52 protein-coding genes, 4 tRNA genes, 1 pseudogene and 1 riboswitch (2 of these 58 only partly in view) are annotated in these 55,714 nt (G+C 71.2%); of the genes and pseudogenes, 32 read left to right on the top strand and 25 right to left on the bottom strand.

Going from position 1 to position 55,714, the window contains the following annotated elements:
* Positions 1 to 834, top strand: partial view of a GNAT family N-acetyltransferase gene (locus AB1046_RS17800; RefSeq protein ID WP_369370629.1) — the 3' portion only. The gene continues 297 nt to the left of window position 1, outside the view; the window shows 834 of its 1,131 coding nt (coding positions 298–1,131); its start codon lies beyond the left edge, outside the window; it ends in the stop codon at positions 832 to 834.
* Between the two features lie 45 nt (positions 835 to 879).
* Here AB1046_RS17800 and AB1046_RS17805 read toward each other — a convergent pair whose 3' ends face one another.
* Positions 880 to 1,635: an MBL fold metallo-hydrolase gene (locus AB1046_RS17805; protein ID WP_369375758.1), complete on the bottom strand. Its 756-nt coding sequence runs from the start codon at positions 1,633 to 1,635 to the stop codon at positions 880 to 882.
* Between the two features lie 151 nt (positions 1,636 to 1,786).
* Here AB1046_RS17805 and AB1046_RS17810 point away from each other — a divergent pair, with 151 nt between their 5' ends.
* Positions 1,787 to 4,276 carry a glycoside hydrolase family 3 N-terminal domain-containing protein gene (locus AB1046_RS17810; protein WP_369370630.1) on the top strand — a complete coding sequence of 830 codons (2,490 nt, stop codon included), beginning with the start codon at positions 1,787 to 1,789 and terminating at the stop codon, positions 4,274 to 4,276.
* A gap of 112 nt (positions 4,277 to 4,388) precedes the next feature.
* Here the strand turns inward: AB1046_RS17810 and AB1046_RS17815 are convergent, their stop codons facing one another.
* Together AB1046_RS17815 and AB1046_RS17820 are read right to left on the bottom strand one after the other, a co-directional pair.
* Complete coding sequence (locus AB1046_RS17815; RefSeq protein WP_369370631.1) at positions 4,389 to 5,657, bottom strand: O-succinylhomoserine sulfhydrylase; 1,269 nt, start codon at positions 5,655 to 5,657, stop codon at positions 4,389 to 4,391.
* Entirely contained in the window at positions 5,654 to 6,103 is a 450-nt protein-coding gene (locus tag AB1046_RS17820) for a rhodanese-like domain-containing protein (protein ID WP_369370632.1), read from the bottom strand. Before AB1046_RS17820 ends, AB1046_RS17815 begins: the two co-directional genes overlap by 4 nt.
* Before the next feature lie 199 nt (positions 6,104 to 6,302).
* On the opposite strand from AB1046_RS17820, the gene AB1046_RS17825 reads away from it, so the two are divergent.
* Complete coding sequence (locus tag AB1046_RS17825; protein ID WP_369370633.1) at positions 6,303 to 6,839, top strand: hydrolase; 537 nt, start codon at positions 6,303 to 6,305, stop codon at positions 6,837 to 6,839.
* A gap of 45 nt (positions 6,840 to 6,884) precedes the next feature.
* Positions 6,885 to 6,999: riboswitch (SAM riboswitch) on the top strand.
* 28 nt (positions 7,000 to 7,027) lie between these two features.
* Positions 7,028 to 8,447, top strand: a pseudogene (locus AB1046_RS17830) (aminotransferase class V-fold PLP-dependent enzyme).
* A 49-nt stretch (positions 8,448 to 8,496) separates the two neighbouring features.
* Here AB1046_RS17830 and AB1046_RS17835 read toward each other — a convergent pair.
* Positions 8,497 to 9,999, bottom strand: a complete 1,503-nt coding sequence (locus tag AB1046_RS17835; RefSeq protein WP_369370634.1) for an amidase — start codon at positions 9,997 to 9,999, stop codon at positions 8,497 to 8,499.
* Positions 10,000 to 10,230: 231 nt separating this feature from the next.
* Here AB1046_RS17835 and AB1046_RS17840 point away from each other — a divergent pair, with 231 nt between their 5' ends.
* Entirely contained in the window at positions 10,231 to 11,001 is a 771-nt protein-coding gene (locus AB1046_RS17840; protein ID WP_369370635.1) for a hypothetical protein, read from the top strand.
* 79 nt (positions 11,002 to 11,080) lie between these two features.
* Here the strand turns inward: AB1046_RS17840 and AB1046_RS17845 are convergent, their stop codons facing one another.
* Positions 11,081 to 11,977, bottom strand: a complete 897-nt coding sequence (locus tag AB1046_RS17845; protein WP_369370636.1) for an LLM class flavin-dependent oxidoreductase — start codon at positions 11,975 to 11,977, stop codon at positions 11,081 to 11,083.
* 27 nt (positions 11,978 to 12,004) lie between these two features.
* Positions 12,005 to 12,997, bottom strand: coding sequence for a helix-turn-helix domain-containing protein (locus AB1046_RS17850; RefSeq protein WP_369370637.1), 993 nt, complete (start codon positions 12,995 to 12,997; stop codon positions 12,005 to 12,007).
* A 63-nt stretch (positions 12,998 to 13,060) separates the two neighbouring features.
* Here AB1046_RS17850 and AB1046_RS17855 point away from each other — a divergent pair, with 63 nt between their 5' ends.
* Complete coding sequence (locus AB1046_RS17855) at positions 13,061 to 13,912, top strand: hypothetical protein (protein WP_369370638.1); 852 nt, start codon at positions 13,061 to 13,063, stop codon at positions 13,910 to 13,912.
* A 155-nt stretch (positions 13,913 to 14,067) separates the two neighbouring features.
* On the opposite strand, the gene AB1046_RS17860 is transcribed toward AB1046_RS17855, so the two are convergent.
* The 3 genes from AB1046_RS17860 to AB1046_RS17870 form a co-directional block, all read right to left on the bottom strand.
* A complete protein-coding gene (locus AB1046_RS17860) occupies positions 14,068 to 15,078 on the bottom strand; it encodes a MaoC/PaaZ C-terminal domain-containing protein (protein ID WP_369370639.1) in 1,011 nt (336 codons plus the stop codon).
* Positions 15,075 to 16,424 (bottom strand): 3-oxoacyl-ACP reductase, encoded by a 1,350-nt coding sequence (locus AB1046_RS17865; RefSeq protein ID WP_369370640.1) that lies wholly within the window; start codon positions 16,422 to 16,424, stop codon positions 15,075 to 15,077. The genes AB1046_RS17860 and AB1046_RS17865 overlap by 4 nt, the downstream gene beginning before the upstream one ends.
* 124 nt (positions 16,425 to 16,548) lie before the next feature.
* Positions 16,549 to 17,871: an acetyl-CoA C-acetyltransferase gene (locus AB1046_RS17870; protein ID WP_369370641.1), complete on the bottom strand. Its 1,323-nt coding sequence runs from the start codon at positions 17,869 to 17,871 to the stop codon at positions 16,549 to 16,551.
* A gap of 136 nt (positions 17,872 to 18,007) precedes the next feature.
* Here AB1046_RS17870 and AB1046_RS17875 point away from each other — a divergent pair, with 136 nt between their 5' ends.
* Together AB1046_RS17875 and AB1046_RS17880 are read left to right on the top strand one after the other, a co-directional pair.
* Positions 18,008 to 18,745 (top strand): TetR/AcrR family transcriptional regulator, encoded by a 738-nt coding sequence (locus AB1046_RS17875; RefSeq protein WP_369370642.1) that lies wholly within the window; start codon positions 18,008 to 18,010, stop codon positions 18,743 to 18,745.
* A 62-nt stretch (positions 18,746 to 18,807) separates the two neighbouring features.
* On the top strand, positions 18,808 to 20,925 hold the full coding sequence (locus AB1046_RS17880) for an acyl-CoA dehydrogenase (RefSeq protein ID WP_369370643.1): 2,118 nt from the start codon (positions 18,808 to 18,810) through the stop codon (positions 20,923 to 20,925).
* Here AB1046_RS17880 and AB1046_RS17885 read toward each other — a convergent pair whose 3' ends face one another.
* Together AB1046_RS17885 and AB1046_RS17890 are read right to left on the bottom strand one after the other, a co-directional pair.
* Complete coding sequence (locus tag AB1046_RS17885; protein ID WP_369370644.1) at positions 20,926 to 21,252, bottom strand: hypothetical protein; 327 nt, start codon at positions 21,250 to 21,252, stop codon at positions 20,926 to 20,928.
* A 147-nt stretch (positions 21,253 to 21,399) separates the two neighbouring features.
* Positions 21,400 to 22,278: a DUF2599 domain-containing protein gene (locus AB1046_RS17890; RefSeq protein ID WP_369370645.1), complete on the bottom strand. Its 879-nt coding sequence runs from the start codon at positions 22,276 to 22,278 to the stop codon at positions 21,400 to 21,402.
* A gap of 77 nt (positions 22,279 to 22,355) precedes the next feature.
* Here AB1046_RS17890 and AB1046_RS17895 point away from each other — a divergent pair, with 77 nt between their 5' ends.
* Positions 22,356 to 23,015 (top strand): hypothetical protein, encoded by a 660-nt coding sequence (locus tag AB1046_RS17895; protein ID WP_369370646.1) that lies wholly within the window; start codon positions 22,356 to 22,358, stop codon positions 23,013 to 23,015.
* Here AB1046_RS17895 and AB1046_RS17900 read toward each other — a convergent pair.
* From AB1046_RS17900 to AB1046_RS17910, 3 genes are all read right to left on the bottom strand, one after another.
* Positions 22,981 to 24,102 (bottom strand): T6SS immunity protein Tdi1 domain-containing protein, encoded by a 1,122-nt coding sequence (locus AB1046_RS17900; RefSeq protein ID WP_369370647.1) that lies wholly within the window; start codon positions 24,100 to 24,102, stop codon positions 22,981 to 22,983. The genes AB1046_RS17895 and AB1046_RS17900 overlap by 35 nt on opposite strands.
* 97 nt (positions 24,103 to 24,199) lie before the next feature.
* Positions 24,200 to 24,850, bottom strand: coding sequence for a response regulator (locus tag AB1046_RS17905; RefSeq protein ID WP_369370648.1), 651 nt, complete (start codon positions 24,848 to 24,850; stop codon positions 24,200 to 24,202).
* Positions 24,847 to 25,950 (bottom strand): sensor histidine kinase, encoded by a 1,104-nt coding sequence (locus AB1046_RS17910; RefSeq protein ID WP_369370649.1) that lies wholly within the window; start codon positions 25,948 to 25,950, stop codon positions 24,847 to 24,849. Before AB1046_RS17910 ends, AB1046_RS17905 begins: the two co-directional genes overlap by 4 nt.
* A 111-nt stretch (positions 25,951 to 26,061) precedes the next feature.
* On the opposite strand from AB1046_RS17910, the gene AB1046_RS17915 reads away from it, so the two are divergent.
* Positions 26,062 to 26,703 carry a hypothetical protein gene (locus AB1046_RS17915; protein WP_369370650.1) on the top strand — a complete coding sequence of 214 codons (642 nt, stop codon included), beginning with the start codon at positions 26,062 to 26,064 and terminating at the stop codon, positions 26,701 to 26,703.
* A complete protein-coding gene (locus tag AB1046_RS17920; protein WP_369370651.1) occupies positions 26,700 to 27,257 on the top strand; it encodes a GNAT family N-acetyltransferase in 558 nt (185 codons plus the stop codon). Before AB1046_RS17915 ends, AB1046_RS17920 begins: the two co-directional genes overlap by 4 nt.
* On the opposite strand, the gene AB1046_RS17925 is transcribed toward AB1046_RS17920, so the two are convergent.
* A complete protein-coding gene (locus tag AB1046_RS17925; RefSeq protein WP_369370652.1) occupies positions 27,258 to 28,178 on the bottom strand; it encodes an EamA family transporter in 921 nt (306 codons plus the stop codon). It lies immediately after the preceding gene.
* Positions 28,179 to 28,392: 214 nt separating this feature from the next.
* Here AB1046_RS17925 and AB1046_RS17930 point away from each other — a divergent pair, with 214 nt between their 5' ends.
* The 10 genes from AB1046_RS17930 (at position 28,393) to purM (ending at position 43,551) form a co-directional block, all read left to right on the top strand.
* Complete coding sequence (locus tag AB1046_RS17930; protein WP_369370653.1) at positions 28,393 to 29,271, top strand: family 16 glycosylhydrolase; 879 nt, start codon at positions 28,393 to 28,395, stop codon at positions 29,269 to 29,271.
* Between the two features lie 133 nt (positions 29,272 to 29,404).
* Positions 29,405 to 31,744 (top strand): phosphoribosylformylglycinamidine synthase subunit PurL, encoded by a 2,340-nt coding sequence (gene purL, locus AB1046_RS17935; protein WP_369370654.1) that lies wholly within the window; start codon positions 29,405 to 29,407, stop codon positions 31,742 to 31,744.
* A gap of 128 nt (positions 31,745 to 31,872) precedes the next feature.
* The gene (locus tag AB1046_RS17940) at positions 31,873 to 32,688 is read left to right on the top strand and encodes an endonuclease/exonuclease/phosphatase family protein (protein ID WP_369370655.1); all 816 of its coding nucleotides are present in this window, start codon (positions 31,873 to 31,875) and stop codon (positions 32,686 to 32,688) included.
* Positions 32,685 to 32,834, top strand: coding sequence for a hypothetical protein (locus AB1046_RS17945; RefSeq protein ID WP_369370656.1), 150 nt, complete (start codon positions 32,685 to 32,687; stop codon positions 32,832 to 32,834). Before AB1046_RS17940 ends, AB1046_RS17945 begins: the two co-directional genes overlap by 4 nt.
* A 58-nt stretch (positions 32,835 to 32,892) precedes the next feature.
* Positions 32,893 to 34,968 (top strand): RNB domain-containing ribonuclease, encoded by a 2,076-nt coding sequence (locus tag AB1046_RS17950; protein WP_369370657.1) that lies wholly within the window; start codon positions 32,893 to 32,895, stop codon positions 34,966 to 34,968.
* Between the two features lie 102 nt (positions 34,969 to 35,070).
* Positions 35,071 to 35,460: a sterol carrier family protein gene (locus tag AB1046_RS17955; protein WP_369370658.1), complete on the top strand. Its 390-nt coding sequence runs from the start codon at positions 35,071 to 35,073 to the stop codon at positions 35,458 to 35,460.
* A gap of 387 nt (positions 35,461 to 35,847) precedes the next feature.
* Positions 35,848 to 40,392 carry an ExeM/NucH family extracellular endonuclease gene (locus tag AB1046_RS17960; RefSeq protein WP_369370659.1) on the top strand — a complete coding sequence of 1,515 codons (4,545 nt, stop codon included), beginning with the start codon at positions 35,848 to 35,850 and terminating at the stop codon, positions 40,390 to 40,392.
* Positions 40,393 to 40,503: 111 nt separating this feature from the next.
* A complete protein-coding gene (locus AB1046_RS17965) occupies positions 40,504 to 40,803 on the top strand; it encodes a hypothetical protein (RefSeq protein ID WP_369370660.1) in 300 nt (99 codons plus the stop codon).
* A gap of 56 nt (positions 40,804 to 40,859) precedes the next feature.
* Positions 40,860 to 42,407 carry an amidophosphoribosyltransferase gene (gene purF / locus AB1046_RS17970; protein WP_369370661.1) on the top strand — a complete coding sequence of 516 codons (1,548 nt, stop codon included), beginning with the start codon at positions 40,860 to 40,862 and terminating at the stop codon, positions 42,405 to 42,407.
* A 34-nt stretch (positions 42,408 to 42,441) separates the two neighbouring features.
* Positions 42,442 to 43,551, top strand: a complete 1,110-nt coding sequence (purM, locus tag AB1046_RS17975) for a phosphoribosylformylglycinamidine cyclo-ligase (RefSeq protein WP_369370662.1) — start codon at positions 42,442 to 42,444, stop codon at positions 43,549 to 43,551.
* Positions 43,552 to 43,611: 60 nt separating this feature from the next.
* On the opposite strand, the gene AB1046_RS17980 is transcribed toward purM, so the two are convergent.
* Positions 43,612 to 43,824 (bottom strand): DUF3073 domain-containing protein, encoded by a 213-nt coding sequence (locus tag AB1046_RS17980; protein WP_369370663.1) that lies wholly within the window; start codon positions 43,822 to 43,824, stop codon positions 43,612 to 43,614.
* A 595-nt stretch (positions 43,825 to 44,419) separates the two neighbouring features.
* Between AB1046_RS17980 and AB1046_RS17985 the strand changes: the two genes are divergently transcribed.
* Positions 44,420 to 44,629, top strand: coding sequence for a BldC family transcriptional regulator (locus tag AB1046_RS17985; protein ID WP_108495333.1), 210 nt, complete (start codon positions 44,420 to 44,422; stop codon positions 44,627 to 44,629).
* 64 nt (positions 44,630 to 44,693) lie between these two features.
* Here the strand turns inward: AB1046_RS17985 and AB1046_RS17990 are convergent, their stop codons facing one another.
* The 5 genes from AB1046_RS17990 to AB1046_RS18010 all read right to left on the bottom strand — a co-directional run bounded on the left by AB1046_RS17990 (position 44,694) and on the right by AB1046_RS18010 (position 46,955).
* A complete protein-coding gene (locus AB1046_RS17990) occupies positions 44,694 to 45,020 on the bottom strand; it encodes a DUF3618 domain-containing protein (RefSeq protein ID WP_369370664.1) in 327 nt (108 codons plus the stop codon).
* The gene (locus AB1046_RS17995) at positions 45,017 to 45,469 is read right to left on the bottom strand and encodes a phage holin family protein (RefSeq protein WP_369370665.1); all 453 of its coding nucleotides are present in this window, start codon (positions 45,467 to 45,469) and stop codon (positions 45,017 to 45,019) included. Before AB1046_RS17995 ends, AB1046_RS17990 begins: the two co-directional genes overlap by 4 nt.
* 154 nt (positions 45,470 to 45,623) lie before the next feature.
* Positions 45,624 to 45,905: a hypothetical protein gene (locus tag AB1046_RS18000; protein ID WP_369370666.1), complete on the bottom strand. Its 282-nt coding sequence runs from the start codon at positions 45,903 to 45,905 to the stop codon at positions 45,624 to 45,626.
* A gap of 104 nt (positions 45,906 to 46,009) precedes the next feature.
* The gene (locus AB1046_RS18005; protein WP_369370667.1) at positions 46,010 to 46,474 is read right to left on the bottom strand and encodes a hypothetical protein; all 465 of its coding nucleotides are present in this window, start codon (positions 46,472 to 46,474) and stop codon (positions 46,010 to 46,012) included.
* Between the two features lie 196 nt (positions 46,475 to 46,670).
* On the bottom strand, positions 46,671 to 46,955 hold the full coding sequence (locus AB1046_RS18010) for an iron-sulfur cluster biosynthesis family protein (protein WP_369370668.1): 285 nt from the start codon (positions 46,953 to 46,955) through the stop codon (positions 46,671 to 46,673).
* A gap of 222 nt (positions 46,956 to 47,177) precedes the next feature.
* Between AB1046_RS18010 and AB1046_RS18015 the strand changes: the two genes are divergently transcribed.
* The 5 genes from AB1046_RS18015 (at position 47,178) to AB1046_RS18035 (ending at position 50,344) form a co-directional block, all read left to right on the top strand.
* Positions 47,178 to 47,250 (top strand) — tRNA-Lys (locus AB1046_RS18015).
* 172 nt (positions 47,251 to 47,422) lie between these two features.
* The gene (locus tag AB1046_RS18020) at positions 47,423 to 47,752 is read left to right on the top strand and encodes an ArsR/SmtB family transcription factor (protein ID WP_369370669.1); all 330 of its coding nucleotides are present in this window, start codon (positions 47,423 to 47,425) and stop codon (positions 47,750 to 47,752) included.
* Positions 47,749 to 48,225 carry an SRPBCC domain-containing protein gene (locus AB1046_RS18025; RefSeq protein ID WP_369370670.1) on the top strand — a complete coding sequence of 159 codons (477 nt, stop codon included), beginning with the start codon at positions 47,749 to 47,751 and terminating at the stop codon, positions 48,223 to 48,225. Before AB1046_RS18020 ends, AB1046_RS18025 begins: the two co-directional genes overlap by 4 nt.
* Positions 48,226 to 48,288: 63 nt before the next feature.
* Positions 48,289 to 48,768: a hypothetical protein gene (locus AB1046_RS18030; protein ID WP_369370671.1), complete on the top strand. Its 480-nt coding sequence runs from the start codon at positions 48,289 to 48,291 to the stop codon at positions 48,766 to 48,768.
* Between the two features lie 127 nt (positions 48,769 to 48,895).
* Positions 48,896 to 50,344, top strand: coding sequence for an FAD-binding protein (locus AB1046_RS18035; RefSeq protein ID WP_369370672.1), 1,449 nt, complete (start codon positions 48,896 to 48,898; stop codon positions 50,342 to 50,344).
* Here the strand turns inward: AB1046_RS18035 and AB1046_RS18040 are convergent.
* Complete coding sequence (locus AB1046_RS18040) at positions 50,319 to 50,816, bottom strand: hypothetical protein (RefSeq protein ID WP_369370673.1); 498 nt, start codon at positions 50,814 to 50,816, stop codon at positions 50,319 to 50,321. The two genes, AB1046_RS18035 and AB1046_RS18040, sit on opposite strands and share 26 nt — an antisense overlap.
* A gap of 189 nt (positions 50,817 to 51,005) precedes the next feature.
* On the opposite strand from AB1046_RS18040, the gene AB1046_RS18045 reads away from it, so the two are divergent.
* Positions 51,006 to 51,854, top strand: coding sequence for a glycerophosphodiester phosphodiesterase (locus AB1046_RS18045; protein WP_369370674.1), 849 nt, complete (start codon positions 51,006 to 51,008; stop codon positions 51,852 to 51,854).
* An 8-nt stretch (positions 51,855 to 51,862) separates the two neighbouring features.
* Here AB1046_RS18045 and AB1046_RS18050 read toward each other — a convergent pair whose 3' ends face one another.
* The gene (locus AB1046_RS18050) at positions 51,863 to 52,474 is read right to left on the bottom strand and encodes an antibiotic biosynthesis monooxygenase (RefSeq protein ID WP_369370675.1); all 612 of its coding nucleotides are present in this window, start codon (positions 52,472 to 52,474) and stop codon (positions 51,863 to 51,865) included.
* A gap of 414 nt (positions 52,475 to 52,888) precedes the next feature.
* On the opposite strand from AB1046_RS18050, the gene AB1046_RS18055 reads away from it, so the two are divergent.
* Entirely contained in the window at positions 52,889 to 54,235 is a 1,347-nt protein-coding gene (locus tag AB1046_RS18055; RefSeq protein ID WP_369370676.1) for a D-alanyl-D-alanine carboxypeptidase family protein, read from the top strand.
* Between the two features lie 56 nt (positions 54,236 to 54,291).
* Here AB1046_RS18055 and AB1046_RS18060 read toward each other — a convergent pair whose 3' ends face one another.
* Entirely contained in the window at positions 54,292 to 54,636 is a 345-nt protein-coding gene (locus AB1046_RS18060) for a metallopeptidase family protein (RefSeq protein ID WP_369375760.1), read from the bottom strand.
* A 100-nt stretch (positions 54,637 to 54,736) separates the two neighbouring features.
* Here AB1046_RS18060 and AB1046_RS18065 point away from each other — a divergent pair.
* From AB1046_RS18065 to AB1046_RS18075, 3 genes are all read left to right on the top strand, one after another.
* Positions 54,737 to 54,809, top strand: a tRNA-Glu gene (locus AB1046_RS18065).
* A 144-nt stretch (positions 54,810 to 54,953) separates the two neighbouring features.
* A tRNA-Asp gene (locus AB1046_RS18070) sits at positions 54,954 to 55,027 on the top strand.
* 51 nt (positions 55,028 to 55,078) lie between these two features.
* Positions 55,079 to 55,151, top strand: a tRNA-Phe gene (locus tag AB1046_RS18075).
* Between the two features lie 78 nt (positions 55,152 to 55,229).
* Here AB1046_RS18075 and AB1046_RS18080 read toward each other — a convergent pair.
* A protein-coding gene (locus AB1046_RS18080; protein WP_369370677.1) for a M50 family metallopeptidase crosses the window boundary here: on the bottom strand, positions 55,230 to 55,714 show its 3' portion. It continues 283 nt past the right edge of the window; only the last 485 of its 768 coding nucleotides appear in the window; the start codon falls outside the window, past its right edge — the gene reads right to left on this strand; it ends in the stop codon at positions 55,230 to 55,232.

Here is a 55,714-nt window from a genome sequence, read left to right on the forward strand (position 1 = left end):
GGTTACCGCGGCCGCGGGCTCTCCCGGACCCTGATGGAAGCGGTCGAGGAGGTGGCCCGCGCCGGAGGCGTGCGGCACCTGATCCTGGAGAGCGGGCTCATGCAGCCCGAGTCGCTGGGGCTGTACCTGCGGCTGGGCTACGACCCGGTCGAGTCGTTCGGCGTGTTCGCGGGCGAGCCCGACTCGCGGTGCTTCGGCAAGTGGCTTGAGGCCGCGCCAGGCGGGGCGGCAGACGGCGCCGAGTCCGGACGTCGGCCCGCGCCGTCGTCGGACCTGAAAGTTCGCGAGGTGCCGTGGGACCACCCCGACGCCGCCGCGCTGCGGCGCGGCATGTGGGCCTTCCTGCGGGACCTTTACCCCGGCCTGGCGCACGACGTCGAGGCGCGTGGCGGGCACGAGGTCGTCGACGCCGAGCATGGGCGCGCCGCCCGCGCGACCTTCCTGGCGACGCTCGACGGGCGGCCGGTGGGCTGCGCGACGCTCGGCGCGGCCCAGGTGGGGCCGGCGCACCTCGCGGCGGACCCGCTGGACGGCCTCACCGGGCTGGCCCGTGCGGGCACCGGCCCGAGCGCCGACAACCCCGAAGGCTTCGAGATGCGGAGCGTGTTCGTTGACCCGTCAGCCCGGCGGGCCGGCGTCGCGAAGACCCTGGTCCGGCAAATCGAGGACGCCGCCCGACGCCAGGGCGGGCGGGCGCTCTGTCTCGTGACCGGCATCTGGCAGCCGGAGGCGCTGCGGCTCTACGTGCAGCTCGGCTACCGGCCCGTGCTGCCGTACCCGCCGCACGACCCCCGGAACCCGGTGCTCCTGTACCTGGGCAGGAAGCTCGCGTAAGTGTTCGCGCCAGGTTCCCCTCTTGGGTAACAAGGCTGGAGATGCCTACCGCCCGCGGAGGTACTCCAGTTGCGCGCGGACCGACGAGCGGGCCGCGATCAGTACCGACGGGTCGACGTCGGAGTACACCGCGCCGGTCACCGCGTCCAGGAGCGGGTCTGGGAGCGGCGCATCGGCGTCGGACAGCTTTGCCCCGAGCGTCGCGAGAGCCAAACGCACCTGGTCCAGCCGCTCCAGCCGGTGGTCGCGGTAGGCGCGCACCGCCGCACCCAGGTCGGGGATGACAGGTCCGTGCCCCGGTAGCCCCGGCACGGGGGCCGGCAGGTCGAGCGCGCCCAGCCGGTCCAGCGAGGCCAGGTAGTCCCGCAGCGAGCCGTCCGGCTCGGCCAGCACGGTGGTCCCCTGGCCCAGCACGGTGTCGCCGGTGAGCACCACGCTGCCCGACGCCGGACCACCGGGAACCGACACCACCAAGCACACCGAGTCCGCGGTGTGCCCCGGCGTGGCCAGCACCTTGATCCGCACCCCCGCGACGTCGAGAACCTCGCCGTCGCCCAGTGGCTCGCCGCCCACGCAGAACTCCGGCGACGCGCCCCGCGACGGCGCCCCCGTCAGCTCCCGGAAGCGGGCCAGCCCTCCGGTGTGGTCCGCGTGCCGGTGGGTCACCAGCACCAGGTCGACCGGGCCGGCGTCGGCCAGCGCGACCAGGTGCGGCTCCAGCTCCGGCCCCGGATCCACCACCACGCAGCCCGGCGAGCCGGGCGCGCGCAGCACGTACGACCGGGTCCCGTCGAGCGTCATCGGGCCGGGATTGTCGGCGCGCAGAACCCTCGCGAAGGGGGGAATGAGATCCACCGGAACACCCTATCCAGCGGGCAACAGGTCTTGTGCACGGGCCAACTCCGGTGTGTGATCGGTCAAGCACCTCCCAAAGACGAGAGGAACCCCTTCGATGTCCGCCAGCCCCAGTGCGGCCCAGCACCCCCGCTCCCGCAGAGTCTCCGTAGTCCTTGCCACGGCAGGGCTCTCCACCACCCTCCTGCTCGCGCCCGTCCCTGCCACCCCGGCTCCCGCCGCCGACGGCGCGGAGATAGCGGTCACCGCCAGCCCGGTCGTCTTCGTGGAGGACGGCGACACGGCGACCGTCACCATCACGCTCCAGGTCGCCGACGACACCGCGCTCACCGAACCCGTCAGCGTCCGCTGGAGCACGGGCTCCGGCACGGCCACCGCCGACGCGGACTACGTCGCCGGATCCGGCACAGTCGAGTTCGCGGCGGGCGCGTCGTCGGGCAGCGAACGCACCCTGGCGATCCGGACCCGGGAGTCCCGCGCCGGCGAGACCGCGGAGACCGTCCCGGTGATCCTGGAGTCGGGGGACGCCGAGGTCTCGGGCGGCAACGCCGCCGTGGTCGTACAGGCGCACGGCCTGCCCTACCTCAACGAGCGCCTGTCCACCAAGAGGCGGGTAGCCGACCTCGTGGGCCGCATGACGCTCGAGGAGAAGGCCGGGCAGATGGCCCAGGCGGAGCGGGCGAACGTCACCGGCGACCCGGCGGTCATCACCGAGCTGGGCCTCGGGTCGGTCCTGAGTGGCGGCGGCTCCCCGCCCGCCGAGAACACGCCGGAGGGCTGGGCCGACACGATCGACGGCTTCCAGACGCGGGCGCTCGCGACCCGGTTGCAGATCCCGCTGCTCTACGGCGTCGACGCCGTGCACGGGCACGGCAACCTGACGGGCGCCACGATCCTGCCGCACAACATCGGGCTCGGTGCCACGCGCAACCCGCTGCTGGTGGCGAGGGCGGAGCGCATGGTCGCCACCGAGACCCGCGCGACCGGCATCCCGTGGACGTTCGCGCCCTGCGTGTGCGTGGCCCGTGACGACCGCTGGGGCCGCACCTACGAGTCCTTCGGCGAGCACCCGGCACTCGCGGGGGTGCTCGGCGCCGCCGCCATCGTCGGGTTCCAGGGCACGGACCTGGACAGCAGCCGGTCCGTCCTCGCGACGGCCAAGCACTTCGCGGGCGACGGCGACACCGCCTTCGGCACCGGCGAGGGCGACTACACCCTCGACCAGGGCATCACCCAGCAGAGCCGGTCCCACTTCGCACGGACCGACCTGGCGCCCTACGTGGGGGCGCTCGCGGTCGGCGTCGGCTCGGTGATGCCGAGCTTCTCCAGCGTGGACTGGACCGACGACGGCCTCGGCAACCCCGTCAAGATGCACGCCCACGACGAGCTGATCAACGGGTGGCTCAAGGAGGACCACGGGTTCGACGGCTTTGTCATCAGCGACTGGCAGGGCATCCACCAGATCCCGCCGCTCGCGTCCGACTCGCCCACCACCGGGCAGATCGTCACCAGCGTGAACGCGGGCGTCGACATGTTCATGGAGCCGTCGCAGTTCGAGCGGTTCCACACCCGACTGGTCGCGGCGGTCGAGGACGGCGCGATCACGCAGGAGCGCATCGACGACGCCGTGTCCCGGATCCTCACCGCGAAGTTCGAGCTGGGGCTGTTCGAGGAGCCCTTCGCGGACCGCTCGCACGCCGACGACATCGGCTCGGCCCAGCACCGGGCGATCGCCCGCCAGGCCGTCGCCGAGTCGCAGGTGCTGCTCAAGAACTCGCGCCGCGCACTGCCGCTGGACGACGACGCGAGCGTGTACGTCGCGGGCCGCAACGCCGACGACCTGGGCAACCAGGCCGGTGGCTGGACCGGTACCTGGCAGGGCTTCTCGGGCGAGGTCACGGAGGGCACCACGATCCTTGAGGGCATCGAGGCGGTGGCTGACGACGTGACGTTCAGCGAGGACGCCTCCGCGCCGACGGCCGGTGCCGACGTCGGCATCGTCGTCGTGGGCGAGACGCCGTACACGGAGGGGTTCGGCGACGTCGGCGGGCCCGAATGGGCCTGGGACCCGGCCGACGGCGGGGTGTTCCGCGAGGAGAAGTCGATGTCGCTGCAGCCCGGCGACGCCGAGGTTGTGGAGCGGGTCTGCGCCCAGATCAGGACGTGTGTGGTCCTGGTCGTGTCCGGGCGGCCGCAGGTGCTCACCGAACAGCTCGGGTCGATCGACGCGCTCGTCGCGTCGTGGCTCCCGGGCACCGAGGGCGCCGGCGTGGCTGACGTGCTGTTCGGCGAGCGAAGGTTCACGGGCAAGCTGCCGGTCTCGTGGCCGCGGTCCGCGGACGACCCGGTGGTGAACGTCGGCGACCGGGACTACGACCCGCTGTTCCCGTTCGGCTGGGGCCTGTCGACGGGCGGCCGCACGTCGGCGCTCGACAGGGACCGGCTGGCGTTGCAGACCGCGGTGCTGGACCCGGCGACCGGCGTCCCGCCGGCGGCGTCGAAGGCGATCGCAAACGCGGACGTAGCCCTCTTGGAGGGCCGCAACACCGAGGCGGCCCGCCTCCTGAACGCGGCGGGCGGCCGCTGAGCCCGCCTCCGGGTGACTCTCCCCTTTGAGTCCTAAGTTTCTTCGCTTTGAGCCGGCTCAAAGCGAAGAAACTTAGGACTCAAAGGAGACGAGCCAGGGTCGGCCATTGGAGCTAACCCGGCAGTACCGCTAGGGCCTGTTCTACGTCCTCGATCAGGTCCAGGGGGTCTTCCAGTCCGACCGAGAGGCGGACCGTCGTCTCTGCGATGCCTACCGCGGCTCGGCCCTCGGCGCCGAGCTTGCGGTGGGTGGTCGTCGCGGGGTGCGTGACCAGGGACTTCGCGTCGCCGAGGTTGTTCGAGATGTCGATAACCTGCAGGGCGTCGAGGAATCCGAACGTGTGCTTCTTCGCGGCCTCGGCGTCCGACCCTTCGGGGACCGCGAGGTCGAACGTCACGACCGTGCCGCCACCGCTCATCTGGGACCGCGCCAGGTCGGCCTGCGGGTGCGAGTCGAGGAACGGGTACCGCACCGCGCCCACCCCGGGGTGCGCCTCCAGGGCGTTCGCGACGGCGAGCGCGCCAGCACCCTGCGCCGCGACGCGGACCGGGAGCGTCTCCAGCCCCTTGAGCAGGGTCCACGCGTTGAACGGCGACAGCGACGGCCCGGTGTTGCGGATGAACGTCTGTACGGGCCCGGTCACGTACTCGGTGGGGCCGAGGATGGCCCCGCCCAGCACCCGCCCCTGCCCGTCGATGTGCTTGGTCGCGGAGTAGACAACTACGTCCGCCCCCAGCTCCAGCGGCTTCTGCAGCAGCGGGGTGGCGAACACGTTGTCGAGCACCACGGTCGCTCCGGCGGCGTGCGCCAGGTCGACGACGGCGCGCACGTCCACGATGTCCTGCATGGGGTTCGACGGCGTCTCGAAGAACACCACGTCCGCCGGGGTCGCCAGGGCCTCTTCCCACTGGGACAGCACGTGCCCGTCCACGTAGTCGGTCTGCACGCCCCACTTCTTGAAGATCTCCTCGAAGATCACCACGGTGGAGCCGAACAGTGCCCGGGCCGCCACGATCCGCGACCCCGACTGCACGAGCGCGGCCAGGGACGTGAATACCGCGGACATGCCCGAGGCGGTCGCGTAGCAGGCCTCCGCGCCCTCCAGCAGGCGCAGGCGCTCCTCGAACGTGTGCACCGTCGGGTTGCCGTAGCGGGAGTAGACGAACCGGTCCAGGTCGCCCGCGAACGCCGCCTCGGCGTCGGCCGCCGCGTCGTAGACGTAGCCCTGGGTGAGGAACAGTGCCTCGCTCGTCTCCTGGAACTCGGTGCGCTGGTGGCCGCCGCGCACGGCGAGGGTCGCCGGGCGGACGCCGCGGGGGAGCGGCTTGCGGCCGGACCCGCCCGGGCTCGCGCCGGGGGGAAACGCGCCGGTGACGGTCACGCGGCGCCGTCCGTCCAGGGCAGGCCGGCAACCTTCCAGCCCTGCTGGTCGCGGACGCCGTCGGCCCCGGGGGCGCCCTCAAAGCCCTCCAGCACGTTGTACGACGGCGCGATGCCCGCTGACGTGGCGAGCCGCGCCGCACCGATCGAACGCTGACCGGAGCGGCAGAGGAACACGATGGGGCCGTCGCCGATCCCGGCCGCCTTGAGCTCCTCGAGGAACCCGGGGTTGGGGCGGCCGCCGGCCTGTACCCACTCGGCGAACAGGGGCTGCTTCTCCAGCGACGTCGTGTCGGGGATGCCGATCGTGCGCCACTCGCCCTGCGTGCGGACGTCCACGAGGGTGGCGCCCGGGTCGGCGGCGAGCAGGTCCCAGGCCTGCTGGGGCGTGATGTCGCCGGCGTAGCCCTCGGCAGGGTGGGCTTCGGGGTGCGCGGGATCGCTCATGTAACTCTCCTCCATCGGTCGTGGCGGTAGCACCCGTGTCCGTTCTCGCTGTAGCGGGAACGCTGGGTTGCTGCGGCGTCGTCGTGCCACGTCACTCGGCCGCTCGGGATGGTCGTTGCCAACCCTACGACAGGTGTCCGGTGGGTGGAACAGTGTCTCGACAGGCGATCCCTATTGGAGTCATAGGATTTGCAGCACTGTGACGACGACGACCGATCTGCTCGACGCACTGAAGCGCTGGCCGGAGCGTGTGCCCGGTCTACCGGCGTGGGTCTGGGACGCGCCCTACGACGGTGCCCGTCATCCACAGGCTGTGGATCCGCGGGCCGCGGCGGCGGATCCGGGCCCGAGCGGAGGCCCGGAGCTGGGCGCCAACTGCCAGCTCTACGCATACTCCGTGCTGGGCCTGGCAGGGCGGCAGGTTCCGCCGCACCGGTCGAGCGAGCTCTGGGGCGACACCTCCCTGGCCCATCCGCGGCTCGGCGATCTGGAGCCGTGGGACCTCGTCCTGTTCAACCGCAGCCTCAACCACGGCGCGGCCGCATACGGCGCACACGTCGCCGTCTACCTGGGCGACGACCGGCTGCTGCACCTCTGCGCCGAGCTCGGCCGGCCGGCGGTGTGGACCCGGGCGGACTTCGCGGCCCGCGAGCGGTACGCGTCAGTGATCGGTGCAGTCCGGATCGCGGGCCTCGCGGCCGCGCAGCGGCGACCAGATGGTGGGACCAGCATCTGAGACGTCCGTTGACAGAGCTTTTACCCGCAGCAGAGGATAACGGCAGGTCATGAGTGTCAGCGCGAAGCCCCGGCTCGCTGGCCGGCAACCCTCCCTCCGCGGTGGGGTGCCCCGGGTGACGACCTGGCCGCGCGCAGCCCGCGCGCGGCAAGCGCGGGGGAACCTCCCCCAGGACTGTGGAGGACTACATGTCTGCACCCACCCTTGCCCGTGATCTCACGGTGGACGACGCCGCTCCGCTGCGCTCCGTGGTCGGCGGCGGCACGCTCGTCCCGCTCGTGGACGGCACACGCGTCACGTATGCCAATCTCGACGTCGCGGCTTCGGCCCCGGCGCTGCAGGCCGTCGCGGACCGGGTCACCCAGGTGCTCCCCCTGTACGCCAGCGTGCACCGCGGCGCGGGATACCTCTCCCAGGTGAGCACGGCGCTCTACGAGACCGCCCGCCGCACCATCGGCGCGTTTGTCGGCGCCCGCGAGGACGACCTGACGATCGTCACCCGCAACACCACCGACTCCCTGAACCTGCTCGCCGGATGTGTCCCCGCGCAGCCCGACGGCGAGCCCGGCCGCGTGCTCGTCCTCGACGTCGAGCACCACGCCAACCTGCTGCCCTGGCAGCGCACCACCGAGGCCACGGTGCTGACCGGCGGCGCCACCGTCGCCGAGACGATCGCCCAGATCCGCGAGGAGCTGGCCGACGCCGCCGCACACCGACCGTTCGCGCTCCTCGCCCTCACTGGCGCCTCCAACGTGACCGGGGAGTCGCTACCCATCGACAAGATCGTCGCCGTGGCCCACGAGTTCGGTGTGCGAGTTGTGCTCGACGGCGCCCAGCTCGTGCCGCACCGACGCATCTCGCTGGAGTCGACCGGCGTCGACTACCTCGCCTTCTCCGGGCACAAGACGTACGCCCCCTTCGGCGCGGGCGTCCTGGTGGGCCGCCGCGACTGGCTCGACACCGGCACGCCCTACCTCGCCGGCGGCGGCGCCGTGCGGCGCGTGCGGGTCTCCGGCACCGACTGGCACGAGGGCCCCGCCCGGCACGAGGCCGGCTCGCCCAACGTGATCGGTGCGGTGGCGCTCGCGGCCGCGTGCGAAGAGCTGGCGGCACTCGACCCGGCCGATGTCGCGGCCCACGAGAACGCGCTGCGCCGTCGGCTCGTCTCCGGGCTGGAGGCGATCGACCGGGTCGAGGTCGTGCGGGTGTGGGCGGACGCCGTCGACCCCGTGGGCGTCGTGACCTTCACCGTCGCCGGCTGATGACCCGGGCCTGGTGGCCGCGTACCTCTCCGCGGAGCACGGCATCGGCGTGCGGGACGGCCGCTTTTGCGCGCACCCGCTGCTGGGCCGCCTCGGGTTCGACGCCGGAGCGGTGCGCGCCTCGGTCGGCGTCGGCACCGCGGGGGAAGAGGTGGAGCGCCTGGTCGCCGCCGTCGGGCGCCTGGTGACGGACGGACCGCAGGCCGGGTACGACGTCGTCGACGGCCTGTGGGTAGTGACCGACGACCCGCGCCCCGTGCCCGAGGGCTCCGGCCTGGAGGGTCTGCTGGCGACTGCCGCCCTGGGCTTCGACGAGGACTTCGGCTGCCTTCCGGACGAGGCGTAGCACATACCAGACGTGCAGGTCACCGTCGGTGGCCCGCACGTCCGGCACGTCACAGGGGGAACGCGTGCGGCCGCGGCAGGGCCGCCTCCAGCTGAGCCGCCAGCGCCAGCAGGGTGGGCTCGCCGCCCGGCCGGCCGATGATCTGCACCCCCATCGGCAGCCCGGCGGGCGCCTCGGCAGTGGGCGCGGTCCAGTGCGTCGGCACCGTGATGGCGGGCAGCCCGGCGACGTTGAGCCACGACGTGAACGGCGTGTACTGGCACTGCTGCTCGAAGTTCCGCTCCGGATCCTCGGCGTCGTACCACCCGATGGGCCGGGGGGTGAGCGCGAGCGCGGGCGTGACGACGGCGTCGTACGGGCTGAGCTGTGCGATCAGCGACCGCTCGTAGGCCGTGAGGATGCGTACCGCCTCGCCGAGCTGTCGGGCCGGGACCTCTCGACCCGACCGGATCAGCCACTGCGTGAGTGGTTCCAGCTTCCCGAGGATCTCGGGGTCGTCGATCGGCACCGCCGACGCGCCGCCCATCCACAGGGTCCGGAAGGCCGGTGCGTACTCGGGAGCCTCGTCCAGGACCAGCTCGGTGACCTCGTGCCCGAGGCCCGACAGGGCGCGCACACCCGCGTCCAGCCCGGCCCTGGCCTCTGGCGACACCACGATGTCGTAGAACCCGTCCCACGCCGACGAGGTGGTCACGCCGATGCGGGCCACACCGCCCCCGGCCGCGCCACCCGCGGGCAGCGCGGCGCGCTGCGCCGCCGCCAGGTACGTCCCCGCCGCATACGACGGCGCCCGCAGCGTGTACGGGTGCGCGACGCCGCCCTCGGCGTCGCGCGGGAGCATCGCCTCCAGCAGGAGGGCGGTATCGGCCACGGTGCGCGCGATCGGACCGTTCACGACCAGTCCACCCAGCGAGTCGACGCCGCTGCCCGCGGGCAGCAGCCCGCGCGTCGGCTTCAGTCCGACGACGCCGCAGGCGGCCGCCGGAATGCGGATCGAGCCGCCGCCGTCGGACCCGGGCGCGAACGGCAGCAGCCCCGCCGCCACCGCCGCGGCCGCCCCGCCGCTCGACCCGCCCGCGCCGCGGGTCAGGTCCCACGGCGTACGCGCCGGCGGGAGGCCGACGGGTTCGGTGTAGGCGGGGAAACCCAGCTCTGGCGCGGCCGTCTTGCCGAGGCTCACAACGCCGGCGGCGTCGAGCACCTTGACCATCTCGTCGCTCTCCTGCGCCGGCGGCAGCCCCGCGAACGCACGCGACCCGAAGCCCGTCGGTACCCCGGCGCGGTTCCACAGGTCCTTGTCCCCGGTGGGCAGGCCCCACAGGCTGCCTGACGGCGGCGGCCCGCTGCGGTGCGGACCGTCGACACCGGCTTTCTGGAGTGCCGCGGCGCGCTCGCGCGCGAGGTCCGGGGTGACGGTGGCGAAGGCGCCGACGTCGGGACCCAGCCGCTCCACCCGGTCGAGGAAATACTCGGTGACCTCGCTGGGCGTGAGCTCGCCGGCAGCGAGGAGATCGCGGAGCTCGACGGCGGTCCGTTCATGCAGGGCATCCATCCGGCCAGGCTAAACGCTCTTCGGTACGTGGGCGGGGTGGCCTGACCTGCGTCGATGTTCTCGATCTACCTAACAACGCGCCCCGGAGATAAACCCACGACGCGCAGAATGCGCTTGTGCGGCATATGTTCATGGAGTGCTGGCACCTTTACGCCGCGTCAACGGTGGCGTGGCGGAGGTGCCGCAAAAATCTCGAAGGGGGAGAGAACCTTGCCATTCCTCAATACAGGTATGACTGTGCAAGCCGTCAACTGGCTGGAACCGCTCACGAACGCTCTGGGCGCGATAGCGAGCTTCATCCCACAGCTCCTCGTGTTCCTGATCGTTCTCCTCATCGGGTACTTCATCGCCAAGGCGATAGCCCGGTTCGTCGGGATGATCCTGAGGCGTATCGGCTTCAACAAGGTGCTCGAGCGCGCGGGAGCGAACCGGCTGCTGGCCGGGTCGGGCATCGAGCCGATCGAGCTGCTCACGAAGATCATCTACTACTTCATCCTGCTGATCACGCTCCAGCTCGCGCTGAGCGCATTCGGGCCCACCAACCCGGTGAGTGCGATCGTCAACGACATCGTTGCGTGGCTCCCGAGCCTGGTCGTCGCAATCGTCATCGTCGTGATCGCAGGCGCCATCGCGAATGCCGTGAAGGACCTTCTTCTCAACACCCTGGGCCGCGTTTCCTACGGCCCCTTCGTTGCGAAGGCCGTCTCGTTCTTCATTCTCGCGCTGGGTGTTATCGCCGCCGTGAACCAGATCGGCATCGGCACCACCGTGACAATGCCCGTCCTGGTGGCATTCCTGGCCACCCTGGCCGGAATTCTGATCGTCGGTGTCGGCGGTGCGCTGATCGGCCCCATGCGCTCGCGCGTCGAGGCTTTCCTGAACAACCTGTCGGACGGCGGCGGCGCTGCCGCAACCCCCGCAGCGGAGCCCCACGTCAACCCCGGCCCCGAGCCGGGCACGGGCGGGACCACCTCGTTCGCCCCGCCGCCGCGCGACTTCTGATCGCCTGACCGGCCGGTAGTACGACGACGCCGGGGCCGCACCGTCCAAGAGACGGCGCGGCCCCGGCGTTCGGCTGTCGTCAGGCCTCGCTCAGCAGCTCCCGCGCCTCGCCCACCACGTCGGCCAGGCGCTCCAGGTCCGGGTCGTCCGCCGTCGGCTGGATCGCCACGGTGTCCGCGCCGGCCGCGCCGAACCGGCGCACGCCGTCGGCCAGCGCCTGGGCGTCACCCCACACCGCATAGTCCGCAAGCTGCGCGTCCTCGGTCACCTCCCGGCCGGTCTTGCTGGTCTCCGCGCGCAGGCGGGCGGCCGCGTCCGGCCCCGTCCCGCCGTACACGAACTGGACCACGGTGAACTCCTCCGCGGCGTCCTGGTCGGCCGCGGCGCGCCCCTCGGCGATCCGCTCCAGTGCGGCCGGCAGCCTCGCCAGGCCCACGGAGTCCTCCAGCACCACACCGTCGCCCACCTCACCCGCCAGGCGCAGCGACTTCGGCCCCGTCGCGGCGACCGGCACTCGCACGGGCCGTGCAGGCGGCCAGTCCAGCGCGACGTCGTCCAGCGACACGTACCGGCCCGAGGTAGTGACCCGCTCACCGGCCAGCAGCGCGCGCAGCGCCGTCGAGTACTCCCGCATGAGCGTCAGGGGTGACGCGGCCTTGGCTCCCACCTGCGCCATCCACGACTGGACGCCGTGCCCGATCCCGGGAATGAGCCGGCCCGGGAACATGCCGTCGGCCGTCGCTACCTCCATCGCGGTGAGCGCCACGTTCCGCAGGGGCGTGGGCATCACGCCGATCCCGACCCGGACGTGGTCGGTGGCGCCGAGAATCGCGCTCGCGGCGGAGATCCCGCCCGACTGGAAGCAGTCCTCCCAGAGCCAGATCTCCTCGATCCCCGCGGCCTCGACCGCGCGGGCGAGCGGGATGATGCGAGCCGGCGGGTTCGAGGGACGGATGATGTACGCCAGTGTCGTCATGGCCCCACGCTGTCACGGAGCGAGCCGTCAGATCCAGCCCTTACGCGCGGCGTGCCAACCAAGCTGGATGCGGGTCGAGACCCCGGCGATGTCCATCAGCACCTTGACGCGCCGCTGCACCGTCCGCAGGGAGAGGCCGAGCTGGTTCGCCACCGACTGGTCCGTCAGGCCGACCAGCATGAGCCCGAGGATCCTGGAGTCCTGGGGATCGAGGCCGGAGTCGTCCGACTGCTCGCCCGGCTGCGGGAACGGGATGGCGTCGCGCCACACACCCTCGAACAGGGCGATGAGGGCGTCCAGCAGGCCCGACGGGTGGATGATCAGCGCGCCCACCAGGTCCGGCGCCAGGTCGGACTCGGCGTCGACCACCGTCTGGATCGGCACGAACGCCAGCCGGTGGTCGAAGATGTACAGCTTGATCGGGACGCGCTCGGAGAACCGTACGTCCTCGCCGTTCTCGACCGCGGCCGCGACGTCGTCCACGCGGAGCACTCCGGTGTCGAGGAACACGCGGTCGATCACCACCCGGTACCGCACGCCGCGCGCCACCGCCTGGTCCTCGGCGGTGTTGTCCTCCGCGGACATCACAAAGACGGGCGGCTTGGTGAACGACTCGACGGTCTCGCGCGCGCCGAGCTGGAGCTGCATGATGCGCTGCTTGACGGCGTCGGCCCCGCGCACCACGTCGACGACGTCGGTCGCCGGCCGCAGCGCGGACGAGCGCCGGAACTCCCCCTCGAGCTCGATCAGCTCCTCCTGCGCCGCACGGATCTCGTCCTTGCGGCTGGCGAGCAGCGCGCCCAGCGCGATCTCGGGGGGAGCGGCCTGGAAGCGTGAGTCGTCGCCGCTCTGCCGGGCCGCGAGGCCGTGGCTCTCCAGGGTGCGGAGCACGTCCAGCGCGTCCCCCGGCTCGCAGCCGAGCCTGCGTCCCAGCTCCGCGGCGTCCAGGGACGGGGACGCGACGAGCTCGCGGTATGCGAGCGACTGTGACTTGGTCAGGCCGAGCACGTCGCCGAGCATGGCAACCTCCGGATGAAGTTCGTAGCGCCGTGGTGAGGATACGGGATTGGTAACCTCCGGCTCGTGACCACCAAGGACGTGAGCTTTCCCGGTGCAGACGGCGAGTCGGTCGCCGGCCGCTGGTACCTGCCCGACGGCGACCCGGTCGGCGTCGTGGCGATCGCGCCCGCCATGGCCATCCCGATGCGGTTCTACCGGTACACCGCGGCCTGGCTCGCGGACCGCGGTTTCGCGGTGCTCACGTTCTCGTACCGCGGCTCGGAACCTGCGCTCTACGGCCCCATGCGGGACTCCACGGCGACCGCCCTGAGCTGGTACCACGACGCCGAGGTGGCTGCGATCCACGCCCGCGCCCGGGCCGACGCCGCAGGTGTCCCGCTCACCTGGGTCGGTCATTCGTTCGGCGGCCAGAGCCTGGGCTTCCTGTCCGACATCGGTGTGGACCGCTGCGTCATGGTGGCCTCGGGGACGGGCTGGCACGGCAAGGCCTCGCCACTGATCAAGACCTGGTCGCCGCTGTTGTGGCGAGCGATCGCACCGGCGGCGACGGCGCTGGCGGGCTATTACCCGGGCCGCCGACTCGGGATCCTGGACGACCTGCCTGGCGGCGTGATGCGCCAGTGGAGCCGCTGGTGCCTGCACCGGGACTACCTGTTCAGCGAGTTTCCCGAGCTGCGGGACCGGTTCGCGAAGGTGCAGACACCGGTCACCGCCCTCTGGACCGCGGACGACGAGCTGATCTCCCCGGAATCGATCAAGTACTGGATCCGGGAGTTCCCGAATGCCGACGCCGAGCTCGTCGAGATGCGGGCCGCCGACTACGGTCTGACCCACATCGGGCACTCGGGCTTCTTCCGGCCGAAGCGCGCGATCCTCTGGGAGAGGGTGCTGCTGCCGCGCGTTGCGGTGAAGTAGGGGGCGGGGGCCGCAGCGGCGCAGGACGAAGGCGAAGGAAGGCGCGGCCGGCCTCGCTCACGCGCCCCAGGGGGCGCTCCGCTACGGCTTTACGGCCGACCGCGCCTTCCTTCGCCTTCGTCCTGCGCTGCTGCTCCGCTTTGGTGACGCGCGCGTCAGAGGGGGGTGACGGTGCCTGTGAAGTGGCGGGTGTTCTTGCCCGACCGCCAGCCGTCGTACACGAAGCCCGGCTCGTGGGTCGCGCCCTCGTCTGTGGCCGCGTCGGACGTGTAGCGGATCGATACGTCTACCGTGCCTGGGAGCAGGACCGGCTTGAAGAATTCGACGGTCCACTCGTAGGCCGCGCCGCGTCGTGCCGGCCCGACCTCGGCCAGCGCCCGCGCCGCGGAGTACATGCCGTGCGCGATCGCGCGCGGGAAGCCGAATGCCTTGGCGCCCAGGCTCGACGTGTGGATCGGGTTCAGGTCGCCCGACACTGCGCCGTAGGCCCGCCCGGTCCCGGCGCCGAGCTTCCAGCGTGCGGTCGGCAGAGGCGGCGTCCACTCCTCGCGTGGGGACTCGTCGGCCGGGGTCGCGGCGTCGGCGGGGGTCGCGCCGTCGGACGAGGGCGCGGCGTCCGGGGCCGTGAAGCCCTTGGCCAGGTACGTCGAGACGGCGCGGTAGGCGAGGTCGCCGTCCACCAGCACCTCCGCCACCAGGTCCACCTGGACACCGCGGCGGTGCGGGCGGGCGTCCTGCGACCAGGCCCGCACCTCGACCGTGTCGCCCAGCCGCACCGGGCGGAGCACCCGTGCCGCGTTCTTCAGGTGCACCATCCCGAGCAGCGGCAGCGGGAAGTCGCCGCGCACCATCAGGGCCGTGGCCAGCGGGAACGCCAGCACGTGCAGGAAACCGGCCGGCAGCACGTCGGAGGCCGGCTCCCCCAGCAGGCGCAGGTATGCCGCCAGGTGCGCCGCCTCGCCCGCGGTGTCCACATGCGCGACGCGGTAGGACACCTCGGGCAGGCGGACTGCACCCTTCGGGCGCTTGCTCACACCCCCGGCCACCCCCTTGGCGAACAGCCCGCCCAGCTTCGGCAGCTCGGGCAGGCTGGTTTCGCTGTACGACGCCGGAGCGCCCACCTCGGGCGCGTTCGTCACCTCGTCGGCACTTCCCGCCACTGTCACTTGCCCACCATCGACTGCCCGCACACGCGCAGCACCTGACCGTTCACGCCGCTCGCCACCGGCGACGAAAGGAACGCGATCGCCTCGGCCACGTCGAGCGGCAGGCCACCCTGCTGGAGCGACGGGATGACCCGGCGGGCCACCTCGCGCGTGGCGAACGGGATCGACCGGGTCATCTCGGTCTCGATGAAGCCCGGTGCCACCGCGTTCGCGGTGCCGCCCAGCGCCGCCACGAGCGGCGCGGTGGCGGCCGTGTGGCCGATCACGCCGGACTTCGAGTACGCGTAGTTGGTCTGCCCCTTGTTGCCCGCGATGCCCGACGTCGAGGCGAGCGACACGATGCGCAGCCCCTCCACTCCGGCGGCGAGCAGCTGCTCGTTGATGCGCAGCTGCGCGGCGAGGTTCACCGCGATGACGGAGTCCCATAGGGCGGGCTTCATGTTGGCGAGCAGCTTGTCGCGCAGGATGCCCGCGTTGTGCACCAGGATGTCGAGCCCGCCCAGGTGCTTGGCGGCCGCCAGGATCTTGGTGCCCGCGTCGTCGGCGGTCACGTCGAGCTGCAGGGCGGTGCCCTTGATCTCATTGGCGACGGCGGCCAGCGACTCACCCGCGGCGGGCACGTCCACGACCACCACCTTGGCGCCGTCGCGCGCGAGGGTGCGGGCGATCGCCGCGCCGATGCCGCGAGCGGAACCGGTGACCACCGCCACCTTGCCCGCCAGCGGCTGGTCCCAGTCGACGTCGGCCTGTGCGTCCGACGGGCCGACCGGCAGCACCTGGCCGTCGACGTATGCCGACTTGGCGGACAGGAAGAACCGGAGCGTGCCGAGTGCGGAGGCCGAGTCGACGGCGGCACCGCCGGTCAGCTGCACGCCGTTCGCCGTCGCGCCGCCCCGCAGCTCCTTGCCGACCGAGCGCGTAAAGCCCTCGAACCCGGCCCGGGTCGCGGCAAGCGTCGGGGAGTCGCCCGCCTCGGGCGCCCGGGACACGACGACGACGCGGCCGTTGCCGGCGAGCTTGCGCAGCGTGCCGCCCAGGCTGAGGACCGCCGCCGAGACGGCCTCGGGGGACTCCGCGGACGTGCCGACGAGCACTACACCGCCCCAGCGGACCTCGTCGGCGCCCTCGGTCGAGCGGCGTGCGTCGACGTCCCAGGACGCGAGCGCCTTGGTGATCGTGTCGGCGTCGGCGGCCGAGGCGTCGTCGGACAGCACGAGCACCGGGCCGACGGTCAGCGGGGCGTCGGGCTGGTACCGGCGCAGGATTGCCGGGCGGGGGAGGCCGAGCTGCTTCGAGAGGCTCTTACCGAGTCCGCCGTTCACGAACTTGGTGTACTTGTCAGCCACGAAATTCCTTCCAGTTCTTCAGCGAGGTTCAGGCTCAGGCAATATCTTCTGCCGCCTGAGCCCGGTGCTTCACTTCGGGCGAGTGCCTCGTTCCTCGGCCCTCACCCTCCGTTGCGCTCTGGGCTCAGGCGGACTCGATGATGGCGGTGGCGCCCAGGCCACCGGCGGCGCAGACCGAGATCAGCGCCCGGGCCGGTCGCCCGGTCTCGGCGGCCTTCGCGGCCACCAGCTTGGCGGCGGTCGCGATGATGCGGCCGCCCGTCGCGGCAAACGGGTGGCCCGCGGCGAGCGATGAGCCGTTGACGTTGAGCTTGCTGCGGTCGACCTTGCCGAACGCTCCGTCCAGGCCGAGCTCGGTGCGGCAGTACTCCTCGTCCTCCCACGCGGCGAGCGTGGTCAGCACGGTGGAGGCGAACGCCTCGTGGATCTCGAAGAAGTCGATGTCGTCGAGGCTGAGGCCGTTGCGGGCCAGCAGGCGCGGGACCGCGGCGACCGGGGCCATGAGCAGCCCCTCGTGGCCGTGCACAAAGTCGACGGCAGCGGTCTCGGCGTCCACGAACTTCGCCAGCACCGGCAGGTCGCGCTCCTCGGCCCACTCGCGCGAGGAGAACAGGACCGTGGAGGCGCCGTCGGTCAGGGGGGTGGAGTTGCCGGCCGTCATCGAGGCGGGGGTGTCGAGCGACGAGCCGAACGCCGGCTTGAGCTTCGCGAGCTTCTCCAGCGAGGTGTCGGGGCGCAGGTTGTCGTCGCGGGTCAGGCCCTTGAACGGCGTGACCAGGTCGTCGAAGAAGCCGGTCTCCCAGGCGCGGGCGAGGTTCTGGTGCGAGTTGAACGCGATCTCGTCCTGGGCCTCGCGCGTGATGCCCCACTTGGCGGTGGTGATGGCCTGGTGCTCGCCCATGGAGAGGTGGGTGCGCGGCTCGCCAGTGCTCGGGGAGACGGGGCTCAGGTCCTTCGGGCGGATCTTGAGCAGCGCCTGGAGCTTCGCCCCGGTCGTCTTGGCGTGGTTCGCGTCCAGGAGCGCCGTGCGCAGCCGGTCGCTGACGACGATCGGCGCGTCCGAGACGGTGTCGGTGCCGCCGGCGATCGCGGACTCGATCTGTCCCAGCTTGATCTTGTTGGTCACCGCGATGGCGGCCTCGAGGCCCGTGGCGCACGCCTGCTGCACGTCGTAGGCGGGGGTGGTGGGCGACAGGGACGAGCCGAGCACGCTCTCGCGGATCAGGTTGAAGTTCTTGCTGTGCTTGAGCACCGCGCCGCCGACGACCTCGCCCAGGCGTTCGCCCTGCAGGCCGTACCGGGCGACGAGGCCCTCCAGCGCAGCGGTGAACATGTCCTGGTTGCTGGTCCGGACGTACTTCTTACCGGCGCGGGAGAACGGGATGCGGTTGCCGCCGATGATCACGGCTTCGCGCGTGGACGGTACGGGGGAGGGGGTAGTGGACACGTCGCTGTTCCTTCTCACTTCGTCGTCTGGCGGGTGGCTTCGCTGGGTGGTGCCCAGGACTCACAGTACCTGATACTCTCAGTCTCGTGAGACGAATCACAAGACTTCTAGCGAGTCACGGTGGGGAGGCAGACCGATGAGCATCGGAGTCGACGGTCGTTCGACCCGCTGGGACGATCACCGCACGGCACGTCGGGCGGAGCTCGTCCGCGCCGCGCGCAAGGCCGTGCACCGCCTCGGGCCTGCGGTCTCGATGGACGAGATCGCCTCCGCCGCCGGCACGTCGAAGTCCATCGTCTACCGGTACTTCGACGACAAGGCGGGCCTGCGGCTCGCCGTCGCCGAGACCGTGGTGATGCAGATGCACGACGCCCTCCGTGCCGCCGCGCAGCGCGCGGCGAACCCGGAGATGGCCTTGCGCGAGATGGTACGGGTCTACCTCGAGATGATCGAGAGCTCGCCCAACGTCTACTGGTTCGTCACCCGCACGGCCATCGGCGGCAACGAGCCTGCGCCCATGGAGAGCGGCCGCCGCGGTCGGCGTGCTGCAGCCGACGATGCCGTCGACGCCGCCGCACCGACCACGCCGGTCGACCTGCACCCGCTGGGCGCCTACCTGGACTCGGTGATCGAGCTGGTCGCCGAACCGTTCGCACGGGCCACCGACGTCACGCACGCCGACGCCGCGGCCTGGGCCTCGGGCGCCGTCGGCTTTGTGCGGGGTTCCGGTGAGTGGTGGCTCGGGCACCGCAACGTCGAGACCAGCCCACTGACCCGCGAGGAGCTGACCGAGCGCGTGACGCTCTGGCTCTGGACCGGTCCGGTGGGTGTGCTGCACTCCGACCGCCCTGTCACCAGACCCGCATCAGCCTGACCCGACCACCCCCCGACACTTAAGAACCTGGCCCCACTCGGGCAGAAATCCGAGGAGAACCCATGACGACCACCTCCGAGCCCGTGTCCCCGGCGGCGGCCCCGCAGGCGGATGTGCCCCAGCCTGCGGTGACGCGTCCGCCGTCGGGCACCCGCGTGGACGTGCCGGCCCTGCAGCAGCTGCTGCTCGGCCGCTGGCCCGAGGCGCGGTCCGAGGCCCGTCGCCTGGTTGCCGAGCACCCCGAGCTCTGGAAGAAGGAGGGGATCACCAAGGAGGAGCACCGGGAGATCACCCTCGCCCAGATGAAGCAGATGGTGCCCTACGGCCACGTCCTGCGGGCCTTCCCGGTGCGCCTCGGCGGCCGCGGCGAGGCGGGTGCCAACCTGGTGGGCTTCGAGGAGCTGGTCGCCGCGGACCCGTCGCTGCAGATCAAGGCCGGTGTGCAGTGGGGCCTGTTCGCGTCCGCGATCAACCACCTCGGCACCGAGGAGCAGCAGGACCGGCTGCTCCCGGGCGCCATGGACCTGTCGGTCCCGGGTGCGTTCGCGATGACCGAGACGGGGCACGGCTCCGACGTCGCCTCCATCGGCACCACCGCGACGTACGACCCGGCGACCGAGGAGTTTGTGCTCAACACCCCGTTCCGCGGGGCGTGGAAGCAGTACCTCGGCAACGCGGCCGCGCACGGCGTGGCTGCGACGGTGTTCGCGCAGCTCATCACGGGCGGCGTCGACCACGGTGTGCACTGCTTCTACGTGCCGATCCGCGACCCGCGGACCATGGAGTTCCTGCCCGGCGTCGGCGGTGAGGACGACGACCAGAAGGGCGGCCTCAACGGCATCGACAACGGCAAGCTGCACTTCACGAACGTGCGCGTCCCGCGTCGGGACCTGCTCGCCCGTTACGGCCAGGTGGCCGCGGACGGCAGCTACACCTCCTCGATCGACAGCCCCGGCCGCCGGTTCTTCACGATGCTCGGCGCCCTGGTGCAGGGCCGCGTGTCGCTGGACGGCGCGGCGATCACCGCGGCGAAGATCGGCCTCGCGATCGCCACGAAGTACGCCGACCAGCGCCGCCAGTTCTCGCCGGCCGCCGGTGCCGACGAGCTGACGCTGCTCGACTACGCGACCCACCGCCGTCGGCTCTTCCCGAAGATCGCCGAGGCGTACGCGATGCACTTCGCGCACGACGAGCTGCTCGACCTGTTCGACGTCGTCTTCTCCGGCCGCGAGGACACCCCGGCCAAGCGCGAGGACCTCGAGACCACGGCGGCGGCGCTCAAGGCGACCTCCACCTGGTACGCCCTCGACACCCTCCAGGAGTGCCGCGAGGCCTGCGGCGGCGCCGGTTTCCTCTCCGAGAACCGCTTCACCAGCCTGCGCGCGGACCTCGACATCTATGCCACGTTCGAGGGCGACAACCACGTGCTGCTGCAGCTCGCGGCGAAGCGCCTCGTGGGTGACTACGGCAAGAAGCTGGCGCGGGCGGCCAAGTCTCCCGCCGGCATGGCGGGCATCGTGGCCGGGCAGGCCAAGGACACGCTGCTGCACAAGCTCCCGCTGACGAGGCTCGGCCAGTCGGTGGCCGACGGCGGCGCTGCGCGCAGCGCGCGTCGTCTGCTCGACGCCGACGTGCAGCGCGCGCTGATCGCCGGCCGTTTCGAGGGCATGGTCGCGGACGTCGCGATGGGCATGCGCCCGGCGGTCAAGGCCGACTCGATCAAGGCGCAGGAGATCTTCGACGACCACCAGGTGGAGCTCCTCGGGTCCGCCACCGCGTGGGCCGAGCTCGTGCGCTGGGACGCGTTCACGAAGGCCATCAAGACTGTGCCCGACGCCGGCACCCGCAAGGTGCTGACCCTGCTCCGCGACATCGACGGCCTCACCACCATCGAGCGCCACCTCGACTGGCACCTGACCAACGGCCGCATCTCGGCGGGGCGGGCGAAGGCGGTCACGGCGACGATCGACCACCTGCTCAAGGAGCTTCGCCCGCACGTGCTCGACGTCATCGACGCCTGGGGCTTCGCACCGGAGCACCTGCGTGCTCCGATCGCCGACGGCTCCGAGAAGGTGCGTCAGGACGAGGCGCGCGCGTACTACCGCGAGCTGCGCGCCAGCGGCACGGCACCGATCAGCGAGAAGGAGCTGCGCAAGCAGCAGGCGAGCTCGCCGAAGTAGTCACGCGGCGTCGGGCACCGCGGCCACGACCGGGACCGGGAGCTGCTGCACCGGCACCGGGACGGCCGCGGTGGCCGGCTCCTCGGCGACGAGGGGGTGCGCGGGCGGCTCATCGGCGACGGGGCGCGCGAGCGGCCCGCCGAGCGTGATCGGGGCGTTCGGCGTGAGTGCCGGTTCGGGCGCTGCCCGGACAACGACAAAGGTGCCCGCCAGCCCGAGGAGGGCGGCGAGCACGGTTAGCGGTACGAGCTGGTAGGCGAGCGCTGCGCCGAGCAGCGCGCCGCCGCCCACAGCCACGATCGAGCCAAGGGTGATCACACGGGTCATCAGGAGCCTCCCTGCCGAGGGGGCACAGCAAATTCGGCGAGCCTGCCTCGCCGCCAGTTCCAGGAAACCGCAACCAGCGCGGGTCCGCACCTCGAATCGCGCCGGTGCCGGTCACGACTGGGTCACGACCTGGACCAGGCCGCCTGCTCACACCGGGTTGCAGTGCGCGGCGGCGGTCAGGATCAGCCCGACGTCGGGGCGCCAGGGCTCGAGGTTCCACGTGCCCTTGTCAGGTGCGCCCATCGCGTGACACACGAGCTGGTCGTCCATCGGCGCGCTGTCCGCCTCGGGCTCGGTTGCCACGAGCTGGGTGCGGATCAGGTCGAGTCCCGCCTCGCCCGCGTGCCGGACCCAGTCCGTGGGGTCCACGGCCAGCGAGCGGCCGCCCTCGTTCTCGCCCCAGGTCGCGCTCTCGATCGCGCTCGTGCCGATCACGAATGTGACCGAGACCGGCTCGGTCCCTGCAGCGGATCCAGAGCCCTGCGCGGAGGGAGTGGCCCGGTCGTCCACCTCGACCCGGGCGGTGGTCGCGTCGACGTCGGTCACCTCGATGCGGGGCGCGCCGTCCTCGGTGCCCGACGGCGGTTCCGGCGGGCCGACCGCCGCGCGCGGGCTGTCGTCGCCGTCGAGCACGGAGATGCTGCCGTCGGAGTCGACGTCGAGCGTGCCGGCGGAGGTGAGGGTCAGCTCCGCGGACTCGCCCGGGGCGAGCACAAAGGTGACCGTCTGCGTGCCCGGTCCCTGCGCGCCCGCCTGGACGGTGGCGGCGCTCGGCGCTCCGACCTCGAGGACGACGTCGCCGACGGCGACCGTGCTGGTCTGCAGCTCCGGCTGGGCCTCGTCGGTGGTCGTCGGCTGCTCAGGTGTCAGTGGCGAGTGCGAGGCTGCGGGGGTCGGGTCCGCGTCTGTGCCGTCCGCCCGCGGGTCGTCGGCCAGGCCGCAGCCGCTCGTCGCGAGGAGCGCGGCGACTGCCGCGCACGCCGCGCGCGCGGCATGGCGCGGCGTTACGGCTCGTCGGGTCGGCACACACCCATTGTGCGGGTAGCCCGCACGGGTCGAAGTACCGGGTGGCGCGTGTCGGCGGGACCCCCTATGTTTAGAACATGCGTTCGAACAAGGTGCTGGTGGCTCATGACCCGGCTGACGTGCTGAGCCAGTCTCCGCGTGGTGCGGTCACGCCGCGCGAGTCGGGGTTCGCGAGCGGTTTCGCGAACCTCACCGAAGCGGTCGATGCCGTGGCGGCGGTCGACTCGCTCCTCGCCTCGCTCACGGCGTCCCGCGCCGTGCTCGTGGAGTCGGTCCGGGAGTGGGTGGCGGACCGGCCCGAGCTGTTCGGCGCCCCAGAGGTCGAGACGGACGATCCCGCGGGGTTCCCGCCCGAGCTCGTCGAGCAGCTCGCAAGGGTGCTGCGGGTGCCGCAGAGCTCGGCCGTCGCGCTCATCGAGGAGTCCTGTGCGCTGGTGCGCGAGCATCCGCGGACGCTCGCGGCGCTGCGCGGCGGGCACATCACCCACGCGCACGCGCAGCTGATCCTTGGCTACACGGACGGGTTGCGCCGGGCCAACCGGGTGGCGCTGGAGACCCGCCTGCTCAAGCATGCGCCCACCACTACCCCGGGTGAGCTGAGCCTTGTCGCGCGGACCGAGCGCGAGCGGCGGCTCCGTCCGGAACGCAGGGCGGAGCCACCGGCCGCGCGCAAGGTGGCGGCCAGGTCCGGGCGTCAGCGGCTCAGCGCTTCCCCCACAGGTCGTCCCAGGCGGTGAACGGGTCGTCAGCACGCGGGGGCTGCTGGGGGCTGCCGCCCGCTGCGACGGCCGGGGCCTGCCCGCCCCAGGCGGGAGCGCCCCAGGTGGGGCTGTCCCACGCCGGTCCGGCCTGACCGTGCTGGTCCTGGCCGGCCTCGTCCGGGTCGGCGCCGTACGCGACCCAGTCCTGTTGTCCGTACGGTCCGGCGGGCTGTTGGTCCGCTGCACCGTACGGCTCGGCGGCAGGGTAGGACGCGTCGTACTGAGCCTCGTAGCCCTCGGCTGCGGGCTCCCGGTGGTCCGGTTCCTGCCACTGTTGCGCGGCCTCGGTCTGCCCCGACCACATCGGCGCGGACTGCTGCTGTGCCGGCCAGGCCGGCCCGGACTCCGGCTGAGCCGTGTCGCCCGGCGGCGCGTAGCTGTGGGCGCCGTAGCTCGGCGCGGAGAACGGGGTCTGGTCGATCAGCTCCGGCTCGCGGCCCGACGAGGACGGCAGCGAGGGATGGCCGTCGTCGTACCGCCGCGGGGTGGCGACGGCCGCGAACGTCGTGGTGGCCAGGTACTGCTCGAACGGGACGTCGAAGGTCTCGTCCTCCGACCACGCCGAGTCCCAGGCCGTGGCGACGGGCTGCGCGGCGGCTCGGCGACCGTCGTCAGGCATCGGGGGGAGGCGGATCTCGCCCGAGCTGTGCAACACGCGGTCGTGCATCTGCCCCACCCAGTTGAGCGCGAGCTCGAAGCGCATGGTGCTGAGGCCGTGCACGCTCAGCTCGCCGCCGAGGGCCGGGTGCGGGGTGAAGGTGTAGACGTCTTCCTCGTTGAGCTGGAGGCCGCGGCTGCGTGCGTCGCGGACCAGGTCGTCCATCAGATACGTCGCGCGGCCCTCAGGGGACTCTAGCTCCGCGTACATGGTGACGGCCGAGGTCCACCGGAGCTCGATAGTGCCTTCCACCGTGTCCAGGAACCACCAGCCGTCCAGCGACTCGAGGAAGATGTCCCCGAAGCAGGTGGCGAAGCGCGGAGTCTGCTCACGCAGCCCCAGCCACTGCCCTGAGGCAAGCCCGAACTCGAAGGCAACCTTCGGAAAAGTTCGGAGCAGCTTCATGTCCGAATGAAACCACTATCGGGTAAACGTCGGGAACCCCTTGTGGCAACTTTATTTCACCCTTAACGTGCCCGACCCGAGACAGACTCAGGCCCGCTCAGGCCAGGCCCGACTGGTACGCGAACACCACGAGCTGCGCCCGGTCGCGTGCGGAGAGCTTGATCATCGCGCGCGACACGTGCGTCCTGGCGGTCGCCGGGCTGAGCACCAGCTCCTCCGCGATCTCGTGGTTGCTCAGGCCTTGCGCCACGAGGCCGACGACCTCGTGCTCCCGGTCGGTCAGGTCCCCGATGCGGGGGTGCGGCGCCAGGGCGCGAGGGGACGCGGCGGTGAACTCCCTGATCAGCGTCCGTGTGGCCGACGGCGCGAGCAGCGCGCCGCCGTCGTGCACCGTGCGGATCGCGGCCACTAGGTCGGCCGGCGGGGTGTTCTTGAGCAGGAACCCGCTGGCCCCGGCGCGCAGACCGTCGACGACGTACTGGTCGTGCTCGAACGTCGTGAGCACCACGACGCGGGTCCCGGTGAGGTCGGGGTCCTCGGCGATCCGCCGGGTCGCCTCGATGCCGTCGATGCCCGGCATCCGGATGTCCATGAGCACCACGTCCGGTCGCAGCCGGCGCGCCTCGGCGACGGCGGCGATACCGTCCGCCGCCTCGCCGGCGACCGTGGTGTCCTCCTCCCCCGAGATGAGGGCGTGCAGGCCCATCCGGACCAGGTCCTGGTCGTCCACCAGCAGCACCGAGATCATGCGACACCTCCCGCAGGCAGCGCTGCCCGCACCTCGAAAGACTCGTCGACAGGCCCGGCGTCGAGCCGCCCGCCCAGGGACTCGACACGGTGCCGCATCCCGGTGATGCCGAAGCCCGCGGCGAACGAGCCCTCGGCACGCGGGTTACGCACCGCGAGCCGGACGCCGTCCGGCTCGTACACCACCTCGACGCGTGCCGCCGAGTCGGCGCCGTGCTTGACCACGTTGGTCAGCGACTCCTGGAGCACACGGTAGGCGGCGAGGTCGACGGCGTCGGGCAGCGGTCTGGGCGTGCCGCTGACCTCGAGGTCCACCGAGACACCCGCCGAGCGGACCCGCTGCGCCAGCACCTCCAGGTTGGCGAGCCCGGCGGTCGGCGCCCGCTCCGGGCCCCCGCTCGTGCCGGAACCGGGCCGGATGTCCGCGAGGGTGGTCCGCAGCTCGGTCAGGGCCTCGTTCGCGGCCTTCGAGATGGCGGTCAGCGCGGTGGTCGCATCGCGCGGGGTGCCGAGGTGGAGCGCGATGTCGGCCTGCATCTGGATCGCGGCCAGCCCGTGCCCTACGACGTCGTGCACCTCGTACGCGAGCTGCAGCCGCTCGTCGTCGCGGGCCTGCTGCTCCGCCGCCGTCTGTTCCGCTGACCGTGCCTGGTGCCACATCCGCCGGGCTACGCCGATGCTGAACGGCACCGCCACGATGGCGCTTGCCGGGATCAGCCCTTCCGGCAGACCGAGCGCGGCCGGATGCGTGAAGACGTGGATCAGGAGCAGCGCCAGCGTGACCGACGCGTACAGCAGCGCAGGGCGGAGCGGCCGGCGTCGGGCCAGGGAGTAGATCGCCACCACCAGGCACACCATCACCGGGCCGTACGGGTACGCGAGCAGCAGATAGGTGACCGTCGCACCGGCGACCACACCCAGCGTCGGCACCGGCCAGCGGCTCCGGAACAGCGTCGCCACCGCGGCGGTCACCGCCAGCACGTACGCCAGCCCGTCGATCGGACGCACCCCGTCCGACGCGGGCAGGAACGCCATCGAGACCAGCGTGAACGCCGTCAGCGCGGCGGCCACACCCACATCGACGAGACGCAGCTTTCCCATAGTTCGATCACCTCCAGCCCCACTGTGTCCGAGGGCGGCCCCCGCGTCACCCCCTGCGCGCCGTACCCCGCAGTACGTCCCGGGACGTAGACGAGCCGCCCGGCCGACGTCGTGAGACGCAGCGGGAGTGCCGCCCCGCAGCCGATCCGGTACCACGCCGAGGCCGCGACGCTGGGACACACGGGCGGATCGGCCGCTCGCGTGAAGGAGGCGAACACCGTGAACCTGGCACCGCGCACCCGCAAAGCCGTGCTGACACTGCACATCGTGTCCAGCGGCGCATGGATCGGCATCGACGTGCTGGTCGCCGTGCTCGCCGGGGTCGGGCTCACGAGCGGCTCGGACGCCGCCCGTGGGCTCGCCCTGCGCGCCCTCGGCGAGTACGTGGTGACGCCCATGCTGGTCTCTGCGCTGGTCTGCCTCGGCACGGGCGTGCTGCTCGGCCTCGCGACCAAATGGGGCCTGGTCCGCTACTGGTGGGTGGCGGTCAAGCTCGTCATGACCCTGGTGCTGTGCACGCTCATCCTGGTCGCGCTGCAGCCGGACATGCCCCACGTCGCCGCCGCCGGTGTCGCTATCGAGGCCGGGCAGGACCCGGTCACGGACATCTCCTTCCTCGTCTACCCGCCGGCGGTGTCCCTCACCGCGCTGGTCGTCGCCACGCTGCTGTCCGTGTACAAGCCATGGGGGCGCCGGCGCCCGCGGACCGCGCCCGCAAGAGTGTCGGAGAGACGGCATACCGTTGCCGCATGAGCATCGAGGGACGGGCCATCGAAGTGCGCACAGCGGCCCCCGCGGAGTACGAGGACATCGGGAAGATCGTCGCGGAGGCGTTCCATGCGGACGGGCAGCTCGAGGCGCCCGACTCCGCGTTCTATGCGGGTGTCCTGCGTGACGTTGCCAGCCGTGCCGCCGCTGCGGAGATCATCGTCGCTCTGGACGGCGGCACGGTGCTGGACGGCGGCACGGTGCTGGACGGCGGCACGGTGCTGGACGGCGGCACGGTGCTGGGCGGGGTGACCTTCGTACCGCGCGGCGGCCCGATGGCCGACATCGCCCAGGACGGTGAGGCGGAGATCCGCATGCTCGGCGTGGCACCGGAGGCCCAGGGCCGGGGCGCCGGGACCGCGCTGATGCGCGAGTGCATCACACGCGCCGCCGGGACGCGGCGCATCGTGCTCTCCACCCAGACCGTCGCCCACGGATCCCACCGGCTCTACGAGCGGCTCGGTTTTGTGCGCGAACCCGCCCGGGACTGGACGCCCGTCCCCGGCGTCGACCTGCTCGTCTACGCGCTGGACCTGTAGCTACGCGCTGGAGCGGTAGCGCCACCCGCCCGGCCACCGCAGCAGCCCCGACGTGATCGCCACACCCAGCAGGAGCAGCAGGCCGCCGCCCGCCTCAGCCGCGTTCGGCACCTCGCCCTGCACGAGCCAGGCCGCGGACATGCCGACCACCGGCACCAGCATCGTGAACGGGACCACCGCGCTCGCCCGGTGGCGGGCCAGCAGCGTGTTCCAGATGCCGTAACCCACCAGGCTCGCCAGCCACGCGGTGAAGAGGGTGGACAGGACCGCGGCCCAGGTGGGGTGCGTCAGCGAGTACCCGACGGCGGCAGGCCCGTCCAGCACGATCGCCAGCGCGAACATCGGCACCGGGACCACTAGCGCCGACCACACCGTCATCGACAGGCCGGCCAGCGGGCCCTGCCGGGCCCCGGTCAACTGCGTCGCCGACCCGAGCCGCCGCACGATCACGTTGCCGGTCGCCCACGATGCAGCGGCCGCGAGGGTGAGCAGGAACGCGAGTCCCGGCGTCGCCGCCGACCGGCCGAGACCGACCACCACCAGGCCGACCGCGCCGAGCAGCACGCCCACGAGCTGCGGCGGCGTCGGGCGCTCGCGGAGGGCGACGCTCGCGAACAGGACCGTGAGCACCACTTGCGCCTGGAGCACGAGCGAGGCGAGGCCCGGCGGCATGTCGAGCCAGAGCGCCGTGTACATCAGCCCGAACTGGCCGAGGCTGAGGAACAGGCCCACCACCAGCACGTCCTTCAGGGGAGCCGTGGGGCGCGGGACCAGGAAGATCGCTGGGATCAGCACCACGACGAAGCGGATCGCTACGAAGAGCGCGGGCGGCACGTCAGCGACGCCGATGTCGATCGCGAGGAAGTTGACGCCCCAGATGATCATGACCAGCACGGCGAGGAGCGAGTGGCGCAGGGGCATGGGGTCATCGTCGACCGGAGCAACCCTGTGCGTCCATCGAGTATCACTGGCTGATTCTTCAGTGCGCCTGAACGGTGTGGGCGATGGGAGTCCCGGAGCCGTGGGCGAAGTACTGAGGCAACTACGTACTTTCACCCCCTTGTTCCACTGACAGGTCAGAAAGTAGCGTGACCGAACAATTGCAAGTGCGATCACGTTCGCGAAGGAGCGTCCGATGCGTAGCACCAGACACCGCACGATCCGAACCACAGTCACGGCGGCTGCCGCCCTGACGCTTGTCCTGTCCGCCTCGCTCGTCGCCTCGGCTGCAGCGCCCCATGCGCCCGACGGCGGTGCTGCCGCGGACGCGCCGCCGGACTTCTCCGCTGCCGCCCTGCTCTGGTCGGACGAGTTCAACGGCGCCGCGGGCAGTGGACCGAGCGCCGCGAACTGGAACCAGGAGACGGGTGGTGGTGGCTGGGGCAACAACGAGCTGCAGACGTACACCAACTCCCGGAACAACTCCGCGATGGACGGCGCCGGGAACCTGGTTATCACGGCCCGCCGGGAGAGCAACGGCGGCTACACCTCCGCTCGCCTGACGACGGCGAACAGGGTCGAACGGCAGTACGGCTACCTCGAGGCGCGCATCCAGATCCCGCGCGGCCAGGGCATCTGGCCCGCGTTCTGGATGCTCGGCAGCGGGATCGACAGCGGCGTCCCGTGGCCCAACTCGGGTGAGATCGACATCATGGAGAACGTGGGCTTCGAGCCGCACATCGTGCACGGCACCCTGCACGGCCCCGGCTACTCGGGCGGGTCGGGGATCGGCGCCGCCTACACGCACCCGCAGGGCTGGTCGTTCGCCGACACGTTCCACACCTTCGGGATCGACTGGCAGCCGAACCGGATCACCTGGTACGTGGACGGGGTCGCCTACCAGACCCGCACCACGGCGGACGTCGGCGGCAACCAGTGGGTCTTCAACCAGCCGTTCTTCTTCATCCTGAACGTCGCAGTAGGCGGCAACTGGCCCGGCTACCCGGACGGCACCACGCAGTTCCCCCAGACGATGCGCATCGACTACGTCCGCGCCTACGACGTCCGGCCCTGACGAGCACGCTGAGCCGGTACGCGTGGAGCGGTCCCGTCGTCCTCGGACGGCGGGACCGCTCCGTCGTGCGACCCGTCGTAGACTGGCGGCGCGCTCCGGCGCCCAGAAACCTACCCCGCACGCGAGGAACTACATGACCGCGCCCGCGTCCCAGGCACCCTCCCGCTCCAACCTTGCCGTCCCGAAGCTGGATACGGTCGAGGCCGCAGCCGCCTCCCCGGATGAGGTGCAGCCGTACGGAGAGCTCGGACTCAAGCAGGACGAGTACCAGCGCATCAAGGACATCCTCGGCCGCCGCCCGACCGCGGCCGAGCTCGCGATGTACTCCGTGATGTGGAGCGAGCACTGCTCCTACAAGTCGTCGAAGGTGCACCTGAGCAAGTTCGGCGAGAAGGTCACCGACGAGATGAAGGAGCACCTCCTCGTCGGTATCGGTGAGAACGCCGGCGTCGTCGACATCGGCGACGGCTGGGCCGTCACCTTCAAGGTCGAGTCGCACAACCACCCGTCGTTCGTCGAGCCCTACCAGGGCGCCGCTACCGGTGTGGGCGGCATCGTCCGCGACATCATCTCGATGGGCGCGCGCCCCGTGGCGATCATGGACCAGCTGCGCTTTGGCTCCGTCGACCATCCGGACACGGCGCGGGTCGTGCACGGCGTCGTCTCCGGCGTGGGTGGCTACGGCAACTCCCTCGGCCTGCCGAACATCGGCGGCGAGCTCGTCTTCGACGGCTCCTACCAGGGCAACCCGCTCGTCAACGCGCTCTGCCTCGGCGTGCTGCGGCACGAGGACATCCACCTCGCCAACGCGACCGGCCTCGGCAACAAGGTGGTCCTGTTCGGCGCCCGTACGGGCGGCGACGGCATCGGCGGCGCCTCGATCCTCGCGTCCGAGACGTTCGAGGACGGCGTTCCGGCCAAGCGCCCGAGCGTGCAGGTGGGCGACCCCTTCATGGAGAAGGTGCTCATCGAGTGCTGCCTCGAGCTGTTCGCGGCCAAAGTCGTGGAGGGTATCCAGGACCTCGGCGCCGCCGGCATCTCCTGCGCCACCTCCGAGCTCGCCTCCAACGGCGACGGCGGCATGCACGTCGAGCTCGACGACGTGCTGCTGCGCGACCCCACGCTGAACGCCGGCGAGATCCTCATGTCGGAGTCGCAGGAGCGCATGATGGCCGTGGTCCGCCCCGACCAGCTCGACGCCTTCCTCGCGATCACCGGGAAGTGGGAGGTCGAGACCGCCGTCATCGGCGAGGTCAACGACTCCGGCCGCCTCACCATCGACCACCACGGCCAGCGGATCGTGGACGTCGACCCCAAGACCGTGGCGCACGAGGGGCCCGTGTACCACCGGCCCTACGCGCGTCCGTCCTGGCAGGACGGCCTGCAGGCCGACACGACGACGGCGGCGGGCCTTGCCCGCCCGGCGTCCGGTGCGGAGCTGCGGGAGACCACGCTGAAGCTGCTGGCCTCGCCCAACCTCGCGTCCAAGGCGTGGGTCACCGACCAGTACGACCGGTTCGTCCAGGGCAACACGGCCCTCGCCCAGCCCGACGACGGCGGCGTGATCCGCGTCGACGAGTCCACGGGGCTCGGCGTCGCGCTCGCGACCGACGCGAACGGCCGCTACGGCAAGCTCGACCCGCGCGCGGGCGCCGCACTGGCCCTCGCCGAGGCCTACCGGAACGTCGCCACGTCCGGCGCCGAGCCGCTCGCCGTGACGGACTGCCTCAACTTCGGCTCGCCGGAGCACCCGGACTCGATGTGGCAGCTCGTCGAGGCGATCGAGGGCCTCGCCGACGCGTGCCAGGAGCTCGGTGTCCCCGTCACCGGCGGCAACGTGTCGCTCTACAACGGCACGGGCGAGCCGGGCCAGATCGACTCGTCGATCCACCCCACCCCGGTCGTGGGTGTGCTCGGTGTGCTCGACGACGTCCATACCGCGCTCCCGTCCGGCTGGCAGACCGAGGGCCTCTCGCTCCTCCTGCTGGGCACCACGCGGGACGAGCTCGACGGCTCGGCGTGGTCCGACGTCGTGCACTCGCACCTCGGCGGCCTGCCGCCGCGGGTGGACCTGGCAGCGGAGAAGGCGCTGGCCTCCACCCTCGTGGCGGCGCGGAAGACCGGCCTCGCGGCCGCCGCGCACGACCTGTCCGAGGGCGGCCTGATCCAGACGCTGCTGGAGGCGTCGCTGCGCTTCGGCGTCGGCGCGTCGGTGGCGCTCGAGGGCGTGACCGGCCGCGACAAGGTGAACCCGTTCGTGGCGCTCTTCGCGGAGTCGACCGGCCGGGTGGTCGTCGCCGTCGACCCCGAGCACGAGAGCGAGCTGACCCACCTCGCCGAAGATGCCGGCGTGCCGGTGCTGCGCCTCGGCACCACGGGCGGCGACACGCTGGTGATCGAGGGCCAGTTCGAGATCCCGCTGGACGAGGCCCGCGAGGCTCACGAGGGCACCCTCCCGCGCATCTTCGGCTGATCCGCGGGCGCTCGTGGGTGATCGCTAGACGGTCAGGTGATCGGCAGCTCGGGCTGCCGATCACCTTACCTTTTACTGATCACCCGCAAAGCTGCCGCGTGCCGCTGACCAGCCGGTAGGGTCCGGGAGTGCGATTTGTCCATGGCTTCATCACGTTCGTGCTCTGGGTCATCGCGATCCCCGTGCTCCTGGTCGCGCTGGCCAGGGCGATCCCCTTCGACGGCGCTGTCGTCTTGCCGCAGCTCGTGGCGTTCACGCCGTGGGCGACGCTCCTGACGCTGCCGCTGCTGATCGTCACGCTCTTCTCCCGGCGCTGGGTGCTGACGGTGCTGCTCGCCGCCTCGCTGGCGGGCTTTGTGTACTGGATGGCGCCCTTCTTCGTGCCCCCGGACACGTCCACGACCGCCGACCCGGCCGACCCGGGCACGCTGCGGGTGATGACGGTGAACGTCCTGTACGGGCAGGCCGACGCCGAGAGCGTGGTCGAGCTGGTCAGCACGCAGCACGTCGAGGTGCTCTCCGTCCAAGAGCTGACCCCCGCGTTCGAGCAGGCTCTCGCCGACGCCGGCCTCGACGACCTGCTGGCGCACAGCTTCACCGTGCCCGCCGAGGACAGCCCCGCGGGCAGCGGGCTCTGGTCGTCCATGCCGCTGACGGATCAGGAGCAGCTGAGCGGCACGACCTTCGCCATGCCGTCGGCCCTCGTCGACGTGGGCGACACCGAGGTGCGGGTCACCGCGGTGCACCCGTACCCGCCGATGCCGACGGAGATCGCTACGTGGCACACCGAGCTCGGCGAGCTCACGGAGCACGTCCACGCGGAGAGCGCGCCGCAGATCCTGGCCGGCGACTTCAACGCCACCTACGACCACGCGAGCTTCCGCGAGCTGCTCGGCTCGCGCTTCTCCGACGCGACTCGCGAGTGGGGTGCGGGCCGGCGGTGACCTGGCCGGAACGCAGCCGGGTGCCCGCGCTGTTCGCGCTGGACCACGTGGTGGTGGAGCGTGACATGGCGGTCTCGGACGTCGTCGCCATGCAGGTACCCGGTACCGATCACCGGGCGCTCCTGGCCACCGTCGTCGTGCCATAGCGGCCAATAGCACAGCGACACCGCGCGGGGAGCGCGGAACCGGCTTATGTTCGCAGTTGTGCCGACTCGTCAGATGCGCCTCGCGCCCGCCGCCACCGATGACGTGAGCGGTGCCCTCGCGGCACTTCGCGCCGAGGTCGGACTGCCCGCGATGTTCCCGCGGGAGGTGCTGGACGAGGCGCGGTCGGCCATCCAGCAGGACGTCTCCGCCGGCCGGACCGACCGCCGCGATATCGAGTTCGTCACCATCGATCCGCCTGGTTCGATGGACCTGGACCAGGCGGTGCACGTGACCGCCTCGGGCGAGGGCTACGTGGTGCACTACGCCATCGCGGACCTCGGGGCGTTTGTCGTGCCCGGTGGCGCCCTCGACGAGGAGGTGCGTAAGCGGGGCATGACGGTCTACGGGCCGGACGCCCGGACCCCGCTGCACCCGACGATCCTGTCCGAGGGTGCGGCGAGCCTCCTGCCCGGCCAGGACCGCCCGGCGGTGCTGTGGACGGTCACCCTGGACTCGCGCGGCATCATCACCGGCGCATCGCTGGAGCGGGTGCTCGTGCGCAGCCGCGAGCGGCTCACCTACGCGGAGGTGCAGTCGGGCCTCGACGCGGGCACCGCCAGCGAGTCGCTGCAGCTCCTGGCCGACGTCGGGCGGCTGCGCCAGTCGCTGGAGGCCGCGCGTGGCGGCGTCTCGCTCGAGGTGCCCGAGCAGGAGGTGGACCGCGGCGAGGACGGCACCTACACGCTCTCGTTCCGCCGCAGCCTGCCCGTCGAGGAGTGGAACGCGCAGATCTCCCTGCTCACGGGCATCGCGGCAGCACACCTCATGCGCGAGGCAGGCGTGGGGATCCTGCGCACCCTCCCGGAGGCCGATTCGCGCGATCTCGCGCGGCTGCGTCGCACGGCCCGGGCGCTCCGGATCGACTGGCCCGACGAGCTCTCGTACGCGCGGCTGGTCCCGACCCTCGTGTCGCGCATCCCCGAGCACGCGGCCTTCCTCAACGAGGCGACGTCCCTGTTCCGCGGAGCGGGGTACCTCGCGTTCGGCATGCCGGGGCCCGACGGCGTCGTCGTGCCACGACCCGAGAACACCCGGCATGCCGCCATCGCCGCCGACTACGCCCACGTCACCGCGCCGCTGCGGCGCCTGGTGGACCGGTACGCGACCGAGATCTGCCTCGCCATCTCCTCCGGCACGCCCGTGCCGACGTGGGTGCTGGACGCCCTGCCCGGCCTGCCCGCCGTCATGGCCGAGGCCGGTCGCCGCACCTCGTCGTTCGAGCGCGAGTGCATCGACATCGTCGAGGCGTCGCTCCTGGCCGACCGGCTCGGCGAGGAGTTCGACGGCGTTGTGGTCGACGTCGAGGATCCCGCCAAGGAGGTGCAGCGCGGCCTGGTCGTGCTGCGCGACCCGGCGGTCCGCGCCCGCGTGGTGGGTCCACGGCTCCCGCTGGGCGACGAGGTACGGGTCCAGCTCGCGGAGGCGGACGTGGCCGAGCGCCGCGTCACGTTCACGTTCGGCAACTACCGGGTCGAACCGGTGGCTCGCCGGTCCGGCACCCCGGAAAGCACCGGACGGCGGGTGGCGCCGATCCGGCGCCCGTCGTCGGGCACGGGGCGGCGCGCGGCTGCTCCGGCACCGTTCGAGATCCCTGGTGATGGGCCGGTCCCCGCGCACGGGCGGATCGTGCGGACCGAGCGTGAGCCCGAGGCAGCGGCGAGCCCGCAGCCGGGTCCGCGACCGGAGCCGAGCCCGAGCCCCCAGCCGCGGCCTGCTCCCCGGCCTGCTCCCCGGCCGCGGCCGACCCCTGGTCCCCAGCCCCAGCCTCCTCCGGAGGCGCGTGCCGACGCCGGACGGCCGCCTTCCGACCCGACTCGGCGTAGTTATGACCTCGGCTATCCACCGATGAGCCGGCCGGTGCGTCCCCAGGTCCGGGACGAGATGCCGCTCTCGGAGCCCTGGCCGCGGCACGGGCCGGCCACGGGTGCGGTGCCCGAGGTCGGGGCGGGTGACCTCCCCGACCTTGGACAGGCGGCCGAGTACCCGCCCGTGTCCTCGCTGGAGCTGCCGATGGTGGTGGCCGCTGATCTGCTCGCGGTTGAGGGCAAGGCACCGCACCAGTACCGGTACTGACGCGGCGGTCCGCAATACTGGCTCCATGACCTGTGCTGTTCCCGGTGCCGCGCGGAGGACCCGTGCCGGCCGGCCGCGGCTCGTTGACCTGGCGGTGCGGTAGTGCCGCCGCGGCGCCGGACGGATCCGGCCGCAGGGCGCGCCGCCGTCGTCACGTGGGCGCGGGGCGCGGCGGAGCGCCGCGACGTGACCACTGCCGTGCGGTTCACGCTGGAGGAGCTGGCCGACGTCGCCCCCGGGAACTCCGTGGAGGTACGGGTGCCACCCGCGGGTGCTGTGCAGGCCGTAGCCGGGCCCCGGCACACCCGCGGCACACCGCCGAACGTGGTCGAGACCGACCCGGATACCTGGCTCGGCCTGGCCACGGGCACTGTCACCTGGGCAGACGCCGTCGCGGACGGGCGGGTGCGCGCCTCGGGCGAGCGCTCCGACATCTCTCACCTGCTGCCGCTCACGGTCGGACGCCGGGCCGCGTCCGGCGTGGGCGGCTAGCCGGAGCCGCCGGTCGTAACAGGGTGAACCGGGCGCTGAAGGTGCCTGCGGTGCAGCGTTTGTCGGTGACACCCGCTAGCCTCGGCGTCGACCCAGTGGCTCGGCCACGCGCAGGTTCACCCGGTGCAGGGACGCCAGTTTCCCCGGCTGGTGTCCGGCCGTAACCGCCGGTTCACGATGCAGTGATTGGTTGGTGGCGCTCGCGCCGGACCACCGGCGTCGACGCCGCGTGTCCGTCCGCGGCGATGCCGCCGAACAAGACGTCCAGCAGCAGTGCACTCCACCCCGACCCCCGGGTCGGCTATTGCAGAAGGAGTCAGCGTGAGTCCCAGCACGCTCCGGTCCCCGCGACCGCACCCCCGACCTCGTGGAAGGGCCGCCGTCGCAGTGGCACTCTCCGCAGCGCTAGCCGTACCCGCGACGGCGGCTGTCGCCGCGCCCGCGGCCACCGACGGCCCGGACTCCGGGCACGTCGTCATCAGCGAGGCATACCTCGTGGGCGGCAGCTCCGGCCAGCCGTACCGCAACAAGTTCGTGGAGCTGTACAACCCGACGGACGAGCCGGTCAGCGTCGACGGCTGGTCGGTCCAGTACAAGTCCGCGACGGGCGCGTCGTTCTCCGGGATCACCGCGCTGAGCGGCACCATCGCCGCCGGTGGCTACTACCTGGTGCAGGGCGCCTCGAACGCGGCCAACGGCGAGCCGCTGCCCACGCCCGACGCGGTCGGCAGCCTGAACCTGAGCGGCGCGGCCGGTGTGGTCGCGCTCGCGTCGCGGGCCACGGCCGTCACGCCCGCCAAGGGATCCGTGCCGGCAGAGGGTGCCGCGGGCGTCGTCGACCTGCTCGGTTACGGCACCGCCGACACCTTCGAGACCGCGCAGGGCCCGGCCGGCCAGGGCACCGGCGTGGTCGGGTCGCTGGAGCGCACCGGCGACCTGGGCGACAACTCGGTGGACTTCGTGTTCAGCACCGAGGTGACGCCCACGAACGCCGAGAGCTCGGAGCCCGAACCCAGCCCCACGCCGTCGGAGCCGACCGAGCCCGGCGAGGTGACCCCGATCGCGGAGATCCAGGGCACCGGTGACGCCTCGCCGCTCGCGGGCCAGACGGTGACGACGCGCGGCGTCGTCACCGCCGCCTACGCGACCGGGGGATTCAACGGCCTGTACCTGCAGACCGCGGGTACGGGCGGTGGCGTGGACCCGACGCCTGGCGCGTCGGACGGCGTCTACGTGTTCTCCGCAGCGGCTGCCGCCGCCCTGTCGGTGGGCGACCATGTGGAGGTGACCGGCGCCGTCTCCGAGTTCAACGGGCTGACGGAGCTCACCCCGGCATCGGGCGGCTGGACCGTCCTGGACGAGCCCGCGACGGTCGAGCCGACGGCGACCACCTGGCCCGCCACGGCCGCCGGGCGCGAGGCCCTTGAGGGCATGCTGCTGGCGCCCCAGGGCGACTTCACGGTGACGGACAACTACGACACCAACTACTACGGCACGATCACGCTGGCCGCGGGCGACAGCCCGCTGGTGCAGCCGACCACGGCCGGGCGCCCGCTGTCCGCCGAGTACAACGCGCAGATCGCGGACAACGCGGCCCGCGGCGTGCTGCTCGACGACGGTGCGTCGACGAACTACAACTCGACCGCCAACAAGGCGCTGCCGCTCCCGTGGCTGACCGGCGGCGCCCCGGTGCGGGTGGGTGCGGCAGTCACGTTCACGCGTCCTGTCGTGCTGGACTACCGCTTCGACGCCTGGGGCTTCCAGCCGACGTCGCGGCTGACGCCGGACGTCGCCGACGCCGTGCAGCCCGTGACCTTCGAGGACACCCGCGAGGCGGCGCCCGCCGAGGTGGGTGGCGACCTGCAGGTCGGGACGTTCAACGTGCTGAACTACTTCAGCACCACGGGCGACGAGCTCACCGGCTGCACCTACTTCACGGACCGCGCAGGTGACCCGGTCACCGTCTCGGGCGGCTGCGACGCTCGGGGCGCGGCCGAGGAGGAGGACCTGCAGCGCCAGCAGGCCAAGATCGTCGCGGCGATCTCGGCGCTCGACGCGGACGTCGTCTCGCTGCTCGAGGTCGAGAACTCGCGCTACTTCCTGGGCAAGTCCCGGGACCAGGCGCTGTCGGACCTCGTGGACGCGCTCAACGCCGCCGCAGGCGCTGGGACGTGGGCCTACGTGGCCTCGCCCGCCGAGGTGCCGGCCGACGAGGACGTGATCCGCAACGCCTTCATCTACCGCACGGCCACGGCCGAGCCGGTGGGTGAGTCGCACATCCTGCTGACGGGCGACGCCTTCGACAACGCCCGCCGTCCGCTGGCGCAGGTCTTCCAGCCTTCGGGCGGTGCGGCCGACGCCTCCGACGACGTCCTCGTGGTGTCGAACCACTTCAAGTCGAAGGGCTCGGCCGGCCCGTGGCCCGGCGACGCGGACCAGGGCGACGGCCAGGGGGCCTCGAACGAGTCGCGTGTGCGTCAGGCGAACGACCTCGTGGCCTTCGCGGACGCCCAGGCCGAGGCGGCCGGGACGGACAAGGTCCTGCTGGTGGGCGACTTCAACGCCTACGAGCAGGAGGACCCGATCCAGGTCCTGGCCGACGCCGGCTACATCGACCTCGGCGCCGAGACCGGCGAGTACTCGTACAACTTCGACGGCATGGTCGGCTCGCTCGACCACGAGCTGGCCTCGCCCGCCGCGGCCGAGCTGGTCACCGGTGTGGACATCTGGAACATCAACGCGTTCGAGCCGGTGGCGAACGAGTACAGCCGCTACAACTACAACGCGTCGATCCTCTACGACGAGTCGCCGTTCCGGTCCTCGGACCACGACCCGGCGATCGTCGGCCTGGACCTCGTTGCCGAGCCCAGCTCGGTCGACCTGGACCTCGTTGCTATCAACGACTTCCACGGCCGCATCGACGCGAACACCGTCAACTTCGCGGGCACCGTGGAGCAGCTGCGGGCGCAGAACCCCGAGGGCACCGCGTTCGTCTCGGCGGGTGACAACATCGGCGCGTCCCTGTTCGCGTCCGCGCTGCAGCAGGACCAGCCCACCATCGACGTGCTGAACGCGCTGGGCCTGAGGACCTCCGCGGTCGGCAACCATGAGTTCGACCAGGGCATGGCGGACCTCACGGACCGAGTCGTTCCCGCCTCGGACTTCAGCTTCCTCGGCGCCAACGTCTACGACGAGGCCACGGGCGAGGCGGCGCTGCCGGAGTACGACGTCGTGTCGGTCAACGGCGTGGACGTCGGCTTTGTCGGTGTGGTCACGGAGGAGACGCCCACGCTGGTCACGCCGGCCGGCATCGAGGGACTCGAGTTCGGCGACCCGGTCGAGGCGATCAACCGCGTCACGGACGAGCTGCTTGACGGCGACGCCGCCAACGGTGAGGCCGACCTGGTCGTGGCTCTCGCGCACGACGGCGCCGGCGCGGGCACGCCGGACGGCGCCACGCTGGAGGAGGAGGTCGCCGCCGGCGGCCCCTTCGCCGACCTGGTGCAGAACACCGACCCGCGCGTCGCGGCCATCTTCACCGGCCACACCCACAAGCAGTACGCGTGGGACGCCCCGGTTCCCGGTGTGGAGGGTGCAACCCGGCCGATCATCCAGACCGGCAACTACGGCGAGTTCCTGGGCCACGTCTCCCTCACGGTGGACACGGAGTCGTTCGACGTCACCGACTACACGGTCGAGAACGTCGCACGCACGACCACTCCGGCCGCGGAGCTGATCGCGACGTACCCGGCGGTCGCGGAGGTCGACGGAATCGTCGACGCGGCGCTGGCCGCGGCTCAGGAGATCGGTGAGCAGCCGGTCGGCTCGGTCACGGCGGACGTCACGACGGCGTTCTCGGGCGGGTCCTACACGGGCGGCGTCTACACCGGCGGCAACCGCGACGACCGTGCGTCGGAGTCGGCGCTCGGCAACCTCGTGGCGAACTCGCTGCAGGAGTCGCTCGCCAGCGAGGAGCGGGGCGGCGCCGACATCGGCGTCGTGAACCCCGGCGGCCTGCGCAACGAGCTCTACCGGGGCGCGGACGGCGTCATCACCTACGCCGAGGCCAACGCCGTGCTGCCGTTCGTCAACAACCTGTGGACGACGACGCTCACGGGCGCGCAGCTCGACACCCTGCTCGAGCAGCAGTGGCAGACGGACGCCAACGGGAACCGTCCCTCGCGCCCGTACCTGGCGCTGGGGCTGTCGGACAACGTCTCCTACACGGTGACCACTGCCGACCCGAACGCGACGCCGGGCAACAACGTCTCGTCGATCACCATCGACGGCGTGCCGGTGGACCCGGCCGCGGAGTACCGCATCGCGACGTTCTCGTTCCTGATCTCCGGCGGTGACAACTTCCGGGTCTTCACCGAGGGCACGGACGGTCGCGACTCCGGTCTGGTGGACCGCGACGCCTGGATCGCGTACCTGGACAGCGCCTCGCCGATCACGCCGAGCTTCGCCCGCACCCGCACGGTCACCACGACCCTGCCGGGCACGGTCGAGGCGGGCGGCTCGACCGCCGTCAGCCTGTCCGGCCTGGACTTGACCTCGCTCGGTTCGCCGCAGAACACGGCGGTCGAGACCTTCCTGGTCCCGTCCGGCGGCACGGCGGCAGACGGCGTCTCGCTCGGCACCAGCACGGTGGCCGGCGGCGCGACGTCGACCTCCGTGACGATCCCGGCCCGCACGACGCCGGGTGCGTACCAGCTGTTGGTGCAGGCTTCGCCGTCGGGCACCACCGCCCGGCTGCCGCTGACGGTCGAAGCGGGGGAGCCGGAGGCTCCCGCGTGGAAGCCGTTCAAGCTCTACTGGTGGGGCGACACCGTGTCCTACAAGGGCAAGGTCTACGAGGCGACCCGGCCGACGATCCTGCAGATCCCGGGCGTGGGCAAGCACAGCCCCTGGAAGCTGGTCTCGTCGAGCTAGCCAGAGCCAGGACAAGTGAGGCGGAGCTGCAGCGCATCCCGATCGGGGGTGCGCTGCAGTTCTGCTTCACCCTGGTTCTACTTCGGTGACAGGGGTGCGTACCCTGGTTTCGTGAGCGAAACCCAGGCACCGCACGGCCCCTCGGACGACGTGGAGGTGCGCGACGTCGTCGACCCGGCGACCGTGCGCCGTGCTCCGCGGTACTCGGCGTTCTTCTGGACCGGTGCCCTGGTGGGGATAGTCATCGGGCTGCCCCTGTCGCTCTACCTCGTCAATACGCCCGCCGGCCAGGGCATGATGAAGCCCGGCGTGTACATCACGGTGCTGACCGTCTTCGTCATGACGGTCACCACTCTGCTGGCCGGCCTGTTCGCGGTGATCGCGGACCGCCGGAGCCTGCGCGGGCGCTGACAGAGGTCACAGACGCCGTCGGCGACTTCGATCCGGACGCATGGGATACTCGGAGCATGCCTCTGCGCGGAGATGGCCGCCTGAACCACGACCTCTTGCCCGGCGAGAAGGGCCCCCAGGACGCATGTGGCGTCTTCGGGGTCTGGGCACCCGGTGAGGAGGTCGCCAAGCTTGCGTACTTCGGCCTGTACGCACTACAGCATCGCGGACAGGAGTCCGCGGGCATCGCCACCAGCAACGGTGAGCAGATCCTCGTCTACAAGGACATGGGGCTGGTCTCCCAGGTCTTCGACGAGACGGCCCTGAACGCACTGACCGGCCACATCGCCGTCGGGCACTGCCGGTACTCCACCACTGGTGGGGTGACCTGGGAGAACGCCCAGCCGACGCTCGGCGCCACGGCGTCGGGCACGGTAGCCCTCGGGCACAACGGCAACCTGACCAACTCCGCCGACCTCGTCAATCTCGTGGCCGAGCGCTACGGCGCGCAGCGCCGGGGCGAGCTCGCCCGCGGCAACACCACGGACACGGCCCTGATCACGGCGCTCTTCGCGGGCGACGCGGACCACACCCTGGAGGCCACGGTCCTCGAGGTGCTGCCGCAGCTGCGCGGCGCGTTCTCCCTGGTCTTCATGGACGAGAGCACCCTGTACGCGGCGCGCGACCCGCAGGGCGTGCGCCCGCTCGTGCTCGGTCGCCTCGACCGCGGCTGGGTGGTCGCGAGCGAGACCCCGGCCCTGGACATCGTGGGTGCCTCCTACGTGCGCGACGTCGAGCCCGGCGAGCTCATCTGCATCGACGCCGACGGTATGCGGTCGGTGCGCTTCGCTCAGGCCGAACGTGCTGCCTGCGTCTTCGAGTACGTCTACCTCGCTCGCCCCGACAACACCATCAACGGCCGCTCCGTGCACTCGGCGCGGGTCGAGATGGGCCGCCAGCTGGCGCGCGAGCACCCCGTCGACGCCGACCTGGTGATCCCGACGCCGGAGTCCGGCACCCCGGCCGCCGTCGGGTACGCGGCGGAGTCCGGTATCCCGTTCGGGCAGGGCCTCACGAAGAACGCCTACGTGGGTCGCACGTTCATCCAGCCGTCCGACACGCTGCGGCAGCTCGGCATCCGGCTGAAGCTCAACCCGCTGCGCGAGGTCATCAAGGGCAAGCGCCTGGTGGTCGTGGACGACTCGATCGTGCGGGGCAACACCCAGCGCGCCCTGATCCGCATGCTGCGCGAGGCGGGCGCCGCCGAGGTGCACGTGCGGATCTCGTCACCGCCGGTGAAGTGGCCCTGCTTCTACGGCATCGACTTCGCGTCGCGCGCGGAGCTCATCGCCAACGGCCTGGCCGTCGACGAGATCGGCCAGTCGCTGGGCGCCGACAGCCTCGGGTACATCACCACCGAGGGCATGATCGCCGCTACCGAGCAGCCGAGCTCTCAGCTGTGCGCGGCTTGCTTCACGGGCAAGTACCCGATCGAGCTGCCCCCGGACGACCAGCTGGGCAAGCACCTTCTTGAGCAGGCGGAGCTACCGCTCGGCCCGCCCGAGGACGGCCTCAAGCAGCTCGCCGTGAGCACCGGCGGGTCGACCGCGCTCGACCATCCGTGACCACGACCACCTCTCGAACCATGCAGGAGCACCAGTGACTTCCGAAGGCCTGACGTACGCCGCCGCCGGCGTGGACACCGAGGCGGGCGACAAGGCCGTCGAGCTCATGAAGGACGCCGTGCGCCGCACGCAGGGTCCGGCTGTGCTCGGCGGCGTGGGCGGGTTCGCCGGCCTGTACGACCTGTCGGCCTTCCAGGGCTACCGGGCGCCGCTGCTGGCGACGTCCACGGACGGGGTCGGGACCAAGGTCGCGATCGCGCAGGCGATGGACAAGCACGACACCATCGGGTTCGACCTCGTGGGCATGGTCGTGGACGACATCGTCGTGATCGGCGCCAAGCCGCTCTTCATGACCGACTACATCGCCACCGGCAAGGTCGTGCCGGAGCGGATCGCGGACATCGTGCGGGGCATCGCGCAGGCCTGCGAGGTGGCGGACACCGCCCTGGTGGGCGGCGAGACCGCCGAGCACCCCGGACTCCTGGAGCCGGACGAGTACGACGTCGCCGGCGCCGCCACCGGAATTGTCGAGGCCGACAAGGTGCTGGGACCGGACCGGGTGCAGCACGGCGACGTGCTGATCGCGATGGCCTCCAGCGGCCTGCACTCCAACGGGTACTCCCTGGTGCGTGCAGTGATCAAGCAGGCCGGCTGGGCCCTCGACCGGCACGTGGACGACCTGGGGCGGGCCCTGGGCGAGGAGCTGCTGGAGCCCACGCGGGTCTACGCCTCCGACTGCCTGGCGCTGGCGGCAGACGAGGCCGCGCAGGTCCACGCCTTCACCCACGTGACCGGCGGTGGGCTCGCGGCGAACCTGGCGCGCGTCCTCCCGGCAGGACTCGTGGCCACGGTCGATCGCGCGTCCTGGGAGGTGCCCGCGGTGTTCCGCATGGTGCGCGAACTTGGTGGCGTGCCGAACGGGGACCTGGAGAACACGCTCAACCTGGGCATCGGCATGGTGGCCGTGGTCGGCGCCGATGGCGCGGACTCAGCGCTCGCCCGGCTGTCCACCCTAGGAGTGCCCGCGTGGGAACTCGGAACTGTGGACACGCTGAACGACTCGGCGGCACAGGAAAACCTGGTCACCGGGACGAAGGGCGTGTCCGGCGGTGCGGTCAGGCTGGTTAACGACTACCGCGGATAACTCGGTAGCGAGGCCCAGCCGAAGGCTGGGCGCGGGGCCGGCGCGAAGGCGCCGGCACCCTCAGCGCGTGTTGCCGTCTTGCTCTGCCCAGTCGGAGTACCTGTTGTCGTACTCCTCGTCCTCCGAGGATTCCCACCGCGACTGTGTCGCAACATCCGTATGGGAGTCTCCGCTGAGCTCCTGCTCGAGGGCGTGATAATTGGTGTCCGGGCTCCAGTACTTCAGCTCGCGAGCAACCTTGGTCTGCTTAGCCTTCTGACGGCCGCGGCCCATGGCTCCGACCCCCCTCAAAGTAGGAGCGGGGCGGCACCGTTCGTAGACGTGCGGCCCCGTAGCGTTTCGTCTGTCCAGGTTCCAACGTTACATGCTGGTACGGCGTTTCTTCCAGTCCGTGGACGTGATTCGTCCCATCCCCCGATGTGACATTCGGATCAGTTGGGATCGACCGCCGCACCGTGAGGCCGCAAGGTGATTGACGTTGTCTTGACGAGTGCATTGCGCCTAGCCGACCAAGCGCGCGCCATCGCAGGTGCAGCGATCAGACGTCCCGGGAATCTTGTTCGTGTGCTCGGGGCATCCAACTCCACCGCTTTGCCGACTCCTGGCTGACCTGCGGATGTTCACCGGTCGCACCCGCGAGACGAGTGCCGCGTATCGGTGAAGCGGGGGCAGATAGGGCCGTCGGCGTGTCGCACGTGTCCGAGACTCGCCCGAAACGGACGCGCGTGGCGAGGAGTGTGGAAAGTGAGGAAATAAACCGCGCCCCCAAGTCGCCTAAATCCCGTTTGCTGCTAACAATGGTGCAAGAGCGGGTGTCGTCAACCGCCTGGTACGGCCAGGCCGACACCGTTCCGGAGGAGGTGCGGGGATGTCCATCCACGGAGAATCCGAGGTCCTGCTCACGCCTGCCGAGGTAGCGAGCTTGTTCCGTGTTGACCCCAAGACAGTAACGCGTTGGGCAAAAGCGGGAAAGCTCTCATCGATCCGGACACTTGGCGGTCACCGCCGCTACAAGGAGTCTGAGGTTCGAGCGCTGCTCGGTGCGGCGGCGGACAGCTCGGGCGATTCTGACAACTAGTCAGACATCGTTGACGGATTGGTCGGCAGGTAGGACGAAGGCGCGCCGGGTGCTGCCCCCCAGCTCAGCCCCGCGCGCGCCGGAGCGCAGCGGTTACGGCAAGAGCCGTACCGAGGACGACTAGACCGAGCGTGGCTCCTATCAGGAGCTTGGCGTTGCGGGCCCGGCGCGGATCTTGCGCCGGGCCGTTTTTGTTGCCGAAAGCCCCGGCAGCCATTGCGGCGGCATCGCTCGCGGCCTGCTTCGCGTCGTGCGCGATACGAGACGCCTGGTAGCTGGGGCTCAGGCGGGTCGTCAGCTCGTCGAGGCTCGCCGCGAGGTCCGCACGGGTGCGGAGCACCTCGGCCTCGAGCTCGCTGCTGCTGGGCGGCGGTGTCGTCGGAGTGCTCATCGGTGCAGTCCCTCCTTGATGGACGTGATGTCGTCCTTGACGCGCTGGACGCTCTCCGGCTTGGTGGTGGCCTTCTTGAGCAGCTGCACACCCACCAGCGCGAGGATGATCGTCACGAGCAGCATGAAGCCGCCGATGGTGAGCGCGGACAGCCAGAGCGGCCACACCGTTCCCAGCCCGTACACGGCCGCCAGGAGCAGCACGCCGGCGGCGTAGGCGAGGATCAGGAGCGCCACGACGAGCAGCCCCGCGCCGATGCCGGACTTCGTGGCCTTCTCGGTCAGCTCGGCCTTGGCAAGCGCGATCTCCGCGCGTACCAGCCGGGAAGCCTGCTCGGAGATCTGCTCGACGAGACTCCCGAGCGAGGCTGGCCTGTCGGCTTCCGGCGTACTTGTCGGGGCGTCGCTTGCTGTGCCCGCTTGGCTGTCGATCTTCACGTTCTTGATCATCTGCCCTCCCGTACCACCGGCTTCGGCTTGCGCCGCTGAAGACAACTCAACAGGTCAAGACTGCATGGGGCAATTCCTGGAGCGGCGTGGCTTCGAGGAATTGCGTGTAGGGGACTGCGCTTAAATGCCCAATTACCGGTAAGAATTGCCGTGCCTACCGACCATCAAACGGCACTCGTTCTGCGAGCAACCAATCGCCATAGCTCCGCAACACCGGCCCCCCTGCCGAGGACCGGACCGATAGAACTCCGTACTCGATGTCCTCGCACCCGTCCGGGCCGGAGTTGATCATGTGCGTGATTCCGACGGATGCGGACAGCGCGACCCGCAGAACGCTGGTTCCGGTCTCCGCGAAGTCCCTCGCGCCCTTGACCGGGGTGAGGTACTGGCCGTCGCCGGTTCCCGCGAGGACGAAGTAGTAGTTCCCGAGTGCCATCTGCGTGCCCCATCGTCCTCCCGAGCGCCCGATGCGCCGCGGGTCATGCTCTCGAACGTACGGCATACCGTGCGATGCAGGACGTCGAGAACGTCCACGGGTGATCAGAGACCCGACGCGATGATGCCCGCGCTCACCAGCCAGATCACGTACGCGGCGGCAGCCACGGCGATCATGACTCCGCTCTTCGCGCCCGTCGAGAGGCTGCTCCCGGCGACCCTGAAGTTGACGATGATCGCGATCACGGCAACTAGTGCACCCAGGAGCCCACCGAACGTGACCAGGAAGATCGGCAGCATGCCGATCACGCGCACGACAACGGGAGGAGGTTCGACCGCGACATACGTCTCGCCGTTCACCTCGACGGGCGGCACCGACGCGAACACGGCGGTGCGTCCAAGCGTCGCGACCACGGGGCGGCCGTCCGTGCCCTGCAGAGTGAAGGCCCGCTTGCCGGCGTTCGGCGCCTTGCTGCCGTCGACGGTCAGGTAGCTGCGCCCCCACCACATGTCGGGAACGAGCTCGACTTGTCCGGTAGTGCCGGGAATGTTGAGGGTATGGGACGCCATGGGCGGGAAACTACCAGGTCCGCGTTCTCGGCCAACCTGCGGGGCTAACCGCTCACAACACCGCCTCGATAAGAGGAAACGCAGAACTCCCGGACCGATGTGGGAGATGAGCCCCACTGGGTGGACAAACGACGAGCCCCTCGGAACTGGCAGTTTCGAGGGGCTCGTCGTTCGGCGCCCGGTCGGGCGCCGGAAGTCACGCCGTGGGCGTGAGCACAAAACCGGGGCCTTCGGCACCGGGGTCGGTGTCGAGGGTCAGCGTCTCCAGTGCAGGGGCCGCCTGCGACTCGACGAACACGTTGGTGGCACCAGAAGCGTCGACGACCTGGTCGTCGGGCTGCGGCGCCGGAACCAGCGCGAGCTCGAAGTTGCCGGGCTGGCCGGACGCCTGCGCGATACGCAGTCCGCCCTCGACCGGCACCCCAGCCTGCTGGGCGAGGTCCTGGACGGCCGTACGGGCATTGTCAGTCACGGTGAGCACGTTGAGCTCCTCAAATTTGGTTCTCCGCGGTCTCGTCCACCGAACCAAGCCCACCGGCACACCGCAAGCGTGAGACGCATTTAACCCGATATCTCCCGGTGGGTGAGACAGCGCGTGACAGGCGCTACGAGAGAACGTATGGTGCCCCGCTCGGCGGCTCCACGACGTCACACCACCTGACCGGTAGGCTTTCTACTCGCACCGCCCGGACGCCGGGCACACGGGCCTCTAGCTCAATTGGCAGAGCAGCGGACTTTTAATCCGCGGGTTCCGGGTTCGATCCCCGGGGGGCCCACCCCTTCTATCTGGTCAGCGCCCACGACACGATGGCGCACACGCCGAACCACCTCGGAACGTGTGACGTGAAGCGCGACCTCACATTCCGCCGCGCCGCCTTGTCGGCTCGTTGACCGACCGAAACACTTAGCCCTTGCGCTAAGTATCCGCCGAGGCTAATACTTAGCCTTATGGCTCAGCATTCGACGGTGCTCGACGGCGTGTTCGAGGCTCTCGCGGACCCGACCCGGCGCGCCGTCGTCCGGCGGCTCGGTCGAGGCCCGGCGAGCGTCGGCGACCTTGCCAAGGACGCCCCCATGACGCTGCCGTCGTTCCTGAAGCACGTGCGGGTGCTCGAGTCGAACGGCCTGATCCGCACTGCGAAGTCGGGCCGGGTGCGCACCTGCGAGCTCAACCGCGAGCGGTTCGCGCTCGTCGAGGACTGGCTCGCGGAACAGCGGCACATCTGGTCGGACCGCACCGACCGCCTGGAGCGGTTCGTCACCAAGGAGGAACAATGAATCCCGAACTCGATCTCGGCATCGACCGAATCATCCGCGCACCGCGCAAGCAGGTCTGGGACGCGTGGACCGACCCGGCCAAGCTGGCCCAGTGGTGGATCCCCGCCCCGACCCACTGCCGCGTCGAGCGTCTCGACGTTCGCCCCGGCGGCGCGTTCGTCACCCTGATGAGCGATGACGGCGAGGCGTTCGTTCCGCACCTGGACGCCTGCTTCCTCGTGGTGGACGAGCACGAGCGCATCGTGTTCACGAACGCGATCGACGGCGGCTGGCGCCCCTCGAGCCCTGCGCCGATCGCGATGACCGCCGAGATCGTGCTTCGGGACCACCCGGACGGCACCGACTACCGGATCACGGTGCGCCATGGCGATCCTGCCGCCCGCGCCCGGCACGCCGAGCTGGGCTTCGCCGAGGGCTGGGGCACCACCAGCGCCCAGCTCGCCGGCCTGGTCGAGAACGGCGCAGATGCCTAGAACCGTCTTCCTCTCCGGGCCGGCGGCTCCGGCAAGACAACAGTTCTCCGGCTAAGCCACGACGTGAAGCTCAGCACCTGGGGTCGAACCGCTGCGATCGACACCGACCAGCTGTTTCTCATGGTCGACCCTCACTGGGACCTCCCTTACGACGATGCCCGCACCGCACTGGTACTACGCCAGTGTTTACAACTAACGGAATCGTTCTTCAGTGCGGACTACGAGAACGTCCTCATCGCGGGCAATGCCATCCACGACGCGATCGACCTGAACCCGGTCATCCCAGGCCTGTTGCGACTCGGCCGGGTCTTCCACCTCACCTTGGATCCCTCCGAAGACGCAGTTCTCCGGCGGACGGCCGACGACCCAGACCGGTCACCGACCCACCTCAGAGACGACCTCCACCTTCTGCGAGCCAAGCGTTCTACTTGGTCCGCTCCCCTTGACAACTCGACCCTCACCCCGCTGGAAACGTTCCAGAAGATCGCTCACCTGGTTCAGACGGGGGAGGGAGAGATTCACGGACCGCTGGCGGACAGCTAGGCGGCGAATGAAGCTCTATGAACCTCCGGTAGCGGTACGTGTGTCACAACACAATGCACCGAACCGTGATCCCAACGAGATCAGGCGACCGGTACCGTAGACGCCCACCCGACGCTGAGGGGCTCACATGGCACCGCTCGACCGCCGTAACTTTTTGGCAGGCGCCGCTGTGGTCGCGTTCGACCCGGCGACGTCGCGCTGGCTCACCAGCTTCCCGGAGGATGCCTCAGCGATCCGGGTCCCCCGTCTCGACGGCGAGCTGGTCACGGACGAGGAGTCGCTCACCGAGGCGGCCACCGACTACGGGCACCTGATCAATCGGCGCCCCCGGGCGGTGCTGCGCCCGGGTTCGGCCCTCGACGTCGTCACCATCGTGCGCTTCGCGAACGAGCACGGGCTCACGGTGGCCGCGCGCGGCCAGGGCCACTCGACGTTCGGCCAGGCGCAGGCCGACTGCGGCGTCGTGATCGACACCCGCACCCTGGCGACGATCCACGAGATCCTGCCCGACCGCGCTGTGGTTGACGCCGGTGTGCAGTGGCTGGATCTGATCCGCGCCTCCCTGGCCGACGGCGTCGCCCCGCCGGTCAGCACCGACTACCTCGCCCTGTCGGTGGGTGGCACGCTCAGCGTCGGCGGCATCGGCGGCGCCTCCCAGCACTTCGGGTTGCTGGTGGACAACACGCTCGAGCTGGAGGTGGTCACGGGCGACGGTCAGCTGGTGACCTGCTCCGCCGACCTGGAGCGCGACCTGTTCGAGGCGGTGCTCGGCGGCCTGGGGCAGTTCGCCGTCATCGTGCGGGCCACGGTCCAGCTGCGGGATGCCCCCACCATGGCCCGCATCTACACGTTGACGTACCCGCAGGTCACGGACCTGACCGCCGCCCAGCGCACCGTGCTGGCCGACGGCCGCTTCGACTACCTGGAGGGGCAGCTCGTCCCCACGGACGACGACGGCTTCGCCTTCGTCCTGGAGAGCGGCGTGTGGTTCACCACCCAGCCGCCCGACGACGACGTCCTGCTGGCCGGCCTCGATCCGTCGGGGCTGGACGTCGTCGACGTGCCCTATTTCGAGTGGCTGAACCGCATCTACGAGACCATGGAGCAGATCGAGGCGCTGCGGCTGCCCGGGCCGTGGCTCAACGTGTTCATCCCGGACGCGGCGACGGACGAGATCGTCTCGGAGCTCCTCAAGACGCTCACCCCCGCCGACGCCGGCGGCGTGGCCCTGCTGTATCCGACGACGCGGGCGCCGCTCACCCGGCCTCAGGTGCGGGTGCCCGACGGGCCAGTGTTCTTCCTGCTCGCGCTCCTGCGCGCGGTGAGCCCGCCGGACGACGCCGAGGCCGAGCGCCTGATCGCCGAGAACGACGCGCTGTACGCCCGGGTGCTCGCCGCAGGCGGCACCCAGTACCCGGTCAACGCCCTGCACCTGGACCCGGCCGACTGGAGAATCCACTACGGCGACCGCTGGCCGGCCGTCGTCCGCGCGAAGGACCGCTACGACCCGCGCCGGGTGCTCACGCCGGGGCAGGGTGTGTTCGAGGACGTCAGCAGAGCTGCTCGAACTCCTTGAGGCCCTCGACCGTCGAGGCGACGTCGAGCTCGATCTGCGTCGACTCGGCCAGGTCGAGCCCCTCCTGCAGCTGGAGGAACGGCACCCGGATCTTCTCGACCGGGCCCTGGAACTCCTCGGGCACGCGTGACTCCAGCCGCCCGAGCTCCACCGCCATGGCGTGCATCTGATCGGCGGCAGTGCCGTCGAGCCCGTCGCTCGCGCCGACGAGCGCGGTGCCGATCCGCTCCTCGAGCGTCGGGTCCCCGTGGACGTACATGGCCGCGCACGCCTGGTTCGTGTCCAGGGGAGCGTCGGGGTCGGGATTCGCTGAGGGCGAGGCACTCACGCTGCCCGACGGCGACCCGCTCGCCTCCGCGTCCGGCTCTCCTCCCGCGGAGCAACCGGTGAGCAGGACAAGCGTGGTGGCGACCGCAGCGAGCGCGCCGCACGCCCGGCGGCCGGCGGATGGGGTGGTGACAGGTCGGACCATGGCCCACATGAAATCATCCGGCGCCGAGAATCCGCGCATCCGGCGGGTTTCGCCCGGGTGGCCGAGACGGCGCCCTCGGGACCTGCCGGTGAACTGTCCCGGAACACTCCCGGAACTCGGGCCCTGCCCCTGGGAAGGCGCCCGGCAGCGGCCTAGCGTGGCGACTGAACCGCAGACCCGGAGGTCAGCATGGCCGTCGCCAGTCCCGCAGTCATCGCCCACCGTGGATATTCCGCGGTAGCCCCGCAGAACACGCTCGCCGCCATCGAGGCCGCGTGCCGCGCGGGCGCGGACGCCGTCGAGATCGATCTCCAGCCCACCGCCGACGGCGTGGGCGCCGTGATCCACGACGAGACCGTCGATGCCACCACCGACGGCACCGGCAAGGTCTCGGCCCTGACCTCGGACCAGGTGCTGCGGCTGGACGCCGGTGCGCGCTTCGCCCCCGCGTTCTCGGGCCAGCGCGTCCCCACGCTCGACGACGTGCTGGGCGTGCTCGCCCGCCACCCGGACACGGACCTGCTGCTCGAGCTCAAGGGCTCGTGGACCACCACGCAGGTCGAGCGGGTGGCCGCCACTATCGCCGCCGCCGGGTTCGACGACCGGGTCCTGGTGCAGAGCTTCTGGCCCGGCACGGTCGCCACGGTGCGCGACGTCGCCCCGCACCTGCCGGGCGGCCTGCTCGTCTCGTTCGACCCGCCGGGCCTGCTGCGGCTGTGCGAACGTCTCCGCGTCGTCGCGTGCAACCCTTCGGTCGCGATGGTGGCCGGCAGCCCGCGGCTGGTCTCGCGTCTGCACGCCGCCGGCCTGCGGGTCATGTCCTGGACGGCGAACGACCCGGCGGCGTGGACCACTCTCGTCTCCACCGACCACGGCGCGGGGGTCGACGCCGTCATCACCGACCGGCCGGAACGGCTCGCCGGCTGGCTCGCGGGGCGAACCGCCCACCTGGCGGCCCCGCCGGTCCTGGGCCGCGGCGGGATCCGGCTGCGGCGGCGCCGCGTACCGGCTCAACGCCTGGCCGCGGGCATCGTCTGACCCGAGTGCTACGTGCGGTGCAGCCAGCCGTGCAGCCGTCGAGTCACCCACGGCAGCACCCAGTACGCCATGATCGGCGTCAGGATCAGTGTCGAGATCAGCACCTTGAGCACGAGCGCCACGTCGTCCCAGCCCGGCACGAAGTAGGTGAACAGGGCGGTGAACAGCAGGTTCACCGGGAAGAACCCGAGCCAGATGCTCGTCGCCTGCTTCCACCGGGGCGGTACGACGACGGCGGCCACGTCAGCCGGCTCGTCGACACGGGCGGGGTCGTCGAACCAGCCCTCGATCCCCGTGCGCTGCTGGTAGCGCAGCTCCTCGACGAGGCCGGTGCCCTGCGCCAGCCACTCGCGGCGCTCGGCTGACTCCTCCCAGGCGGCGAGCCGGTCGGCGTCGGAGAAGCGATAGAGCATCTGCCAGTCGCGGGAACCCTCGGCGGCGCAGATCCAGCCCGAGCCGAGGAACCCGTCCCAGCGGTTGGCGAGGTTGACGCCCGCCTGCACCCAGCGGGTGACCTCGGGAACGTGGTCGGGGTTGACGACGCGGTGGATGGACACGGTCACGGGTTGTCCGGCGGGGATGGGCACGGGTCCGTTCGCGGCCTCAGCGTGATTGGCCATGCCCGAAGTCTCACTCATGGCCCGGCCCGCATCAATGTGAACGTGCACACCCCAGGTTGTCCTCCCTTCACGTCTACACCACGGTCTGCGCGCAGTATTTGTGAGGCACGCCTCCACGCAGGGGGTTCCATAACACTTGGACGACCGTTCAACATGGAACGTTGCCGCGTGGACCCATCCCCAGGGCTTTCGAGCCGGGTTCCTCGCGGCAACCGCCATGACCTCCGCGACTCGTCGCGAGCCGTGGCCTGACAGCAGCCGGAGCATTCGTCGCCGTCCGCCCGAGGGGCCCACCCCTCACGGTGTCGCGCATGCCCAGCCGTGGAACGGAAGTCCTTCAGTGCCCCAGACACCGAGCCCCCGCGCGCCGTACGCAGCGCGGCTTGTCCCTGCCCCCGAGCGTCGGGAGCGTCCTTGACGCGCGGCACTCACGCACTCGCCCCCCGTCGGACACGACGCCCGGGCGCACCAGGGGCCCATGCGGCCACCCCCGCCGCAGGACACGGCCCGCACCCCGGGCAGCTGATCCGGCGCTCGTCCCTCGTTCTCGCGGCAGCACTCACCACGGTTGCCCTGTCCACCACAGCGGCGGTCAGCCTCACCGGGAACGCCGGTACCACTGAAGGCGCGGCTGCCGCCGATCCCACCGCGCAGGCCGCGCCCGCCGTCGTCACCAGCCCGGTCATCACCGCCCCCGAGCTGCGGTCAGCCTCTGCGAAGGCAGTCGCCGTCCTGGCCGACGCCGACTACGTCACCCGCGAGGGCGACCTCAGCCGTGCGGAGCGCAAGCGCGTCCTCGCGGCCGCCAAGGACCTGCGGGCCATGGTCGATGCCGCCAGCGACACCGGCACCGCCGTCAGCCTGCGGCAGGCCGACGCCGCGTCCCGGAGCAGCGACCGCGCGTCGCTCGCCGATCGGGCCGCGGGCGCGACTGCCGAGGAGGCCACCGCCGAGGAGGCCACCGATTCTGCCGCCGAGTCCGCCGCTCTGGCGGACGGCGCCGAGCCGACGAACCTGGCGCCCAGCGCCCTCCCCGTCCTCGCCACCCCGCTCGCGGACTCGGTCGACGAGACCGCCAACGCGCAGGAAGCAGCCGCGGAAGGCGCCGCAGAAACGTCCGCCGCGGCGGCAGCGCCGTCGGCCGAGCGCATCGAGAAGGTGACGACGTCGCTCCAGCAGCTCATCACCGAGGCCGACGCGGACGCGGTCGTCTCCGTGAAGGCGGGCCCCACACCCGAGGAGCTCGCCGCCGCGAAGGAGGCAGCCGTCAAGGAGCGCAAGGCCAGTGCGGCCCGTGCCGCTGAGCGCGAGGCGGCCCAGGCCCGCGCGGCGGCCGAGGCGATGGCCGAGGCCGCCAAGAGCTATCCCAACGGTCAGATTCCGTCGAGCGTGCTCTGCGAGCTGAGCTGGGCGCCGGGCGAGCAGCTGCGGTGTGACGCCGCGGTCGCGCTCGAGGACCTGAACACCGCCTTCCGCGCCGAGTTCGGCCGGGACCTGGAGGTGTCCGACGGGTACCGCTCGTACGCGGAGCAGGTATCTGTCGCCGCAACCAGGGGCGGCCTGGCCGCCGTGCCCGGTACGTCGAACCACGGCTGGGGCCAGGCGGTCGACCTGTCCGGCGGCATCGAGTCGTTCGGCAGCGCCGAGCACAGCTGGATGGTCACCAACGCCGGGACGTACGGCTGGGAGCACCCGCTCTGGGCCCAGGCCGGCGGCACCAAGCCGGAGGCCTGGCACTGGGAGTACGGCACCACGTACTGACCGTGAGCTGACCTAGCCCCGGGCTGCGAAGCAGAGCTTCGCGGTCCGGGGCCCGTTCAGTCCCAGCCGAGCTCGTGCAGCCGGTCGTCGTCGATCCCGAAGTGGTGGGCGATCTCGTGGACCACGGTCACGGCCACCTCCTCGACGACGTCCTCGCGGGTCTCGCAGAACGCGAGCGTCGGATTGCGGAAGATCGTGATGCGGTCCGGGAGCGCGCCGGCCGCCCACATGTGGTCGCGCTCCGTCAGTGGCACGCCCTCGTAGAGCCCCAGCAGGTTCGGGTCGTCCGCGGGCGCGTCGTCCTCGACGAGCACCACCACGTTGTCCATCTGCGCCGCAAGATCCGGCGGAACGAGGTCCAGTCCCTCGCTGACAGCCGTCTCGAAGTCCTCCCGCGTCATCTCCACCACGCCCCCATCATCCCCGATGCGGGGCGGCTCGGGACCACCGGGTAAACCGTGCAGCGGACCCTCCGATCGTCTGTAGACTTGCCAGGTCCCAGCCCCCATCGTCTAGCGGCCTAGGACCCCGCCCTTTCACGGCGGTAGCACGGGTTCGAATCCCGTTGGGGGTACAGAGCGGTTCGTAAGAACCGTGGCTCGACCGCTGTGAGGCAGGTCATCGGTAAGGAGCCCGAATCTGATTTCAGATTCGGGCCCGCGGTGGGTTAGGATCCTCACGGTTCGAAACGAGCCCCCCGGTCGCGGGAAGCGTCCATGGCCCTGTAGCGCAGCTGGTTAGCGCGCCGCCCTGTCACGGCGGAGGTCGCGGGTTCAAGTCCCGTCAGGGTCGCGCGAGAGGCGCCCGGATTGTCGGTCTCGACTATCCGGGCGTTCGCGCTAGGGCTCTGTAGCTCAGTTGGTAGAGCGTTCGACTGAAAATCGAAAGGTCACCGGATCGACGCCGGTCGGAGCCACAGCGAAAAACCCCCGGGAACAATTGAGTTCCGGGGGTTTTTCCTTTGCTCCGACCCATCCAGCGGCGGCTCGAGGAACTAGAGCGCCACGTCCAGGATCCAAGCGCCGCCCAGGGCCAGCGCGCCCAGGGTGACCAGCAGGAACAGCCCTACCCAGAACAGGCCGGCCACCCCGGTCAGGCGGGCGAGCATGTCGGCGTCGGACGTGCGGGCGTGGCCGCGCGCACGCTGTATCTGCAGCTCGAACACCGGGCGCACGGCGCCCAGCAGGAGGAACCACGTCACGGCGTAGGCGACGGCGCTCTGCACGGCGGGCTCCAGGAACCAAGTGACGAACACGAGTGCGGTGCCGCTCACCAGGATCGACCAGAGACCGAACCAGTTGCGGATCTGCAGCAGCAGCAGTGCGAGCAGCACAACGAGCAGCCACAGCAGCCCCACTGCGTATCCCTGCCGCAGCAGCCAGGCGGCGCCGAGGCCGATGATGCCCGGCCCCACGTAGCCTGCGAACGCCGTGATGACCATGCCGGGGCCGCGGGGCTTGCCGCGCGAGACGGTCAGGC

The sequence above is a fragment of the Promicromonospora sp. Populi genome (assembly GCF_041081105.1).
GTDB lineage: Bacteria > Actinomycetota > Actinomycetes > Actinomycetales > Cellulomonadaceae > Promicromonospora.

Excerpts from the sequence above, each read along its gene's own strand:
- AB1046_RS17910 (WP_369370649.1), bottom strand. The coding sequence starts at position 25,950 with ATGGGAAAGCTGCGTCTCGTCGATGTGGGTGTGGCCGCCGCGCTGACG.
- AB1046_RS17980 (WP_369370663.1), bottom strand. The coding sequence starts at position 43,824 with ATGGGCCGCGGCCGTCAGAAGGCTAAGCAGACCAAGGTTGCTCGCGAG.
- AB1046_RS17925 (WP_369370652.1), bottom strand. The coding sequence starts at position 28,178 with ATGCCCCTGCGCCACTCGCTCCTCGCCGTGCTGGTCATGATCATCTGG.
- AB1046_RS17805 (WP_369375758.1), bottom strand. The coding sequence starts at position 1,635 with ATGACGCTCGACGGGACCCGGTCGTACGTGCTGCGCGCGCCCGGCTCG.
- AB1046_RS17920 (WP_369370651.1), top strand. The coding sequence starts at position 26,700 with ATGAGCATCGAGGGACGGGCCATCGAAGTGCGCACAGCGGCCCCCGCG.
- AB1046_RS17845 (WP_369370636.1), bottom strand. The coding sequence starts at position 11,977 with ATGACGACACTGGCGTACATCATCCGTCCCTCGAACCCGCCGGCTCGC.
- AB1046_RS17810 (WP_369370630.1), top strand. The coding sequence starts at position 1,787 with ATGTCCGCCAGCCCCAGTGCGGCCCAGCACCCCCGCTCCCGCAGAGTC.
- purL (WP_369370654.1), top strand. The coding sequence starts at position 29,405 with ATGACCGCGCCCGCGTCCCAGGCACCCTCCCGCTCCAACCTTGCCGTC.
- AB1046_RS18045 (WP_369370674.1), top strand. The coding sequence starts at position 51,006 with ATGGCCGTCGCCAGTCCCGCAGTCATCGCCCACCGTGGATATTCCGCG.
- AB1046_RS18000 (WP_369370666.1), bottom strand. The coding sequence starts at position 45,905 with ATGGCACTCGGGAACTACTACTTCGTCCTCGCGGGAACCGGCGACGGC.
- AB1046_RS18005 (WP_369370667.1), bottom strand. The coding sequence starts at position 46,474 with ATGGCGTCCCATACCCTCAACATTCCCGGCACTACCGGACAAGTCGAG.
- AB1046_RS17840 (WP_369370635.1), top strand. The coding sequence starts at position 10,231 with ATGACTGTGCAAGCCGTCAACTGGCTGGAACCGCTCACGAACGCTCTG.
- AB1046_RS17850 (WP_369370637.1), bottom strand. The coding sequence starts at position 12,997 with ATGCTCGGCGACGTGCTCGGCCTGACCAAGTCACAGTCGCTCGCATAC.
- AB1046_RS17900 (WP_369370647.1), bottom strand. The coding sequence starts at position 24,102 with ATGAAGCTGCTCCGAACTTTTCCGAAGGTTGCCTTCGAGTTCGGGCTT.
- purF (WP_369370661.1), top strand. The coding sequence starts at position 40,860 with ATGCCTCTGCGCGGAGATGGCCGCCTGAACCACGACCTCTTGCCCGGC.
- AB1046_RS17985 (WP_108495333.1), top strand. The coding sequence starts at position 44,420 with ATGTCCATCCACGGAGAATCCGAGGTCCTGCTCACGCCTGCCGAGGTA.
- AB1046_RS18020 (WP_369370669.1), top strand. The coding sequence starts at position 47,423 with ATGGCTCAGCATTCGACGGTGCTCGACGGCGTGTTCGAGGCTCTCGCG.
- AB1046_RS17995 (WP_369370665.1), bottom strand. The coding sequence starts at position 45,469 with ATGATCAAGAACGTGAAGATCGACAGCCAAGCGGGCACAGCAAGCGAC.
- AB1046_RS17880 (WP_369370643.1), top strand. The coding sequence starts at position 18,808 with ATGACGACCACCTCCGAGCCCGTGTCCCCGGCGGCGGCCCCGCAGGCG.
- AB1046_RS18040 (WP_369370673.1), bottom strand. The coding sequence starts at position 50,816 with ATGGTCCGACCTGTCACCACCCCATCCGCCGGCCGCCGGGCGTGCGGC.
- AB1046_RS18035 (WP_369370672.1), top strand. The coding sequence starts at position 48,896 with ATGGCACCGCTCGACCGCCGTAACTTTTTGGCAGGCGCCGCTGTGGTC.
- AB1046_RS17835 (WP_369370634.1), bottom strand. The coding sequence starts at position 9,999 with ATGGATGCCCTGCATGAACGGACCGCCGTCGAGCTCCGCGATCTCCTC.
- AB1046_RS18050 (WP_369370675.1), bottom strand. The coding sequence starts at position 52,474 with ATGGCCAATCACGCTGAGGCCGCGAACGGACCCGTGCCCATCCCCGCC.
- AB1046_RS17990 (WP_369370664.1), bottom strand. The coding sequence starts at position 45,020 with ATGAGCACTCCGACGACACCGCCGCCCAGCAGCAGCGAGCTCGAGGCC.
- AB1046_RS17895 (WP_369370646.1), top strand. The coding sequence starts at position 22,356 with ATGCGTTCGAACAAGGTGCTGGTGGCTCATGACCCGGCTGACGTGCTG.
- AB1046_RS17820 (WP_369370632.1), bottom strand. The coding sequence starts at position 6,103 with ATGAGCGATCCCGCGCACCCCGAAGCCCACCCTGCCGAGGGCTACGCC.
- AB1046_RS18060 (WP_369375760.1), bottom strand. The coding sequence starts at position 54,636 with ATGACGCGGGAGGACTTCGAGACGGCTGTCAGCGAGGGACTGGACCTC.
- AB1046_RS17930 (WP_369370653.1), top strand. The coding sequence starts at position 28,393 with ATGCGTAGCACCAGACACCGCACGATCCGAACCACAGTCACGGCGGCT.
- AB1046_RS17885 (WP_369370644.1), bottom strand. The coding sequence starts at position 21,252 with ATGACCCGTGTGATCACCCTTGGCTCGATCGTGGCTGTGGGCGGCGGC.
- AB1046_RS17875 (WP_369370642.1), top strand. The coding sequence starts at position 18,008 with ATGAGCATCGGAGTCGACGGTCGTTCGACCCGCTGGGACGATCACCGC.
- AB1046_RS17905 (WP_369370648.1), bottom strand. The coding sequence starts at position 24,850 with ATGATCTCGGTGCTGCTGGTGGACGACCAGGACCTGGTCCGGATGGGC.
- AB1046_RS18025 (WP_369370670.1), top strand. The coding sequence starts at position 47,749 with ATGAATCCCGAACTCGATCTCGGCATCGACCGAATCATCCGCGCACCG.